The organism is Pseudomonas sp. Fl4BN1 (assembly GCF_009908285.1).
Taxonomy (GTDB): Bacteria; Pseudomonadota; Gammaproteobacteria; order Pseudomonadales; family Pseudomonadaceae; genus Aquipseudomonas.
In genome coordinates this window covers 55,914-112,307 of the sequence record NZ_JAAARM010000016.1, presented here as the reverse complement: position 1 = coordinate 112,307, position 56,394 = coordinate 55,914, and the positions used below count along the sequence as shown (strand labels likewise).

The window sequence follows — 56,394 nt, the reverse complement described above, 5'->3', positions numbered from 1 at the left end:
CGGCGCCGGCGGCTCCGGCAAGGCCGGTTGCGTGGCCTCAATGTCACGCATCGCCTGCCCGGCGTTGGGCACATACACCGCAGCCTGCCCCACGTTGGGCACATTTACCGCAGCAGTCGCCAGTCCCGGCAGCATCAGAAGCAAACTCAAACAGCTTCTGGACAAGTGTTGCCGAGTCCCGTCAGGGCACCTGGAAACCTGGCCATTGAATGATTTCTCCAAGGCAACTTCAGTCTTGTATCCGCGCACTTCCACTCAGCGTCTCCCCGCTGTCAGTTGCCACTTGGTAATGAACCACCGCCTGATCCGGGGTAATTCCCTGCATGTCGGGCAGGGCGATCCGCGCCGAGCCGAAGGGCTCCACGGTGATCCCCTGCAAGGTGATCGAACGGGTACCGCCGCCCAGTGCCAGCCCGGCAAAGGACACGTAGTACGGGGTCGGGTTGCCGGCCAGCAGCGCAGCGCCACCCTGCCCCGCCGCCGCAAGGCGCCAGCGCAGTTGGTGGACCGCTTCGTCAGCCTTGCCGGACAAGCCCTGAGGCCGGTACAGCAGCTTCATGCGCATCCGCGATGCCAGCCGCAACAGGTTGTCCTTCGCGGCCGCCAGGGGCGGTACTTCAAGAAAGTTGATCCAGAACACCGACTCGCGATCGCCGGGCAGCGGCTCGCCGCTGTAGCGCAGGAGCAGCGCTGCGTTCTGCCGGGGCTCGAGTCGAGATATCGGCGGCGACAGCACGAACGGCACCACCAGCGCACTGGGATCGGCTTGCGCATCGCCCTTGTCCAACCAGGCCTGCAACAGAATCGGTGCCTGGCCGATATTGCCGACCCGGATGCTGATGGCCGGCTTGCCGGCGGGATAGATAAACCGCGTACCGACAATCGACAGGTCCGCCTGGGCCCAGGCACTGAATGCCGCCAACAACCCGGCAACCAACCAGCGCTGCCCTTGACAGGGTTGGCGAGGCACCGCAGCGAAGCGCATCACGATTGCGCTCCTGACTTGATGGCCCGGGCATCGTCAGCGGGCACGGCCCGGCAAGGTTGCTGGAGCAGGACATAACCGGTAGCGGAGGCCTGGTCACGGGGCGGCAACAGGTAGTCGATCAGGCACTGCTCATCGGGCTCACCGCCCCACTCCACCCGGATCGTTCCCTGCTCCTGCTCGGACCGCAGCACCAGGCGACTGCCTTGCCCCACGGCACCCAGCTCGACACCGCTCTGCGCATCGGTCGCGATCGCGGCAAACGGCAATTGCTGGCCATTGGGCTGCTGGCTATCGACCAGGAAAGCCCTGGCCCGGCGGGTCGGATAAGCCAGCATCACCACCGAGCCCGCCACGGGTGCGACATTACGTGAACTGAGCTGCAACTCGACGTCGTCGGGGATACCGCTCGGATCGATATCCACAGTGTTCAATTGATAGGGGCTCAGACTGCCTACCACGGCGTATCCCTGCCGATCCACCTGAGCTCTGCCGGACCCGACATTGGCGCCCTGGGCATTTGGGGCATACACCAGGCCCATGGTTTCACTCATGGTCTGTGAGAGCGTCAGCCCCCCCGAATGGAGAATCATGCCTCCCGAAGCCCCCAGGGACTCTTGGCGATAATCACGGCCCTGGGAAAAGCTCGAGCTCAGGGAAACCTCAGGCAGGTAATAGTTCAGGCTGGCGTTGCCCGAAGTTTCTCGCTGGCGTTGATCATGGGAGGCCGACACGGCATACGTGGCATCTCCACGCTCGTCCAGTGATCCGGAAATGCCGCTGGTGTAGTGCGCACCGGACTTGCGGTCATGGCTGGCATAGGAGTTGATCGTTGTTCCACGTTGTCCATCACGTCCCAGGGGCACCGACAGACTGAAGCTGAAATAGGTGTTGTCCGAGCCCGGGCCGGACTGTCTTCCGGAGCTGGAGGCCCGCATGCGCTGGGCCGTGAACGAGTAACTGTTACCCCGCCACTGATTGCCGTAGCCCAGGGAAAAGTTCAGGGTCTGGCCCTTGCGGTTCCAGTATTTGAGGCTGGAGCCGGTGACATAGACCTGGCCGCCTGTACCGCTCAATTGCTGGTTGATGTTCACATCCAGGCGGTCACGCACCCGCGCGAACGACTCGGCGCTGTCACCACGCTCGACGTAATCCTGCAGGGCAACGGCGTCATGCAACCCCAGGTAGCCGCGAGTGGAGTAGCGATACGCCAACAAGGAAAATTGAGTACCGCTAAGGGGCAGGTTCTTACTGTAGGAAAGACGCAGGCTGGTCCCTTGCATGCTGCCGTCTCGGGGTATCTCGGTGCGGGCCTGAGTCAGGTCGACACCAAAGGCCCCCACGGTAGTATTCAACGCACTGCCGATCAGGGCGGACATGTAACTGCCGGTGAATGAGGTACCGGCGTAACCGGTCACCTGGTTATCCAGCCCATAGTGCATGGTGCCCTGGGCCACATACTGCTTGCTGCCACCCAGCCCCGGGTCATTCACCTCACCTGCGGTCAAGCTGTAGCGGGAGGTGCCCGGGCGCAGCAATTGCACAGTGGTAGCAAAAGGCACAGTGAAGCGGCTGGTCTGGCCATCGGCCTCGGTGACCATCACCTCCAGGTCCCCACCAAAGCTGGCAGCTTGCAGATCGGAAATCTCGAACGGCCCCGGGGCAACCGTCGTCTCGTGGATCAGGTATCCACGCTGATACACCGACACCTTGGCATTGGAGTTGGCCGTGCCCCGCACCTGCGGCGCGTAGAAGCGCTGGGTATCGGGCAACATGCGCGAATCACTGGCCATGCGCACACCACGAAACGACACCGCATCGAACAGATCGGAATCGGTCGTGCTTTCGCCCACCAGCAATTGCGAACGCCAGGTCGGCAAATCGGTCTGGGCATAGATATAGCCACGCTGATAGTTGCTGCCAGCGTCCGGCGACCAGGTTGCGGTGCCACTGTGGCGCAAACGCACAGCTCCGAGGTTCAAGCCCATATTGAGCCCGGCATAGCCATTGGTCTGACGTTGCCCAGCGCTCTGCGAGCTGAACAGGCTGGTGCTGTAATTGAGCACGCCCGCGGTAATCCCTGTGTCCCAGCTCGAAGGATCGACATAGGTTTTCGACAGGTTCGGCTGCAGGAAAATCTGCGGCACGGACAGCTCGATCTTCTGCTCCGAGATTTTGACCAGGGTGGTTGCTCTGGAGATGTAGGTACCCAGGTCGCCGCAGAACAGCCCCTCGCCCATCAGTGGATGGGAAACACCGGCGCCCAACGCCGCATCGGTCTTCTGCAGATCGATCCCCAACTTCTGCAACAACGAACGATCGAAGCAGGGCTGGCTGTTTGGCGATTCATCGCTGGCGCGGAACTCGATCTCCTGCAGTGCCCGCCACTGGCCACTCACGACCAGATCAAGCAGGTACTTGCCCGGAGCGACATAACCCAGGTGCTCAAAGCGCGAAGTGTCGATGGGCTTTCCCTGGCTTTGGAACAACATGTCGCTGTCGAACAGCACCTCCAGGCTGGAGGCATTATCAAGGTCCTCTCCCGCCTCGGACGCAGTACGCTCTTCGCCCACCACCGCCATTGAACTGCCCATCAGCACGACCGCCAGACAAAGTGACTGCGCAACCGGAGCAAAGCCCCGCCCGTACAATAAAAATGGACACCTCGGTAATTCGTGCCGACGGCACTGAATACTCAACATAACGAGGTCCCTTACACTCCCACAAAAGCCAAATCGCTGGATTCGAACTACAGCGGATGAAAAATCCAACTAAAGCAGCGGCTTTTCCAGTGCCCCACGGCCACCGAAATCGTTAATCACTTCATAGTGAATAGAAGCCTTTGCCGGAGTTGTCGGGGCCGTAGCCGGCCAGAGGAAAGACTCTTGCCCAAAGGGCGCGACCATACCGGGCTTCAAATCGAAGCGGCGGCCTGCAAGATCAACTTCCATGCGACCGAAAGAGATGTAGTACGGAGTTGGATTAACCACTTTGATAACCGACGACTTCGCACCGCCAGCCCGAACTAGCTCCCACTTGAGCTTTTCGCCAGCGGAGTCGACATTGCCAGGCAAGTTCTGAGGGCGAAAGAAAATCTTGATGCGTGTTCTGAACGCAAACTGCAGTACGTTTTCATCATTTTTCTGACGTGGAGGCGTTTCCAGCACATTCAGCCAGAACAACGACTCACGATCTTTTGGCAGCGGTTCTTTTGAATAAGACAGGCGCAATACTGCAGAACCTCCGGACTCCAGCCGACTGACGGCCGGAGCCAGGAAAAAAGGCACCTTGATCTCCTCAGGGGACTTAGTGGCATCCCCTTCGTCGATCCAACTTTGCGCCAAAAGAGCTGAAGAACCGGAGTTACTTATTTTCAATGTAACTTCCCGGGCATCTTCCGGATAAACCAGCCGAGTGCCTTGCAGGACTATCCCGGCATGCGCAGCCCCAGAGAACAGCCCCAGAAACATGACACCGATAACGAGAAAATTTACAAAACGCGCTGTCGGCGTCATGACCAGCCCCTTAATAACTAACGACTGTTACTGATAGGCCAGGGTGTAGCGGATGTAGGAAATACCCGAACCTGCGCCCACCGGTATTGCCGTAGCAACATAAGCAGCCTTGTATTTCAGGGTCGCGGTATTATCCTTCGAGATCGTGGCGACTTGCGGAGCTGCCTCGGCTTGGCCCAAGACAATTTTCTGTGGCTGGGTGCCGTTGGCGTTATAGACCTGGATCTGTACGCCGGTTGCCGGCTTGCTGCCGATCAGCTTGAGGTTGCCAGAAGCAGGATCGACGTTACCGAGTTGATCGAACTCGATGGAGACCTTTTTATCGGAAGTGCAGTTGATGCCCGTAAGTTTCAGTTCAAAATCTTTCAGAGTGGAGGTATCGTCAATCTTTTTGAAATCACCCGGTGCGAAAGTGCCGAGTTCAAGGTTGATTTCGTTACTTTCGCCGGGGGTCTTGCCGTTAATCTCGCAAGTGACGTCGGAGATGCTGCCGCTGAACTTGACAATACCATCAGTGGCCTTAGCAAAAGTTGGCGTCAACGCTGCCAGCATCAAGCCGGAAGTCGCAATGGAGAGGAGATACTTATGTTTCATCTGATTTCCTTTTTCAAATGGCTCAAAGGGGGCAATAGTCAAAATTCTTTTCACCTAAAGAGATTGACAAGTTATGCCATCACCCTAGGAGAAACAGACCCACCCGCTTTCACTGCAAGTTTATTAATACTGCTGACCTCTAATACTACGACCAACTTTAACGATAAGAGCGAGCCAGGTTTGTCAGCAGCGGCAACGATACCGAAGCGCCGATTGATTTGAATCAAGACCACGTCGACTTGATTTAAAGGAATGCTCCGATTGAGCAACAGGAAAATTCCTACAACTCACAACGCAGCACTTACCACCTACAAAATAACGGGCAGGCACCGTCATTGAATGCCCGGCGAGAGTCATTAACCTACTTGCAAACCACGAATAACCGTCAACACACTGCACACCAAGTAAGAGCCGACAAACTTGGAATACTTATGCTTGAGGCTTCAACAGCTGGAGTTCAGTGAAGGGGGCGATAAAAGGCGTGGCTGATGAGCGACGCTGCCAGGTGGTCCGGCCCCGGGAGGTACTGGAGTTTTACCGGGAGCTGAGCGAGCGCTCCGATTACCCATTGAAGGCCGCTGGCGTATTGAAAAGAGGGATCGCAAACTTGGGCTTCGACTGCTGCCGGTTGCAGCGCCTCAAGTTCGGCTTCTTAGCGTGGTGATATCGGTGTCGCTCAAATCGTCGAGCACGCTGGCCTGATTCGGGCTTGGCTGCTTGGAGCAACGCAATCTCGTAGGCCAGCTTCCCGTTAACCGATTTGTGTTGAGTTCTTTGGGATGCGAAGTCTTCTAGCCCACCCTGAAAGCCGAGACACGGTGTGCACCTGGAGCCTGGTAACGATCAGCACATCACGCGGTACGGCGCTGTTCGAGCATTAAACGTACCGCGAGCCCCGCCAGCACAAACCCCATAACGTAGCGCTGCACCGCCAGCCACAATGGGTTGTGGACGAACCACGCGGCAATCCCGGAGGCGAACAACGCAATCAGCAGGTTGACCGAAAAGCTTACGCTGATCTGGGTCAGACCAAGGACGATACTCTGGGTGAACACTGAACCGTGCTCGGGGTTGATGAACTGCGGAAACACCGACAAGTAGAACACCGCGATTTTCGGGTTCAGGGCACTGGTGAGAAACCCCATCAGGATCAGTTTCCTCGACGAGTCCGGCGGCAGTTGCCGGGCCTCGAACGGCGAGCGAGCCCCAGGCTTGAGCGCCTGCCAGGCCAGCCACATCAGGTACAGCGCTCCGGCCCACTTCAGCACTTCATAAGCCATCGGTACAGTGAGGAACACGGCCGTCAAACCTACGGCGGCGGCAAACAGGTGCACGAAGAAACCCGCTACCACCCCCAGCAAAGAGATGATGCCGGCCTTGCGCCCCTGACAGATCGAGCGGGAAATCAGGTAGATCATGTTCGGTCCGGGCGTGAGCACCATGAGCAGCGCAGCGGCAACGAACACGAGTAAGTCTTGAATGGGAATCATGGGACAGCCCTTGGTCTTCTGGAAATCAGCTCGACGGCGATAGCTCGGGGTAAAGAATTAACGATAGACCGGATGACGGCGGCAGAGCCCTACCACCTGTTCGCGCACGTGGTGCGTGACCTCGTCGCCGCGACCGCTTTCCAGAGCATCCAGTACGTCGCACAACCAGCCCGCCAGTTGTTGGCATTCGAGCACACCGAAACCTCGGGTAGTGACGGCTGGGGTACCGATGCGCAATCCAGAGGTCACGAACGGTGAGCGTGGGTCGTTGGGCACCGAGTTTTTGTTGGCGGTGATGTAAGCCCTGCTCAGGGCCGCATCGGCGTCCTTGCCGGTGTAAGGTCTGTCGGACAGGTCGATCAGCATCATGTGATTATCAGTGCCACCGGAGACAATCTTGTAACCCCGCTGTTGCAGCACGGCGGCCATGCTCCGGGCGTTGCTCAGCACCTGCGCCTGATAGATTTTGAACTCGGGGGCCAGTGCTTCCTTGAAGGCCACGGCCTTGGCCGCGATCTGGTGCATCAGCGGGCCGCCCTGCACACCGGGGAATACCGCAGAATCGAGTTTCTTGTAGAACGCTTCGTCTTGCCCCTTGGACAAAATCAAGCCACCCCGCGGGCCCCGCAAGGTCTTGTGAGTGGTACTGGTGACCACGTGTGCGTGCGGCAATGGGTCCGGATATTCGCCTGCGGCGACCAGTCCCGCGACGTGAGCCATGTCGACCCAGAAAATAGCCCCGACCTTGTCGGCAATGGCCCGCATGCGTGCCCAGTCCTTGTACCGGGAGTAGGCAGAAAAACCACCGATCAGCATCTTCGGTCGAGTTTCCAGGGCGATGCGTTCCATCTCGTCGTAGTCGAGAAAGCCGGTCTTGGGGTCAAGGCCATAAGGAACGATCTTGTAATGACGGCCCGAGAAGTTTGAAGGGTTACCGTGGGTCAGGTGACCACCTTGGGCCAGGTTCATGCCCATCACCGTGTCGCCGGGATTGATCAAGGCCAGGAATACCGCGGCGTTCGCCTGGGCACCCGCATGCGGCTGCACATTGGCGTAGTCGCAGTTGAACAGGGTCTTGACCCGCTCGATGGCCAGCCGTTCCGCCACGTCGACATACTCGCAGCCGCTGTAGTAGCGCTTGCCTGGGTAGCCTTCGGCGTACTTATTAGTGAGCACGGTGCTCTGGATTTTCATCACCAGAGGGCTGGCGTAGTTCTCCGAAGCGATCAGTTCGACGTGGTCTTCCTGACGATGTTCTTCGTCATGAATCGCCTCATACAGCTCGGCGTCGAATGCTTTAAGGGTCAGCGTTGAGTCGTACATGATGAAGGAGTCCTTGGTTGGGAAAGTGAGCCGGTTCATGGCAAGTGCCGAGAGAGACACACTGCAATGTCGTTGTTTTGCGAGCCTTCACAGATCAACCGCATCAGCATTCGCAGGGCCAACAGATAACCGCTGGACATCGCATGGCTGCCTGTAATGGGTGAATCAAGTTGCTGGGGGAACATCGCCTCCCGGACGGACATCCGCGGTTGGCCAGTAGTAGGCATCCGGCATGGCACGTGCGCCGAAGATGGCCTGACCGACACGCACCACGGTCGCCCCCTCTTCAATGGCGACTTCGAAATCACCGGACATCCCCATGGACAACTCCTCCAGCCCGACGCCCGCGGGGGCGTGCTGGCGCAGGCGCTCGCGCAATTCACGCAGCCGTACAAAGCAAGGCCGGACACGGGCCACGTCGGCGGAAAACAGCGCCAGCGTCATCAGCCCGCGCACCCGTAACGCCGAGAACGCCGGCAGGGCGTGCAAAAAGTCCGCGACGGCTTCGGGCGCCAGGCCGTATTTACTGACTTCGCCGGAGGTATTGACCTGGACGAACACATCCAGTTGGCGCCCCTCAATGTGCAGGCGACGATCCAGGGCCTCGGCCACGCGCAGGCTGTCCAATGCCTGAAACTCACTGGCAAAACGCGCCACCTGCTTGGCCTTGTTGGTTTGCAGGTGGCCGATGACCGACCATTGCAGGTCGGCCAGATCGGTCATGGCCTGCCATTTTTGCTGCGCTTCCTGCACCTTGTTCTCACCCAGTAACCGGCAGCCGGCCGCGTAGGCCAGACGCAGATGAGCTTCGTCAAAGGTTTTGCTGACCGGCAGCAGGCGCACACCCGCCGGATCACGCCCGACCCGCTGACAGGCGTTGGCGATACGCTGCTGCACGGCTGCCAGGTTGCGACAAAAGTCCTCGACGCTGGTGGCTTGCGGGTAACGGCCATGACCCTCGTGCAGGGTGGTGATGTCTTGCAGTTGAGTGATCATCAGTGGCGGGTTCCTTGGGTTTTCACAACAGCATCGGCTGCCGGAATGATCTCCGCCTTGCGAGTCGGCAAGCGGCCATTGAGCAAGGCGTAGGCCGCCAGGCCGATCAGCAAGCCCCAGAACGCCCCACCGATCCCCAGCAAGGTGATGTTCGCGGCGGATGCCAGAAAAGTGATCAGCGAGGCTTCGCGGGATTTGACCTCAGCCATGGCGCTGGCCAGGCTGGTGCCGATAGTGCCGAGCAGGGCTAGCCCCGCCAGCGTCGTAATGAAGGTGGCCGGGAGCGCCATGAACACCGCGGCGAGGGTTACCCCGAAAATCCCCACGAGGATGTAGAACACGCCTGCGGCGACCCCGGCGATCCAGCGCTTGGACGGATCCTCCGCGGCTTCCTTGCCGGTGCAGATGGCCGCCGTGATGGCTGCGACGTTGAAGGCATGGGAACCGAAGGGCGCCATCAGCACGGAGCCCAGCCCTGTGACTGTCAGGATCGGGTTGGCGCTGGTGCTGAAGCCATCGTTGCGCAGCACCAGCATGCCCGGCATGTACTGGCCGGTGAGTGTGATCAGAAACAGCGGCAGCGCCACGCTGAGCAACGCATTGATCGAGAACTCAGGCCGGGTGAATACCGGTGCCGCGAATTGCAGCGCCAACCCCGAAAGATCCACACGGCCCTGCGTCAGAAGAAACCCCAGCCCCAGCACCAGAATGCCCACCACCGCGTAGCGCGCGGTAAAGCGCTTGAGCACAACGTAAGCGGCAACCAGCGCCCCGACCAATACCGGGTCAATACTCATGCCAGCAAACGCGCCGATACCGAACTGCAGCAGGATACCGGCCAGCAGGCCCGCAGCCACGCCAGGGGGAATCAGGCGGATGACTTTTTCGAAGCAACCGGACAACCCCAGCAGCACGAAGGCGACAGCCGAAATGATGTACGCACCCACTGCCTCGACGTAAGGCGTGGTGGACAGCGCAACGACCAGAAAGGCCGCGGCGGGTGTCGACCAGGCAGTAATGATCGGCTCACGGCTCACCCAACTCAGAAACAGCCCGGTAATACCCACGCCAATCGACACCGACCATACCCACGACGCCGTCAGCTCTGGGCTGAGCCCGGCGACCTTGGCGGCCTGAAAGACCAGGATGAACGTGCCGCCATAGTTGACGATGACTGAAATCAGACCGGCGATTACCGGATGCACAAGGTCGCCTAGACGCAGGGCCGATGGGGATACTGAAGAAGACATGATGGCTTTGCTCCTTGCAAAACGAGGTGTTTGGCCTCGGATCAGGGGGAATTTATAAGGCTGAAATGGCGTGTTTTTCCTCGGCACGTTTTCATAGGTAACCAGACCACTTTCCGAACCGTCGGCGGCGACTGAAGCGTTCCCTGTCTCAGCCATGCATGCGGACAAAACCCTTCATGAAGTTGCTCGACACCTCGACAGCCGCCAGCGTGAGCTGGCCATAGCTGACTAAGCCCTGTTCAAAATCGCTGGCAACACGCCTGCTCGCCCGGCACAAAGGCAATGACGAGGAGTGAATTCTACGGATAGACTGGACTGCCTTTGCAGGCCAATTTATTAAAGTAAGGCAGACCGCATGGCGAAAACGTTCGAGCTGGAAACGCTGAAAATGCGCCTCAACGATGTTGAGTTTCAGTTGCTGGATCTGCACCAGCGGATTCAGCGCGCACTGCGTGAGCTGATCCTCGACGGCGCCCTGGACCCCGGTTTGAAGCTGCCCGCGACTCGGGTGCTGGCCAAGTCACTCGGCGTTGCCCGTGACACCGTGGAGAACGCCTATGTGCAGCTGCATCGGGACGGTTTTATCGTGCGGCGCGAAGGGGCCGGCAGCTATGTCTGCGAAACGGTGGGAACCGAATTGCGAGGCGCGGCACGCCGCCGCATCAAGGCGCAAGAGGTCAAAAGCAGCCAGGCAGCACCGGGGGCGGGCTTGAGCCAGCGCGGGCGGATGATCTTCGACAGTGGCGGTGTGAACGATCAGCAGGTGATCAAGGCATTTGCCACCGGCCTGCCGGAAACCCGCAGCTTTCCCACCGATGTCTGGGAGCGCCTGCAACGCCAGGTCTTGAAGGACTATCGCGCCAACGTGCTGTTGCACGGTGACCCGCAAGGAGCCGAGCCGCTGCGCAAGGCGATTGCCACCTACTTGAACCTTGAGCGCGGGGCCAAATGCTCCCCCGACCAGATCATGGTGTTGAGCAGCACGCGCCAGGCCCTTTTTCTGTGTGCCCAGTTGTTGGTGGATGTCGGCAAACCGATTCTGCTGGAAAACCCGGGCTACTACGGCGCCAAGAAGGCCTTTCAGACCGCCGAGACCAAGGTTCTGCCCATCGATGTCGATGAACTGGGCATACGCACCGACCTGCTGTATGCCGACCGCAGCGGCGCCAATTGCGTCTATGTCACGCCGTCTCATCAATACCCCACCGGCGCGACCTTGCCGCTGGAACGTCGTCTTGAGTTGATCAACTGGGCAGCGCAGAAGGGCAAGTGGGTCATCGAAGACGACTACGACAGCGAGTTCCACTACGACGGGCAACCGACCGCCTGTGTACAGGGCCTGGACAAGTACCAGCGTACGCTCTACATCGGCACCTTCAGCAAGACCCTCTATCCTGGGTTGCGAATGGGCTACATGGTACTGCCTCACGAGTTGATCAAAGCCTTCACCTACGCGCGCAGCATGATGGACGGCCACACGCCACAAATCTTGCAACTGACCCTGGCGCGCTTTATGGAGGACGGCCATTACAACGCCCATGTCCGGGCCATGCGCAAGCTGTATGCCGGGCGCCGAACCATCATGCTCGACGCGATCGGCAAGCACCTGGACGGCATCGTCACTGCCTTGCGCCCTCCCGGCGGACTACAAATTCCCTGCCTGCTGCACGATGGCTGGTCTGAAGAAAAAACCATCCGCCAAGCAGCCAGCGCCGGCGTGCAACTTTCCGGCCTGAGCCACTTGTACGCCGGCGAGGAGAAGAAACAAGGCTGGTTATTGGGTTACTCGTCTTTGACCGCTCATGAAATCGAAGCGGCCATGCTGCGCCTGGCCAATGCACTGAAAACTCGCTAGGGCAAGGTCTGGCAGCCGGTAGCTCGGGGCATAGCTCAGCAACAGGCGTTGTGCCTGGGCGGCAATCCACACAAGGATCATGTCGCCCGGTTCGCCTGGTGCAAATTAACGGCAGAGACAACCGGCAGTGCCTGCCCATCCAAATGAGCGAGCGCAGCGCTGCCTCGGCGTATGTGCGTCACTCCGGCCACTGACCAAAGTGGTCTGTTTACATCGCCAGCAATGGACTATCACGCAAGAGCATGAGGTGCTTAAGATCAGCGCCGAGCTGGCCCGCCCCTGTATTTTTCTACCGCCGACAGGCAACGACTCAGCCGGTTTAGCAAAATACTTCTTGCCAGAGCGTTGACGCTCATCGAACAGGTTTATCCATGTCAATTGTTCATGTCGGACTGCTTCCTCAGGTAGCAACGGCGCACTTTGTCAGTCACTTGCACATCATGGTGCTGGCGGCCCTGTTTCCCGTGCTGCCGGTTTTTTTTGACGTGGGTTATGTGGAACTGGGCCTGGCCCTGAGCGTCTTCAATATCGTCACGGCACTGGTGCAGGCCCCCATGGGCTTTGTCGTCGATCACTACGGGGCCAGGCGCTTGCTGATCGCCGGGGTTGCCCTGGGCAGCATCAGTTTCCTGCTGATCGCACTATTCCCAAGCTACGGCTGTTTACTGATTGGCATGGCGTTGGCCGGGGTTGCCAACGCCGTCTACCACCCGGCCGACTATGCGTTGCTCTCTCAAGAGATCAATCCGGCCCACATCGGCAAGGCATTCTCTGTCCATACCTTTGCCGGGTTTCTGGGCGCCGCCATTGCTCCGGTGTTTCTGCTGGGAATTGCCACCGCGAGCGACCCGAGGCTCGCATTCGTTGGCGCTGCGCTGGTAGGTTTTGTCGCGCTGGGGCTGTTGTTGATACCCGGTTCGGGGCTGGCACGGGTTGTCCACGTGCGCCGCGCACCAGAGCCTGTACTCAATATCGCCAGCACCCGACGGCTGTCACTGCTCTCGCCGATGATCCTGAGCCTGACCTTGCTGTTCGTGCTGTTGAACCTGAGCACCAGTGCGATTGAGAAATTCTCTGTCGCCGCCTTGATGCAAGGGCAAGGTGCGACGTTGCCCTGGGCCAATTCGGCGCTGACGGCGTTCCTGTTTGCCAGCGCTTTTGGCGTACTGGCCGGTGGTGCGCTGGCCGATCGTACCCAGCGCCATGGGGTGGTTGCGGCCACTGCTTTTGCACTGGCCGCCGTATTGACAGCCATTGTTGCCACGACCAGCTTGAGCGAACTGGCACTGATCATCGCTCTTGGCGCCACCGGGTTTCTGACGGGCTTGATCGCACCCTCGCGCGACATGCTAGTGCGGGCGGCATCGCCCAAAGGGGCTGAAGGCAAAACCTTCGGCATCGTCTCCACCGGTTTCAACATCGGTGGCGCAATCGGGCCCATCGGCTTCGGTTGGATGCTGGACCAAGGGCACCCCACGGCCATCTTCTGGGCCAGCGTGACCTTCATGAGCCTGACCGTCGTACTGACCCTGATGCAGGAGTGGTACCTGGCAAGAGCCAGAACATCAACACCACTGCTTGCGGCCTTCAAATGACGTTGGCGTATCTTGTCAGCAAACTTGAAGGACAGGATACCTGCCGGCATCGCCTCCTCCCGCCACTACTTCCGGCATCCGGCTCGAAACCAGAGAAGATGAAAAAACCATGCAGATCGCCTGCTCTCTATAGGACGCAGGAACTTGCGGTGCCGAGTAATGCCATGGCTTACCCGCCACCATGATCATCAGCAAGCACCACGGGCGCTGAATACCCAAGGACGCCAAGAGCATGGCGGGTAACGTATCGAAAATGCTCGGGGGCCGGGCGGACCAGAGCAGCACTCTTTTTGCCCAAAAAATGCCCGAACAAATATCACAGAAACGAAAAAGCCCCTGTAATCTTCAACGATTACAGGGGCTTAGTCTTGTTCAATAATGGCGGAGAGATAGGGATTCGAACCCTAGGTACCGGTGAAGGTACAACGGATTTCGAATCCGTCCCATTCGGCCACTCTGGCATCTCTCCAACGGCGCGCATCATAACAGCACCTTTGCCGGATGCGAAGCCCCCGAGCAATTTTTTTCCGTGCTATCAGATGCTTGCGTCGATTACAGCGGTACGCCGAGGCGTTGGGCGACTTCTTCGTAGGCTTCGATCACATCACCGAGGCCCTGGCGGAAGCGGTCCTTGTCCATTTTCTTCTTGGTAGCCTTGTCCCACAGACGGCAGCCGTCCGGGCTGAACTCGTCACCCAGGACGATGGAGCCGTCGCTGAACACACCGAACTCCAGCTTGAAGTCCACCAGCAGCAGGCCGGCATCGTCGAACAGCTTGCTGAGGACCTCGTTGACCTTGAGCGACAACTCTTTCATGCGTACCAGTTGCTCGGCAGTGCCCCAGCCGAATGCCACCACGTGGGATTCGTTGATGAACGGGTCGCCCTTGGCGTCGTCCTTGAGGAACAGCTCGAAGGTGTAGGGGTTGAGTTTCATGCCCTCTTCCACACCCAAGCGCTTGACCAGGCTGCCGGCAGCGTAGTTACGCACGACGCATTCGACCGGGATCATGTCGAGCTTCTTCACCAGGCATTCGTTGTCGCCCAGCAGCTTGTCGAACTGGGTCGGCACGCCGGCGGCTTCGAGTTTCTGCATGATGAAGGCGTTGAACTTGTTGTTCACCATCCCCTTGCGGTCCAGCTGCTCGATGCGCTTGCCGTCGAACGCCGAGGTGTCGTTGCGAAACAGCAGGATCAAGCGGTCGGCGTCATCAGTCTTGTAAACCGATTTGGCTTTGCCGCGGTAGAGTTCTTCACGTTTTTCCATGATGGGCTCCGCTTGCTAAGTAGGTGGGCTAGGCGATGTGACGCCAGTCGAGCCCTGAATCTTGATCGGCCAGTTGCAGCCAGTCCGGGTCGCACCCAAGGGTGTCGACAAAACATTGCCGGGCCAGCTGCGGCAGGTTGTTCTTGCTGCTCAGATGGGCCAGGACCAGATGCTGCAGGTCCTGCCATCCCAATTCGGCCACCAGGCTTGCGGCCTGATGGTTGTTCAAATGTCCTTGATCGCCGCCAACCCGCTGCTTGAGAAAGTACGGGTAATGACCACGAGCCAGCCGGTCGCGGCAGTGATTGGCCTCGATCATCAAGGCGTCCAGCCCACGGTAACCGTCCAGCACACCAGCACAGTAGGAACCCAGGTCGGTCAGCAGGCCGAAACGGCGCTGACCATCGCTGAAGACAAACTGCGTAGGCTCCTGGGCATCGTGGGCAACGGCAATCACATCGATGCACAAAGCGCCGATCTGCAATGACTCACCAGCGCTGACAAACCCTGTGGGCTCCACGGGCTTGCGCATCCCGCGCAAAGTACCCTGGCTGAGGTAGACCGGTAGATTGTAGCGCCGAGACAGCAAACCCACGCCATGCACGTGGTCGGCATGTTCGTGGGTCACCAGGATGGCGCTCAGCTGTGCGGGATCGACTCCCAGGCGCAGCAGGCGCCGCTCGGTTTCCCGCAAGGAGAAACCACAATCCACCAAAACGTAAGTGTCAGCACTGGCGATCAGCGTGCCATTCCCTTGGCTACCACTGCCGAGAACGGCAAAACGCATCTGATCAGCCCAGGTTGTCCTGAATCACGCCCAACACTTTGCGCGCCACATCGGCAGGCGCCACGGTGTTGATGTTCTTCTCGACGGTGACCTGTACGTTCTCACCCACCTTGCTCAGGCGAACCTGATAACGCTCGGCGCGGGCTTCGATCTCTTCCTTGGCCGGCTTGCTGCCGAACAACTTGCCGAAGAAGCCTGGCTCGTCGTTTTTCTTCTCGGCTTTTTCCGCCAGGTTGATGTAATACAGGCCCAGGCTGCGGTTGATGTCCTCAACCCGCCACTCGCCCTGCTCCAGGGCGCGGCCGACACTGGACCAGGCGCGATCGAGATCGGCACCCAGGTTCAGCACCGGGTTGCCGCTGCCGTCTTCGCTGAGGCTGACCCGGCTCGGGGTATCGAAATCACGTGCCGCCAGCAGGGAAACCGAACCACCCTTCTCGGAGGTACGGCTCATGCTTGCCAGCATGTCATCCACCAGCGCAGCGTCCAGGCCGGTGTTGAGCGAACGGTTGGTGAAGTCCACATCGGCAGTGCTACCGGCGGGACGCTCGGCGCTGACCACGTAGACTTCGCTGGTGTTGCGCTGGACGCCCGGCTCGATACGCACCCGCACACGGGTCTCGCTGCCGGCGGCAACACCGGCACTGCTCAGGCGCTTGGCCACAGCAGTGGAAAGCTCGTCGGAACGCTGCCAGCTGGTGGTGAACTCACCTGTCTGCGGACGCTGCTGATCCAGGCGGAAACCGTTGTCCTGGAAGAACTGCACCGCGACCGGCCAGACTTCGGCCGGTGGATGCTGGGCCATGACCCAACGGGAATCCCCGCTTTTCTGCAAGGTGTAATCGCTGGCATCGGCAATTGCCGACAGCGGCTGCGGACGCGGTACCTGGTACTCGCCCTTGACGTTGTCATCCGCTACGTTGCGCGGAATCGGCAGCAACGGATCCAGACGCTTGGCAGTCTGAACATCCGGCGGCAATTGCATCGGTGCTGTTTGTTGCGCTTGTAGATAATCGCTACCCCGGTCACGGAAGTAGCCTTCCGGGCCCCAGATCCAACCGCAGCCACTGGTGCTGGAGATAATCAAGGCAAGTGCGGAAAGTCCGGCCATTCGCTTCATGCGTTGTACTTCCTCAATTAAACCAAGACGCCGGACTGGCGCATGGCCTGCCGCAGCGGTTCGTGACAGGCTGCACTGAGCCAGGTGAGCGGCAGACGGATACCGTCCGGCATCAAGCCCATTTCGTGCAGGGCCCATTTCACGGGAATAGGGTTGGATTCGATGAACAAGGTCTTGTTCAGCGGCATCAATGTTTGGTGAATCGCTCGGGCCTTGACCGCATCGCCGGCCATCGCTGCCGCGCACAGCTCGCTCATGGCACGCGGAGCTACGTTGGCAGTCACCGAGATATTGCCCTTGCCACCCAGCAGGATCAGCTCGACCGCCGTAGCGTCATCGCCGGAATACACCAGGAAGTCGCTACTCACGCCTGCCAAGATGTCCTTGGCGCGCTGCAGGTCGCCGGTGGCTTCCTTGACTCCGATGATGTTTTTCACGGTGGACAGGCGAATCACGGTCTCGGCCTGCATGTCGCAAGCGGTGCGGCCCGGTACGTTGTAGAGGATCTGCGGGATGTCCACGGCCTCGGCAATGGCGCGGAAATGCTGATACAGGCCTTCCTGGGTCGGCTTGTTGTAGTACGGGGTCACCAGCAGGCAAGCATCGGCGCCGGCGTTCTTCGCGTTGGTGGTCAGTTCGATCGCTTCACGCGTCGAGTTGGCACCGGTACCGGCAATCACCGGGATACGCCCTGCAACCTGGGCAACCACCCGACGAATCACTTCGATGTGTTCGTTGACATCCAGGGTGGCCGACTCACCTGTAGTGCCGACCGCCACGATGGCGTTGGTGCCCTCTTGCAGGTGGAAGTCCACCAGTTTGCTCAGGCTGTCCCAGTCGAGATTCCCCTGTGCATCCATGGGTGTGACCAGTGCCACCATACTGCCCGCAATCATGCAACCGCTCCTGCCGGAAAAAGAGAGCGGTAATGGTACTGGCGCCAAGTTCCTTGCACAAGCGAAGTCCCGCGCCTTGAGCATTCCCCTGAGCGATGCTTTTCGCTACCCTTCAGGCTTTGATCGCTACTGATAAGCGTGTAAACCGGGTTATTGCCTGCCTGTTGGATCTCTAAAGCCCCATTCCTGCGTTGCCAGCCTGTGTTCCGAGAGTTTCGGGGCCTGGCGCCGGCTTGTGGTTCAAGGCCTTGAAGATTCGCTTGCCGGACTTGTCCGACACCGACTTGTTAAAAGTATCGACCGCTCATCGCTTTAGGAATGCTGCATGTCCACCCCCACAGTTCGCGAACAATTCCTTGTCATCAGTGCCCTCGGCGCCAACCCCATGGAGCTGACCAACGTCCTGTGCCGCGCCAGCCATGAAAATCGCTGCGCCGTGGTGACCTCGCGCCTGACCCGGCATGGCGAGTGCAGCGCGCTGGTTCTAGAGATTTCCGGCAGCTGGGACGCCCTGGCACGCCTGGAAGGTGGCCTGCCGTTCCTGGCCAAGAAGCACGCCTTCACGGTCAACGTGGTGCGCAGCGCCGCTTTGGAGAACCGTCCCCAAGCCCTGCCTTATGTCGCCTACGTTAGCTCGGCGTACCGCTCGGACATCATCAATGAGCTGTGCCAGTTCTTCATCGATCATCAAGTCGAGCTGGAAAACCTCACCTGCGATACCTACCAGGCTCCGCAAACCGGCGGCACCATGCTCAACGCCACGTTTACCGTGACCTTGCCCGCCGGCACCCAGATCAGCTGGTTGCGCGACCAGTTCCTGGACTTTGCCGACGCCATGAACCTCGATGCGCTGATCGAACCCTGGCGCCCACAGAACCCCATGTAAGGAAGCTCCCATGGCCGTTGCTATCGACCAACCCGTCGCCGATTTCCAGGCCCCAGCCACCAGTGGCCAGACCGTCAGCCTGTCCGACCTCAAGGGCAAGCAAGTGGTGATCTACTTCTACCCCAAGGACAGCACCCCGGGCTGCACCACCGAGGGCCAGGGCTTTCGTGATCAATACGCCGCCTTTCAGGCCGCCAACACCGAGATCTTTGGCATCTCCCGCGACAGCCTGAAATCCCACGAAAACTTCAAGTGCAAGCAGGAGTTCCCCTTCGAGCTGATCAGCGACAAGGATGAAGCCGTCTGCCAGCTGTTTGACGTGATCAAGCTGAAGAAGCTCTACGGCAAGGAATACCTGGGCGTGGACCGCAGCACCTTTCTCATCGACAAGGACGGCGTGCTGCGCCAGGAGTGGCGCGGGGTCAAGGTTCCTGGCCATGTCGACGCCGTACTGGCCGCGGCCCAGGCCCTGAACAAGGCCTGAAAGCAGCGGGGCGGCTGAATCAGCCGCCCCGCATTATCTAGAGTAAAGGCGCCACCACCGGGTCCTTCCTCGGCCAGGCATCCAGCACCGCCTTGAACAATGTGGCCAGGGGAATCGCAAAGAATATCCCCCAGAACCCCCACAACCCGCCGAACAACAGCACTGCACAGATAATCGCCACCGGATGCAGGTTCACCGCCCCGGAAAACAGCAGTGGCACCAGCACGTTGCCGTCCAGGGTCTGGATGATCCCGTAGACCGCCATCAGGTAGATGAACTGATCGCTCCACCCCCACTGGAATAGAGCAATCAGCGCCACTGGCACCGTCACCACCACCGCCCCGACATAGGGCACCACCACCGAAATCCCCACCAGTAGCGCCAACAGGGCCGCATAGTTGAGGCCCAGCGCGACGAAGGCAATGTAGGTCACCCCACCGCAGATCACGATCTCGATGACCTTGCCACGGATGTAGTTGGCGATCTGCCGGTTCATCTCCTGGGCCACCCGGGTGATCAGCGTTCGCTCCCGCGGTAGATAACCGATGACCCAGCGGCTGATCATCGCCCGATCCTTGAGGAAGAAGAACACCAGAATCGGTACCAGCACCAGGTAGATCATGATGTTCACCAGCAAGGGCAGGCTGGACAGAGAGAAGGTCAGCGCCCACTGCACGAACTTGCCGATCTCGCCTCGCGCCACCTCGATGGCCTGCAGCACCTGCTCATCCGACACCAAGTGCGGATAGCGCTCGGGCAACAGCAGCAACAACGATTGCCACTTGGCGAGCATGCCAGGCAGCTCGTTGAACAGGGTGATCAACTGATGCCAGAGCAGCGGCACCACCACCAGGATGAACACCAGCAGCAACCCCATGAACAGGGCGAACACCAACCCTACCGCTGCCCCTCCGGGCAAGCGCAGCCGCTCCAGGCTCAGCACCAGCCCCTGCATCAGGTAAGCCAGGACCATGCCCGCCAGCACCGGTGCGAGCATTCCGCCCAGGGTCAGGACGGCAGCGAAGGCCAGAAACAGCAAGACCGCCAGCACCACCGCCTCTTCATCCGAGAAATAGCGTTGTATCCAGTCACGTAGCACTTTGAACATCAATGATCCTTAGATGAAAGCGGTGAACGGCAGTCAGGCCTTTTTCAGCCAATAACGATAAACCCCAGCCTCGTCCTCTTCACGCAGCAGGGTATGACCGGCCAACCGGGCGAAAGTGCGGAAGTCACGCTGGGACCCGGCATCGGTGGCAATGACCTTGAGCACCGCGCCACTGGCCAGGCGATTGAGTTCCATCTTGGCCTTGAGCAGCGGCAATGGGCAGTTCAGCCCACTGGCATCCAGCTCGGCATCATGGGCTACAACATCGGTCATTGCCGTTACTCCGGTCACATATTCAAGGCGCCTAGAATACCCTGCAAGGTCCGCGGAGCTGCAATAAAGAAGCCCGACTACAGAGCATTGAACCAAGCATTTATGGCGCTGATGGAATAGACGCTGGGATTCTCCACAAAGCACGTTTTATCGCGAGAGTTTTCACTGCCTTTGTCTGGTCCCCAGCCAGGTGTCCAGCTACAGTAGAGCCTTTGTCGATTAAGGCTTTGTGCATGAATTTATTGCGCCCTACCCTGCTGACGCTCGCTTGCCTGCTCGCCTCACCGGGCTTCGCCGACGACTTGCCGTCACTCGGTGATGCCAGTTCAGCCATCGTCTCCCCGCAACAGGAATACCAACTGGGCCGTGCCTGGCTGGCGCTGCTGCGCAGCCAGGTCTCGCAACTCAACGACCCGCAACTCAAGGACTACGTCGAAACCAGCGTCTACAAACTGGTGGAAACCAGCCAGGTCAACGACCGGCGCCTAGAGTTCATCCTGATCAACAGCCCACAGCTCAACGCCTTTGCTGCCCCCGGCGGAATTATCGGGGTCAACGGCGGACTGTTTCTCAATGCCCAGACTGAAGGCGAGTACGCCTCGGTACTGGCCCACGAACTGGCTCACTTGTCCCAACGCCACTTCGCCCGCGGCGTCGAAGCCCAGCAACGAATGCAGATACCGATGATGGCAGCGCTGCTGGCCGGGATCGTGATTGCCGCTGCTGGCGCCGGTGATGCGGGGATCGCCACCATTGCCGGCACCCAGGCTGCCGCCATCCAGGAACAACGACGCTTCTCCCGACAGAATGAGCAGGAAGCCGACCGTATCGGCATTCTCAACCTGGAGAAGGCCGGCTACGACCCACGGTCGATGCCTACCATGTTTGAACGCTTGATGCGCCAGTACCGCTTTGATGCCAAGCCGCCGGAGTTCCTCCTGACTCACCCGGTCACCGAGTCGCGGATCGCCGACACCCGCAACCGCGCGGAGCAGGCCAAGCTCGGCGGCACCGAGGACAGCCTGCGCTATCAACTGATCCGCGCAAGGGTGCAGTTGAACTACGAAGATTCACCAGGGCTGGCTGCCAAGCGCTTTCGCGCGCAGCTCGATGAGAACCCGAAGAACGACATCGCCCGCTATGGCCTCGCCATCGCTCAGATCAAAGGCAGCCAATGGAACGAGGCCCGGGAAAACCTCAAGCCGTTGCTGGCCAAGTCACCCAATGACATCACCTACAATCTGGCCCAGATCGAACTGGACATGGCCAACAGCCGCCTACCGGATGCACAAGCCCGACTCGAACGGATGCTCAACCTGTACCCGGGCAACTACCCGCTGAATCAGGTCCGGGTTGACTTGCTGCTCAAGCAGAACCGCCCGGCCGATGCCGAAAAGGCCCTGGAAGGCCTGCTGAAAAGCCGCCCCGATGATCCTGATGTCTGGTACCTGGTGGCAGAAACCCGCGGCCTTTCGGGCAACATCATCGGCCTGCATCAGGCCCGAGCTGAGTATTTCGCCTTGGTGGGCGACTACCGCCAAGCCATCCAGCAACTGGACTTTGCCAAACGCCGAGCCGGCAGCAACTTCCCTCTGTCATCGAGAATCGACGCTCGTCAGCGCGAGATGATGGACCAGGAACAGATGGTCAAGGATATGATGCGCTGAAGCATTCCCCCACAAAAAAGCCCGCCTCTCACGAAGCGGGCTTTTTATTGGGCAAGCCTTCTGCCTGGCGGCTTACTCCGCCAGTTTGAAGGTGATGAAGCTGGCTCGACCCTGACGCAGTACACGCATGGACACCGAACGATTCTTCGGTAGCGCCTTGGCGATTTCGGTGAACTCCTTGGCTGTAGTGATCGCTTGGTTGTTCAGGTGGGTGATCACGTCGCCCGGCTGCAGGCCGATCAGCGCCGCAGGGCCGTCCTGGACTTCCTTGATAACCACACCGCCCTTGAGGTCGAAGGTCTTCTTCTGCTCAGCGTTGAGTTCGACCACAGCTACGCCGAGGCGATTGCTGCTGCGCTCGACACCGGATTTCGGCAGCATGCTCAGGTCTTTGTCTTCCTCGGGAATCGCGCCCACGGTCAGCTCGACACTCTTGTGCTTGCCGTCGCGGATCACTTCCAGGTTGGCCTTGGCGCCGGCCTTCAGTGCACCCACCAAATGCGGCAAGTCCGCCGACATGACGATAGGCTGGCCGTTCAGGCTGAGAATCACGTCACCCACTTGCAAGCCACCCTTGGCCGCAGGACCGTCGTCCTGAATCTGCGCCACCAGGGCCCCGGCTGGTTTTTCCAGGCCGAAGGATTCAGCCAGGTCCTTGTTGACCTCCTGAATCACCACGCCCAACCAGCCACGGCTGACTTTGCCGCCAGTTTTGAGCTGGTTGGAAACGTCCATGGCCACATCGATCGGGATCGCGAAGGAAACGCCCATGAAGCCGCCAGAACGGGTATAGATCTGCGAGTTGATGCCCACCACTTCGCCCGCCAGGTTGAACAGCGGGCCACCAGAGTTACCTGGGTTGATTGGCACGTCGGTCTGAATGAACGGTACGTAGTTTTCGTTGGGCAAGCTACGGCCGATGGCACTGACGATACCTTGGGTCACGGTATGGTCGAAGCCGAACGGCGAGCCGATCGCCACGACCCATTGACCGGCCTTGAGGTCCTGGGATTTGCCCATTTTCAGCACCGGCAGGTCTTTACCGTCGATTTTCAACAACGCCACGTCGGAACGTGGGTCGGTGCCGATCAACTTGGCTTTCAACTCACTGCGATCAGCCAGGCGTACGAGAATCTCATCCGCATCAGCAATCACATGATTGTTGGTCAGGATGTAGCCATCCGGAGAAATGATGAACCCCGAACCCAGGGATTGCGCTTCACGCTGGCGATCCCCTCGCGGAGAACGCTGCTGTGGCATGCCACGCTCGAAAAACTCGCGCAACATCGGAGGCAGGCCTTCCAGATCGGGCATCTGCGCCGAGTTGGAGACCTTGCGATCCGGCAGTTTCTGCGTGGTACTGATGTTCACCACCGCAGGCGAGGCCTGCTCGACCAGTTGCGTGAAATCAGGCAATTCGGCCGCCTGGGCAGACACGGCCTGCCCAAGCACCAATACGGTGGCAAAAATGGTGAAGTAAGACTTCAAGCGTGGTATCGACATACGGCTCCCGTTACGACGAGCGTGATTAAGCGATATGAAGCAAACAGTATCGAACAGACAAGGACGATGCTTTTGCTCCAGGAACGACAAATAAGGTCAGAACCGAGGGGCTCTGACCTATAGAAAAATCCAGGGGATTTTGCAAATGAAATTGCTCACCAAACATTTCATCTTCTCAATTGTGGCTTAGGCATTACTGACCTCTAACACAACCAATAAAGGCTCATTGCTTGGCGGTAGCATCGGAGCGCATCGACAGCGCAATACGTTCAGCGGTGCCAATGGGGATTTCCCCGACCACGGTGACCATCATTTCACCATCGGGCGTGGTCAAACGCCGCGACACCGCGACGGTAGGCCCGAGCTGCGTCCGAGTATCGGTGACCGTCGCGCCATTGAGCGGCTCGAGGAACACCGAAAAACGCGCCAGCCCGTCGTCATACAGCAGGCTGTTGACCAGGGTCTTGGTTTCCGGATCCTTGCGCGCGGTACTGCTGGTCAACTCGAAGCCTGGAGGCAACCAGTCGGAGTGCCAGGTTTGCGCACTCTTGATCGCCGAGGCCTTGTCACTGTCCAAGGAGACCGGCTTGCAGTCCGCACTGGGGCGCAACTCGGCTTCCTCGGGTACATTCGCCGTATCCAGGCGAGTGAATTGAAAACGCTCCAGCAACTGCCCCTTGTCATTCAACAACAGGGATTTCAGTGGCAGGCCGGTTTCACGATCCAGATGCAATTCAAAACCGTAACGATGCTGGTCCCGAGGCGTAAGCGACACGATCACCGCCGGGCGCCCAGCCACACGCGACTTGCCAATGACAGCAAGGTCGTACCAATTCTTGAGTTTTTGCGGATCCAGCGCACGCGCCGCAGAGTCCGGAGAATCGCCCAACCCTGCCACCAGCGTACCGCTGACGCACTGGGTACGGCCATCGACACGCACCACCTCTTGAGCGGATCCATCGAGCTGGGTCAACCGCTCACGGACCTTTCCATCCTGGACGCGATGCCAGATGTTATGGGTAGAAAAACTACCGTTACGCTCATAAACGAAGGTGCCCTGAAAGCTTTGCTGCTGTTCCGCTTGCCCAAGACGCTGCAACCAGTCCTGGGCTTCGTCGGCGTAGGCTGGAACCACAAACCAGCCACTCAGCAGAAGCGATAGTAGAGGTATGGCGCGCATGATCCTCCTTAGCGGTTTTCCAGGCTTGCTGCACGGGCATAAGGCAGAGCGCTTTCAGTGCCTTTGAGTGCAGCCTGCTGAGCATGCTGACGCAGATAGCTTGGCAGGCGCTGGTCATGCCAACCTGGCTGCCCTTGCAATACGCCATTGGCCATGGGGCCGGTGGCTTCCGAACTTTCATTGTAGCCGGCCAATACCGCTGGGCCTTTGACTTGTGGAGTCGCCAGGGTTGGCTGACCAGCCCGCTGGGCTAGTTCGACGCCGGCAATCTCATCGTGATTGTACAGGCGGACACCCGCCAATACTGCCACGGTCACCGACGCGGCTACCGCCAGACGGCCCAGGCTGCGCCATGGTCCGCGAGAGGCTTTGGCCGGCACGGCTTCATCAGCCAGAGCTGCAGAAACGGCAGCGGCAATGTCCAGACGTGGAATCAGCAACTCCTTGTGCATAGCTGCCCGGGCGATTTGATAACGGGCCCAAGTTTCACGGGTTTCCACTTCGTCGACGGCATTCAATACCCGACGCAATTCCAGTTCGTCCGCTTCGTTATCCATCACCGCGGACAGCGATTCCTGCAGGGCTTCACGACTCATTGCGGTTCCTCTCTTGGCTGTCGCCGCTGTCTCAGGTTTCCTGCAACAACGGCTGCAGGGCTTTATCGATGGCCTCCCGAGCGCGGAAAATCCGGGAGCGCACGGTACCCACCGGACACTGCATGACGCTCGCAATGTCCTCGTAACTCAGACCATCGAACTCACGTAAAGTTAAGGCTGTACGCAAATCTTCCGGCAGTTGCTGAATGGTTCGATGGACGGTGCCCTCGATCTCATCCCGCAGCAATGCACGTTCCGGCGATTCGAGATCCTTCAGGCCATGATCGCCGTCATAGAACTCCGCATCTTCAGAACTCACATCGCTATCTGGCGGCCGACGGCCGCGTGAAACCAGATAGTTTTTCGCCGTGTTGATGGCGATACGGTAAAGCCACGTGTAAAACGCGCTATCACCACGAAAATTACCTAGTGCACGATAAGCCTTGATAAAGGCTTCTTGTGCGACATCCTGGGCTTCATGGGTGTCGTGCACGAAACGCACGATCAACCCGAGAATTTTGTGCTGGTATTTCAGCACGAGCAGATCGAACGCTCGCTTGTCGCCACGCTGAACGCGCTCGACCAGCTGCTGATCCTCTTCCTGGGTTAGCATGAACACTCCTCGATAAGCTCGGAGGAGGCTTGCATCACTAATCGATCAGGCTTGCAAACATAGACTCGGGCTTTTCGCAAAAGTTCTCCCCCTCCAAGCAAGTTTCCTGCGGGCTCTGATCCGGCACGCACGAAAAACGCAGCGCGGGCAAGGCCGGCTGCGCGAATAATCCTGTCGCCGATTTCTGTCACAAGGGACACATTGAAAACCTTGGATAGAGCCGACACTGTCCCTTCTTTCAGGCAACCTTCTATTGAGTTTGGGGCCTTGGCAAAAGTTCCCAATCTTTATAGCTGTGCCAGACGAAGATTGTGTAACGGTGAAGAGAAAAACAGCACTACGTCTTCGATCAGCCCTTTCAGAGCCTGGAACGCCCGCAAATCCCGGGCTGACCGAGAGCAACGCTGCTGCTCAGCAAAGACGCACGATGCCATGAAGGCGCGACTATTGTGCCGATCCCCCCCTCTATATACTAGTGCGCTGTGTGGCTGCTTTGACTCGCCGATTCAGGCGTCTTGCGCCAACCCTGTCCTGGGTCGCTTTGAGCGGAATCCTTCAAATGAGCCAACAGTTTCAACACGATGTTCTGGTGATTGGCAGCGGCGCTGCCGGCTTGAGCCTGGCGCTGACCTTGCCCAGTCACCTACGTATTGCCGTCCTGAGCAAAGGTGACCTCGCCAACGGCTCGACCTACAGGGCCCAGGGCGGCGTGGCGGCGGTGCTGGACGATACCGACACCATCGAATCCCACGTCGATGACACCCTCAATGCCGGCGGCGGCCTGTGTCACGAAGATGCAGTGCGCTTTACCGTGGAGCACAGCCGCGAGGCCATCCAATGGCTGATCGACCAAGGCGTGCCCTTTACCCGCGATGAAGATGCCAGCAGCGAAGACAACGGCTTCGAATTCCACCTGACCCGTGAAGGTGGTCACAGCCACCGGCGAATCATCCACGCTGCCGATGCCACCGGCGCAGCGATCTTCAAGACCTTGCTCGCCCAAGCCCGGCAACACCCCAATATCGAGCTGCTGGAGCAGCGGGTCGCGGTCGATCTGATCACCGAGAAGCGCCTGGGGCTGGAAGGCGACCGCTGCCTGGGCGCCTACGTGCTCAACCGTGGCACCGGCGAGGTGGATACCTTTGGCGCACGCTTCGTGATCCTCGCCTCCGGCGGTGCCGCCAAGGTCTATCTCTATACCAGCAACCCCGACAGCGCCTGCGGCGACGGCATTGCGATGGCCTGGCGTTCGGGCTGCCGGGTGGCCAACCTGGAATTCAACCAGTTCCACCCTACCTGCCTGTATCACCCCCTGGCCAAGAGCTTCCTGATCACCGAGGCCCTGCGCGGCGAAGGTGCGCACCTGAAGCTGCCCAACGGCGAACGCTTCATGCCACGCTTTGATCCACGGGCTGAACTGGCCCCACGGGATATCGTCGCCCGGGCCATCGACCATGAAATGAAGCGCCTGGGGATCGACTGCGTCTATCTGGACATCAGTCACAAGCCGGAAGCCTTCATCAAAAGTCACTTCCCCACCGTGTATGAACGCTGCCTGGAGTTCTCCATCGACATCACCCGGCAGCCGATCCCGGTGGTGCCGGCGGCCCACTACACCTGTGGCGGGGTGATGGTCGACCAACAAGGTCGCACCGATGTGCCCGGCCTGTACGCCATTGGCGAAACCAGCTTTACCGGCCTGCATGGCGCCAACCGCATGGCCAGCAACTCGCTGCTTGAGTGTTTTGTCTATGCCCGCTCAGCGGCGGCCGACATCCTTCGGCAACTGCCACAAGTGTCGATCCCCATCGCTCTGCCCGCCTGGGACGCCAGCCAGGTCACCGACTCAGACGAAGACGTGATCATTGCGCACAACTGGGACGAACTGCGGCGATTCATGTGGGATTACGTCGGCATCGTGCGCACCAACAAGCGCCTGCAACGGGCTCAGCACCGGGTGCGCCTGCTGCTGGACGAGATCGACGAGTTCTACAGCAACTACAAGGTCAGCCGCGACCTGATCGAGTTGCGCAACCTGGCCCAGGTGGCCGAATTGATGATCCTCTCGGCCATGGAACGCAAGGAAAGCCGGGGCCTGCACTACACCCTCGACTACCCGCACCTGCTGCCCGAAGCCCGCGACACTATTCTGGTACCGCCCACCTACGCCGACTGAACTTGAGCCGCACCCGCAGGCGCCGATGCTCATCGGCGGCCTGCGCATCCCGCGGCACGCAGATCGACCGTACCCAACGCTCACCCGCCAGGCGAAAGCGCAGCACTACGATCACGGGCAGCGCCAGGCTATCGGGATGCAAATGCACCGCCTGCCAGCCCTTGGCCGAACTCCACAACTGCCAACCCTCAGCCGAATACCGCAAACGGCTGAACGCCCGAGAATGACTCAACAAAATCTGCCGGGGCAAAACCCAGCAGGCATGCAGCAGGCACAGCAAAGTCCCCAGGAGCTTGGCGACCGACGGGATATCCAACAGAAAAACCGCGCCCAGGGCGAACGCCTGGGCCAGAAGGTAGGCCGCCAGCAGTTGCCGTGAAGGCTGCCAGCGACTCTCGAACAGGCTACTTGGGTTGGACACGGTCCAGAATCATCCGAACCATGCGCTGCAGCTCAGGATCCTCGGACTCGTTGCGCTCCATGAACCAGCCGAACATGTCCTGATCTTCGCATTCCAGCAGCTTGCGGTAGCACTCGCGATCAGTCTCATTGAGATGCGCATACACCTCCCTGACGAACGGCACCAACAATACGTCCAGCTCAAGCATGCCGCGACGGCTGTGCCAGTAGAGGCGATTCAGTTCAACATCTTCAACCATGGAGCACTCCTCAAATAGAGGGCAAGTATACAGTCCAGGGAACACCAGAACAGTCGGCTTTGGTCGGTCACCGCCCATCCTTTGGAAACTATCCATTTCAAGGGCGCCCCCTTATGATGTGCTCCAGACTTTTTACCCTGCGATGAACCATGGCTGACTCCGCTTTTTTCTGCCCCCTGTCCCACGAAGGCGTGCTCGCCGTCCGCGGCCCTGATGCCAGCAAATTCCTTCAGGGTCAGCTGACCTGCAACCTCAATTACCTCAACGACTCCCAGTCCAGCCTGGGCGCCCGCTGCACCCAGAAAGGCCGCATGCAATCGAGCTTCCGCATCCTGCTCGATGGCGACGGCTGCCTGCTGGCGATGGCCAGCGAGTTGATCGAGCCGCAATTGGCGGACCTGAAGAAATACGCGGTGTTCTCCAAGGCCAAACTCGCCGATGAAAGCGCCAACTGGGTGCGTTTTGGCCTCGCCAACGGGCAAGCCGTCCTGAACGGACTGGGCCTTGATTTACCCGAGGCAGACGGTGCCGTAGTCCGTGCCGACGGCCTGATTGCCGTGCGCGCCTCAAGCCACCGCGCCGAACTCTGGGTTCCGGCGGAACGCGCCGACAGCCTGCGCCCACAACTCGCCGCGCAACTGCCCCAAGGCGAACTGAACCAGTGGCTGCTGGGCCAGATTCGCGCCGGCCTGGGCCAAGTCATGCCGCAGACCCGCGAACTGTTCATTCCGCAGATGCTCAACCTGCAGGCCGTTGGCGGCGTCAGCTTCAAGAAAGGCTGCTACACCGGCCAGGAAATCGTCGCGCGCATGCAATACCTGGGCAAACTCAAGCGCCGTCTGTACCGCCTGGCATTGCCCGCTGGCGAACTGCCTGCTCCTGGTACCCCGCTGTTCTCCCCCACCCACAACAGCGCCATTGGCGAAGTGGTGCTGGCCGCCCAGGCGCAGCAACAAGTGGAATTGCTGGCCGTATTGCAGGCCGAGGCGGTGGAAGATGGCAACCTGCACCTTGGAACACTCGAAGGGCCGGGCCTGCAATTGCTGGATCTGCCATACCAGTTGGACCGTGATCGCGAAATCCAACGTTGATCGCCTGCCCTTTTTTGCAACACCCTAGAGAACTGAAATGACTGAGCTGGCGCAAAAGGTCCTACAGGATTTGGTGGAGGCCATCGACAACGATGACTTGGTCCTGCCAACCCTACCGGAGGTGGCCATGCAGATTCGCCAGGCCGCCGAAGACCCGGAAATCAGCGTCAGCAGCCTGAGCAAGGTGATCAGTCGCGACGCGGCGCTGTCCGCGCGGCTGATCAAGGTGGTCAACAGCCCCCTGCTGAGAGCAGCCCAGGAAGTCACCGACCTGCATACGGCGATCACCCGCCTAGGTATCAACTACAGCAGTAACCTGGCCATCGGCCTGGTGATGGAACAGATTTTCAACGCCCGTTCCGAAGTGGTGCAGCAAAAGATGCGCGACGTCTGGCGCAGCAGCCTGGAGGTGGCCGGGGTCAGCTACGCCCTGTGCCGCAGCTATTCCCAACTCAAGCCCGACCAGGCGGCACTCGGCGGCCTGGTGCACCAGATCGGCGTGCTGCCGATCCTGACCTACGCCGAAGATCACTACGAACTGCTTTCCGATCCGGTCAGCCTCAATCACGTGATCGAACGCATTCACCCGTTACTGGGGGACAAGCTGCTACGCGTCTGGGAATTCCCCGAGCAACTGGTGGAAATCCCCGGGCACTACCTGAATTTCAACCGCCAGTCCCCACAGATCGACTATGTCGACCTGGTCCAAGTGGCGACCCTGTATTGCCACAAAGACACCGACCACCCACTCTCGCGCATCGACGCCGTCAATGTGCCGGCCTTCAAGAAGCTGGGAATCGACCCGGAAAACAAGGCCATGTGCGGTGATCTGCAAGCATCCCGCTCAATGCTCTACTGAGCCCTCAACCGGCGATGAAACTCACCCGAACCTTCAGCCCTGAAGGTTCGCCGTCATGCAGGCTGATCTGTGCCAGGTGGGCGCGGCAGATCTCGCCGACGATCGCCAGCCCCAACCCCGAACCCGCGACCTGCTGATTGCGTCGGTAAAAGCGCTCGAAGACCCGGTCGCGATCTTCCAGGGGAATCCCCGGCCCATCATCCTCCACCTCCAGCACACCCGGCGGCGACACCCGCAGCACCACATTGCCGCCCGGCGGGGTGTGGGCCAACGCGTTGTCCACCAGATTGCTCAGCAGCTCATTGAGCAGGGTCGGCTCGCCCTTGAGCCACACCGGCTCGTTGGCCTCCAGGGCCAGCGCCACGCCCCGGGCATGAGCCAGGGGGGCCATGGCCATGCCCAACTCCCGAGCCAGCTGGCTGAGGTCGAGCAACTGCGCACCGCCCTCGGCGATGGCCCTGGCACCATTTTCCACCCGAGCCAGGGACAGCAACTGATTGGCCAGATGGGTCAGGCGATCGGTGCCCTGGGCCGCACTTTCCAGAGTCGAACGCCAGGTTTCAGGTTCGTTGGAGCGCAACCCTAATTCCAGGCGTGCCTTGAGCGCCGCCAACGGTGTGCGCAACTCGTGGGCGGCCTCGGCAATGAACTGCGCCTGGCGTTCGAACTGCTCCCGCAAGCGCTCAGTGAAATGATTCAAGGCCCGTACCAGAGGCCACAGCTCGCGCTGCACCGAAACCAGCGGCAATGGCCGCAAGTCATCCGACTGGCGCTCTTCCACCGCACCGCGCAAACGCTCCAGCGGGCGCAAAGCAGCACTCACCGCAAACCACACCAGAAGCAAAGCGCCGATGGCCAGCATGCCCAGGCGCAGCAGGGTATCGGCCATCAGGCTGCGAGCCATGGCGACCCGTGCCTCGTCGGTCTCCGCCACACGGATTTCCGCCATGCCATTCATGGTCGGCTCACTGACCGCCTTGAGCAGGCTAACCACCCGCACATTCTGGCCCTGGTAAGTGGCATCGTAAAAACGTGCCAGGGCCGGATAGTCGTCGGTACGCGGGGTGCCCGGCGGTGGCCCTGGCAGGTTTTCATACCCTGAGATCAAGTGCTGGTGAATATCGTTGACCTGGTAGTAGATGCGCCCAGCACTGTCGTAGGCAAAGGTGTCCAGGGCCACGTAGGGCACATTGGCGCTGAGGCTGCCGTCACGCTGGGACAGGCCGGCGGCAATGGTTCGCGCCGAGGCCAGCAGGGTCCGGTCGTAAGCGGTGTCAGCGGCCTCGCGCCCATTCCAGTACGCGCTCAGACCACTGGCCAGCATCAACACCACCAACAGCAACGCCAGGTTCCACAACAACCGCCAGCGCAGGCTGCTGGGCTTATGCATCGCGGCTTTCCAGCAGGTAGCCCAGGCCACGGAAGGTAACGATGGCCACCGCATGACCATCGAGCTTCTTGCGCAAGCGATGGACGTAGATTTCGATGGCATCCGGGCTGGCCTCTTCGTCCAGGCCGAAGACCTGGGATGCCAACTGCTCCTTGCTCATTACCCGACCGGGACGGGCAATCAGCGCTTCAAGCACCGCCTGCTCGCGAGAGGTCAAGGTCAGCAGCTCTTCACCAAGGGTAAAACGGCGGGTGTCCAGGTCATAGCTCAGCACCCCACAACGCTGCTGACGTTCGCCCCCCAGCACGCTACGACGCAACAATGCCTTGACCCGGGCTTCGAGCTCGGTCAGTTCGAAAGGCTTGGCCAGATAATCGTCGGCCCCAAGGTTCAGCCCATGGACCCGGTCCTTGACGTCGCTGCGGGCGGTAAGCATCAGCACCGGCAGGTTCTTGCCCCGGGCCCGCAGGCGCGCCAGGACCTCGAAACCGTCCATGCGCGGCAAGCCGACATCGAGGATCGCCACCGCATATTCCTCGCTGCCAAGGGCCAGGTCGGCGGCCACCCCATCGTGCAACACATCCACGGTCAAGCCGGTGCTCTTGAGCGCCAGGGCGATACTTTCGGCCAGTTGCAGATGGTCTTCAACGAGCAGAACTCGCATGGCTGTTTACCTCGCTTCAGGGGGGATCGACGCCGCTCTTTGGCGCGGAGTGTACCGCCGCAATCGCGGCTGTGAAGCCCGAAAGCCGTGAAAGTGCGCTGAAAGGTTAGCGAAAGGTTGGCCCTTTAGAGTCCTGCTACGGACGGTTTCGACTGCCCTGGCCTTGATGGCCGCTGAGCCGCAAAACGCCTCGAAGCGTTTTCGTCAAAATAAGAACAATAACGGAGTACCCAGGATGCCATCCACGCACCCTAAGGCTGTCCAGCCTGCGCGTTTTTCCCGCCTGACCTCAACCGCTCTCGCCAGCGCTGCCGCCCTCGTCGGCGTCGCCCCGCTCAGCCAGGCCGCCTTCTTCGAAGACAGCAGCGGCACCTTCGAAACTCGCAACATGTACTTCAACCGCGACTTTCGCGACGGCACCAGCGCCCAGCAATCCAAGCGCGACGAGTGGGCCCAGGGCTTCATGCTCAACCTGCAGTCGGGCTACACCGAAGGCACCGTGGGTTTCGGCCTGGATGCCCTGGGGATGCTTGGGGTCAAGCTCGACTCCAGCCCCGACCGCACCGGTACCGGCCTGCTACCGACCCACGATGACGGACGCGCGGCCAATCAATATTCCAAGCTCGGCCTGACTGGCAAGGTGAAGATTTCCGCCACCGAACTGAAAATCGGCAGCCTGATCCCCGAGTTGCCGATCCTCAAGCCCAACGACGGGCGCATCCTGCCGCAAACCTTCGAGGGCGGCCTGTTGACCTCCAAGGAGATCAAGAACCTGACCTTCACCGGCGGTCGCCTGGACAAGGTCAAGGACCGCGACGACAGCAACTACGAAGACATCCGCCTCAACAACAAGAACAGCCGCTTCGCCGGCAGCGCGACCGGCAAGCACTTCAATTTCGGCGGCCTGGACTACAAGCTCACCGACAAGATCACCGGCAGCTACCACTTCGCCCAACTGGACGATGTCTACAACCAGCACTTTCTTGGCCTGGTCACCTCGCAACCCTTGGGCCCCGGTACCTTCGCCAGCGACCTGCGCCTGGCCATCAGCGATGATCAGGGCCAGGCCCGAGGCGGCAAGATCGACAACCGATCCCTCAATGGCCTGGTGAGCTACGCCCTGAACGGGCATAAACTCAGCGCCGGCTACCAGCACATGTCCGGCGACAGTGCCTTCCCGTATGTCGATGGCAGCGACCCGTATCTGGTGAACTTCGTGCAAATCAACGACTTTGCCGGGGCCGAGGAGCGCTCCTGGCAGGCCCGTTACGACTACGACTTCGCCAAGCTCGGGGTGCCCGGCCTGAGCTTCATGACCCGCTACCTCAGCGGCGACAACATTGCCCTGAAGAACGGCGACACCGGCAAGGAATGGGAACGCAACACCGAGATCAAATACGTGGTGCAAAGCGGCACCTTCAAGGATGTCGCCGTGCGCCTGCGCAACGCCACCTACCGTTCCAACTATTCGGCTCGCGATGCGGATGAAGTGCGCTTGCTGGTGAGCTACAGCGTGGCCCTGTGGTAAGCCCTCCGTATCTCGCTGTGTCGTAGGCGCTGGCTTGCCAGCGAAGAGGCCCGCAAGCCCCGCACAAGGCTCATGGGCCCCTTCGCCGGCAAGCCGGCTCCTACGGAAAAAAGGGTCGAGGATGACCCGGACATACCTACAACAACTCCTGTGGAGACAAGCATGGACCTTTCATTGCGTAACCTCGCCCTCGCGGCCGGCTGCATGCTGTTCGCCGGCCAACTGCTGGCCGCATCCGCCGAACCCAAGCGCCCGGAATGCATCGCCCCGGCCTCCCCCGGCGGCGGTTTCGACCTGACCTGCAAGCTGGCGCAAAGCGCCCTGATCAACGAGAAGATTCTCACCAAGCCGATGCGCGTGACCTACATGCCCGGCGGTGTCGGTGCCGTGGCCTACAACGCGGTAGTGGCCCAGCGTCCAGCCGACGCCGGGACATTGGTCGCCTGGTCCAGCGGCTCGCTGCTGAACCTGGCCCAGGGCAAATTCGGCCGTTTCGATGAAAACGCGGTGCGCTGGCTGGCAGCGGTAGGTACCAGCTACGGCGCCATCGCGGTGAAAAGCGATTCGCCCTACAAGACCCTAGACGATCTGGTCCAGGCCCTGAAGAAAGACCCGAGCAAAGTGGTGATCGGCTCCGGCGGCACTGTCGGCAGCCAGGACTGGATGCAGACCGCGCTGATCGCCAAGGCCGCTGGGATCAACCCTCGGGACCTGCGCTACGTGGCCCTGGAAGGCGGCGGGGAAATCGCCACCGCCCTGCTGGGCGGGCATATCCAGGTAGGCAGCACCGACATCTCCGACTCCATGCCACACATCCAGGCCGGCGACATGCGCCTGCTGGCGGTGTTCTCCGCCCAGCGCCTGGACGAGCCGGAAATGAAGGATATCCCCACCGCCAAGGAACAGGGCTACGACATCGTCTGGCCGGTGGTGCGCGGCTTCTACCTCGGGCCAAAAGTCAGCGACGCTGAATACGCCTGGTGGAAAGACGCCTTCGACAAACTGCTGGCCTCCGAAAACTTCGCCAAGCTGCGTGACCAGCGCGAACTGTTCCCCTTCGCCATGACCGGCCCCGAGTTGGACACCTACGTGAAGCAGCAGGTAGCCGACTACAAGACCCTGGCCAAAGAGTTCGGCCTGATCCAGTGACCGTCCCTTTCTAACGGCTCGGCCCTCGCGCATCGGGGGCCGGGCCCGGGAGTTAGCCATGCTCGTTCAACGTCTCTTCGCCGCGGTGTTGCTGCTGGCCTGTGCCGGCCTGGCACTGATGGCCTGGCCCTACCAGGCGGCCTTTTCCTACGAACCGGTAGGCCCGCGAGCCTTCCCCCTGCTGATGCTCGGTCTGATGAGCCTGGCCCTGCTGTACATGTTGTTTCGCCCGGTTCCGATCAAGCACAGCGAAGAAGAACCGCCCCTGGACCGGCAGACCCTGACCAAGATCACCCTCTGCGTGGTCTTGCTGCTGGTCTTTGCTGGCACCTTCGAACCCTTGGGTTTCATCGTCGCCAGCACCTTGATCGGCGTTCCGATGGCTCGCCTGTACGGCGGCCGCTGGCTGCCCAGCCTGGTGATCGTCAGCCTGCTCAGCATCGGCCTCTACTGGCTGTTCGACCGGGTCATGGACGTGCCACTGCCCCTCGGCCTGCTCGACGTTCTGGAGAATTGATATGGATACCCTGAGTTATCTGGGCCAGGGGTTCGGCGTCGCGCTGACCCCCTACAACCTGGTCACCGCCCTGTCCGGCACGTTGATCGGCACCGTGGTCGGCCTGCTCCCGGGCCTGGGCCCGATCAACGGCGTGGCACTGCTGATTCCTATCGCCTTCGCCCTGGGCCTGCCACCGGAATCGGCGCTGATCCTGCTGGCGGCGGTGTACCTGGGCTGCGAATACGGCGGCCGGATCAGCTCGATCCTGCTGAACATTCCCGGTGAAGCCTCCACCGTAATGACCACCCTCGACGGCTACCCCATGGCCCGCAAGGGCATGGCCGGGGTTGCCCTGTCGCTGTCGGCGTGGAGTTCGTTCATCGGTGCCTTCATCGCCACCTGCGGCATGGTGCTGTTCGCCCCGTTGCTGGCCAAGTGGGCAATCGCCTTCGGCCCGGCGGAATACTTCGTGCTGATGGTGTTCGCCATCGTCTGCCTCGGCGGCATGGCCGGCGACCGGCCGTTGAAGACCTTCATTGCCGCGTTGATCGGCCTGTTTCTCTCCGCGGTCGGCATCGACGCCAACAGTGGCGTGTACCGTTTCACCGGGGACAACATCCACCTCACCGACGGCATCCAGTTCGTGGTGCTGGTGCTGGGCTTGTTCTCCATCAGTGAGATCCTGTTGCTGCTGGAGAAGACCCATCGTGGCCAAGAGGCGGTGAAAGCCACCGGACGCATGATGTTCAACTTCAAGGAAGCGGCCTCGGTGTTCGTGGTGAACATCCGCTGCGGCCTGCTGGGTTTCATCATGGGCGTGTTGCCCGGTGCCGGCGCGACCCTGGCCAGTGCCGTGGCCTACATGACCGAGAAACGCCTCGCCGGTGCCAGCGGGACCTTTGGTGAAGGCGACAAGCGCGGCCTCGCCGCCCCCGAAACCGCGATTGGCGCTTCGGCCTGCGGCGCCCTGGTGCCGATGCTAACCCTCGGCGTGCCCGGTTCCGGCACCACGGCGGTGATGATCGGCGCCCTATCGCTGTACAACATCACCCCCGGCCCACTGCTGTTCCAGCAGCAGCCGGATATCGTCTGGGGCCTGATCGCCTCGTTGTTCATTGCCAATATCATGCTGGTGATCCTCAACATCCCGATGATCCGCATCTTCACCCGCATCCTCGCCGTGCCCAACTGGGCCCTGGTGCCCGTCATCGCGATCATCACCGGGATCGGCGTCTACGCGGTACACGCCACCACCTTCGACCTGTTCCTGATGGTCGGCATCGGCATCTTCGGCTACATCCTGCGCAAGCTCGATTTCCCGCTGTCGCCAGTGCTGCTGGGCTTCATCCTCGGTGGCCTGATGGAGCAGAACCTGCGCCGCGCGCTGTCGATTTCCAACGGTACGCTGGAGATCCTCTGGTCGAGCCCGATCACCCTCGGAGTCTGGGTGCTGACCGCCATCATGCTGCTGATGCCGCTGCTGCGTATCTGGCGCAAGCGTGCGGCTCAGCAACGTGCCGTGGCCGATGTCTGAAGTCAGGTTCAAACAGTGGTGGGGCACGCCCCTGGTGGGTCTGGCTGGCGGTTATCTCGCCAGCCAGGTCGGCTGGCCGCTGCCATGGATGGTCGGCTCGTTGCTGGCGATTATCCTGGTGCGCTGCCTGACGCCCTGGCAACTGGCGGAAATACCCGGCGGCCGCAAATGCGGGCAATGGGTGGTGGGCATCGGCATCGGCCTGCACTTCACCCCGCTGGTGATGGCGCAGGTCATGAGTCACTTCGGCCTGATCTTCTTCGGCGCCCTGGTCACCAGCCTGTCCAGCGTGGTCGGGGTCTGGTTGCTGCGGCGCACCGGGGAAGACCGGGCCACCGCGTTCTTCTCCAGCATGCCCGGCGGCTCCGGAGAAATGGTCAACCTCGGCGCACGCAATGGCGCGGTGCTCAGCCGCGTGGCGGCAGGGCAGAGCCTGCGGGTGCTGACGGTGGTGCTCTGTGTACCAGCGGCATTCAAATACCTGCTGGGGGAAGGCACGCCGGCCTTGCAGGCCGCCACTGTCGACTGGCAGTGGCTGGCCCTGCTGTTTCCCGCAGGAGCCCTATTGGCCTGGCTCTGGCAGCGTCTGCGTCAACCCAATCCCTGGTTGTTTGGCCCCCTGCTGCTCAGCGCCACGGTGAGCATCGCCTGGGACTTGCACATCGGCCTGCCCGACGGCGGCAGCCAGATGGGCCAGTGGCTGATCGGCAGTGGCCTGGGCTGTCACTTCAATCGGCAGTTCTTTCGGCGGGCGCCGTCATTCATGGGCCGGACTCTGATCGGCACGGCCCTGACCATGTTGATCGCCGGGCTCGCGGCCCTGGGCCTGAGCGTGCTGACCCACCTGGACCTGCGCTCGCTGACCCTGGGCATGATGCCCGGCGGCATTGCGGAAATGAGCCTGACGGCCGAGACCTTGCAACTGTCGGTGCCATTGGTGACCGCAATGCAGGTGATGAGGTTGTTGTTCGTGCTGTTTTTGGCGGAGCCTTTGTTCCGGCATTGGAACAAGGACTGAAACGTCCTTCGCCGGCAAGCCGGCTCCTACAGAAGATGCAGGAGCCGCTTGGCAGCTTTCGTTTGGCGTCTCGATCAAACCGGCGGCAGGCGCCACTCGATTGGCGTCTCGCCGTTTTGCTCAAGGTACTTGTTGGTACGGCTGAAATGCCCGCAACCGAGAAAGCCACGGTAGGCCGACAAGGGCGAGGGATGAACCGAGGTCAGCACCAGGTGTTTGCTGGCGTCGATCAGTTTCTGCTTGCCCTGGGCGTGCGCGCCCCACAGCAGGAACACCAGATGCGGCTGGTGCTCGCTGACCACTTCGATGATCCGATCGGTAAAGAACTGCCAGCCCTTGCCCGCATGAGACGCCGCATTGGCCCGCTCCACCGTCATGGTGGTGTTGAGCATCAACACGCCCTGTTCGGCCCAACTCTGCAGGTAACCGTGAGTGGGAATGTCGATGTTCAGGTCGCGCTTGAGCTCTTTATAGATGTTCACCAGCGAGGGCGGCGCCGGCACCCCGGGCTGCACCGAGAAGCACAGGCCGTGAGCCTGGCCCGGACCGTGGTACGGGTCCTGGCCGAGGATCACTACCTTGACCTGGTCCAGCGGCGTCGAGTTCAAGGCGTTGAAGATCATCGGGCCCGGCGGATAGATTTCCTTGCCGGCAGCATGTTCCTGACGCAGGAACTCCCGCAGTTCGGTCATGTAAGGCTGGTCGAATTCGGCACGCAGCGCCTCCTTCCAGCTCGGTTCGAGTTTGATACGATCGTCAGCAGTCATGGCCATGCCCGTGAAAAAACAATGGCCGCACCCTAGGAAAGCCGACTTCGCTTGTCAATTGATCTGACACAGAACCAGCACTTTCCCTACCAGCGATCATACTGATCGCTCATGTTTTCCATCGAGGTCACGATGAACCTGCACGTCGAAGAACTCACTGGCACCGATGGCGCACGCATCGCCATTGCCACCCTGGACGCGGAAAAATCCCTGAATGCCCTGTCGCTGCCAATGATCCAGCAGTTGAGCCAGCACCTCGACGCCTGGGCCAAGGACCCGCAAGTGGTCTGCGTGCTGTTGCGGGGCAACGGTGCCAAGGCCTTCTGTGCCGGTGGCGAAGTGCGCAGCCTGGCCCAGGCCTGCCTGGATCAGCCAGGCCAGGTGCCGCCCTTGGCCGGGCATTTTTTCGCGGCCGAGTACCGTCTCGACTATCACTTGCACACCTACCCCAAACCGTTGATCTGCTGGGGGCACGGCTACGTGCTCGGCGGTGGCATGGGGCTGCTGCAGGGCGCCAGTATCCGGATCGTCACCCCCAGCAGTCGCCTGGCGATGCCGGAAATCAGCATCGGCCTGTATCCCGATGTAGGTGCCAGTTGGTTCCTTTCGCGGATGCCCGGCAAGCTCGGGCTGTTCCTCGGCCTCACCGGCGCGCACATGAATGGCCGTGATGCCCTGGACCTGAACCTCGCTGATCGCTTCCTGCTGGATGAGCAACAGGAGGCGCTGATCGAGGGCTTGCTGCAATTGAACTGGCAGGAGCAAACCCCGCGACAACTCAATAGCCTGCTCAAGGCCTTGCAACAAGAAGCCCTGGGACAACTGCCCGAGGCACAGTGGCTGCCCCGCCGGCAACAGATCGACGCCTGGCTGGATGTCAGTGACGTGGCCTGTGCCTGGCGCGCCATCAGCCAGTTGCAGAACCACAGCGATATTCTCTACAGCCGCGCCGCCAAAACCCTCAGCGAAGGTTGCCCGCTGACCGCGCACCTGGTCTGGGAGCAGATCCGCCGTGCCCGCTACCTGTCCCTGGCCGAAGTCTTCCAGATGGAATACACCCTGAGCCTGAACTGCTGCCGGCATCCGGAGTTTGCCGAAGGGGTGCGAGCGCGCCTGATCGACAAGGATCATCAGCCGCACTGGCATTGGTCGGATATCAACAGCGTGCCCGAGGCGGTGGTGGAGGCGCATTTCCACAAGGCCTGGGAGGGGCGCCATCCATTGGCGGACCTGACGGACTACTGAGCGGCCCCTGTAGACGCTGCCACAGGCTGCGACTACAGGGTTCCTGCCGATTCGGCATCAGTGGCCGCGCCCACCTCGGCCATGGTCACCGCGCCCATGATTGTCACGACTGCCGTGACCGCCCCCATCCTGGTTGTTCCAATAGCGAGGGCGCTCATGGCCACCCCAACCCTGGTTCGGATAGGGTCGGTACGCTGCACGCGGCGGCTGATAATAACGTGGTGCCGGCTGGTAATAGCGCGGTGCTGGCTGGTAGTAGCGTGGCGCGTAGTAACTGCGATCAGTCGAGTAATAGGAAGATCCGCCGCCGTAGTAGGCCGGCGCGGGGGAGCTGTAGACGTCCGAACTGTAGTAGCCGGAACCTCCGTAATAAGGGGCACACGCAGAAAGACTCAAACCCAGCAATGCAATCAGTAGAAATCGACGATACATGGCGGCCTCCTGGACCGCGAAGAGCCACGCCAGCGACGCTGGCAGGCGGCAATCAGCAATAGGCTGACTGACAAATTATCTGACCGCAAAAACCTCCGCTGGTGCGATTTACGCAACACATTGATACAAGTCCCTCAAGCATCGGCTACGCCTGTTTCCAGTGCCCATGAAAAAGCGGCGCCTGATGCCAGAACGCCGCTACCTGCAATGACTGTCGACCCTTCGTCCCTTGTCGCCCGAGACTGCGGTCTGTTGTATCACCCTTGTTTTTGGCTAGTGGTGCCAACGCCGGTAACCGCCGTAATAGTGCGGCCCGTATCCCCCGTGATAGTAGGGGCGGTAATAGTAGTGAGGTCCGTACCAGCCTCCAGTGTACGGGTAGTAACCGTAGTAATAAGGCCCGGGGACCGTGTACACATCCGTGCGGTAATACCCCGGACCGACGTAATAGGGCACACAGGCAGACAAACTCAAACCAAGCACGACACCGAGCAGGATTCGACGGTACATGGCGGCCTCCCGGACCGCATACAAGCCGCGCCAGCGACGCTGGACGGCGCCAGTCGATACGGCAATGACTGGCATTGCATGAGACCGTAAAAAACCGCTCCGGTGCTACCGCCAACACACCCCCCGGCACTCTGCCGACCGGCGGCAACCCCTTGCTCCTGCTGACTTGGAGATACTTTCAGAGACGATACAAAGCGCAACTTATCGGTGGTTCCAGCGAAGCCTAGATCGTGTCAAACCCGAGACAATTTCATCGTGCAATGAGCGAGTTATTTCTGCGCCGTGCCACTAGAATGCGTCATCTGGCCACTATCACGGAATCGCCATGCCGCTTCGTTCTCCCCTGTATTCGCAGCGTTCGCTGGTGCTGGTCCTGATCGCTCTGTTGGGCAGCGGTTTCCTCGCCACATCCTTGCTCAGCTACTACGTCTCGCGGGACTCGATCCGCGACAACATCGTCAACACCGAATTGCCCCTGACCTCCGACACTGTGTATTCGGAAATCCAGAAAGACCTGGTGCGACCGATCCTGATCTCCTCGATGATGGCCCGCGACACCTTCATGCGTGACTGGGTGGTAGCCGGCGAACGCGACCCCAGCCAAATGACCCGCTACCTCAACGAGGTCATGACCCACTACGACGCCTACACCGCGTTCTTTGTCTCCAACACCAGCCTCACCTATTACCAGGCCAAGGGCGTGTTGAAGAAGATCAAGGTCGATGAGCCCCGGGACGCCTGGTACTTTCGCGTGCGCGACATGGCCACGCCGTACGAAATCAACGTCGATCCGGACCTGGCCAACCAGGACAAGCTGACCTTCTTCATCAACTACAAGGTCTACGACTACCAGGACCGCTTCATCGGTGCGGCCGGGGTCGGCTTGACGGTGGATGCAGTGATCAAGCTGATCGACAAGTACCAGCAGCGCTATCAACGCAGTGTGTACTTCGTCGACACCTTTGGCCGCATCGTCCTCACCGGTGCCGACGGCGGCCCCCAGGGCGCCCGGAGCGGCCAGTCGCTGCAGGAACTGGAAAGCCTCAAGGAACTGATGGAGCAACTGCCCAAGCCCCACAGCGGCAGCTACGAATACGCGACCCAGGGCCAGGGCCACTTTCTCAATGTGCGCTTCATTCCCGAGCTCAACTGGTATCTGTTCGTCGACAAGCGCGAGGACGGCGCCCTCAGCAGCATCCGCCAGTCGCTGTACCTCAACCTGCTGATCTGCCTGGTGATCACTGCCATCGTGCTGGTCCTGCTCAGTGCCGTGGTACGTCGCTACCAGCGCAGGATCGAGGCCCAGGCCACCCTCGACAGCCTGACCCAACTGCCCAACCGCCGCGGCTTCGACCTGCTGGCGGCCCAGGCCATGCAAGAGGCGCGGCGTGACCTGACACCGTTGAGTGCCCTGCTGCTGGACCTGGATCACTTCAAACGCCTCAACGATACCTACGGCCACCTGGCCGGGGATCAGGTGCTCAGCGGCTTTGCCCGGGACCTGCGAGACTGCCTGCGCCAGTCCGACATCGTCTGCCGCTGGGGTGGCGAGGAGTTCATCGTGCTGCTCAAGGACACCGACAGCCGTGCCGCTTTGGAGATCGCCGAGAAAATCCGCCTGCTCACCGAGCAGCAGCGCTATCACTATGAAGGGCAGCCCCTGCAACTGACCGTCAGTATCGGCTTGACCACCCTGCAAGCGGAGGACACTCTGCACAGCCTGCTGTCGCGTGCCGACCATGCGATGTACCGTGCCAAACAGACAGGACGCAATCGAACCTGTGTGGAAATGCCTCACTCCAGCCATGAATGAACCTGACCTTTGCCCAGCCTGCGGTGCCCGCAACGACTGCACCCTGGCCGACCCGCGCAGCGTCGGCCAAGCCTGTTGGTGCTACAGCGTGAGCATCGATCCGGCGATCATCGAGGCCTTGCCGCCGCAGTTGCGCAATCAGTCCTGCCTGTGCCCGCGCTGCGCCGGGGTCGAGGCGCAACTGCGCGCCAACACCTTGCCGCTCCCCTGAACCACCTCACCTTGCCGCCAGCCGCCGATCACCATGCGCATTGACCGTTTCCTCAGCAACCTGCCCCGCTTCAACCGTCAGCAGGTGCGCCTGTTGCTGGTGCAACGACGCATCCGCATCGACGGCCAGCCGGTGAGCGACCCCAAGGCCGAAGTCCGCGAGTTCAGCCGTGTGGAGCTGGATGAGGAGGTGCTCCAGGTCGGCAAGCCAGCGCGCTACTTCATGCTGCACAAGCCCATGGGCTACGTCAGCGCCACCCGAGACCCCGAGCACAAGACCGTAATGGAGTTGATCCACGAGCCCGATCCCCAGGAGCTGCACATCGCCGGGCGCCTGGACTACAACACCACCGGGCTGATGCTGATCACCAACGACGGCAACTGGTCGCGACGCTTGACCCAGCCGCAGACCAAGCTGCCCAAGCACTACTACGTGGAAACCGAAGAAGAGATAGGCCCCGAGTACATCCAGACCTTCGCCCAGGGCCTGTACTTTGCCTTCGAGGACCTCACCACCCGGCCCGCGCAGTTGCAGATCCTCGGTCCCCGCAGCGCCAGGCTGAGCATCGTCGAAGGGCGTTATCACCAGGTCAAACGAATGTTCGGACACTTCAACAACAAGGTCGTGCGCCTGCACCGCGAAAGCATGGGGCCACTGGTGCTGGACGACAGCCTGGCCCCCGGCGAGTACCGCCCCCTGACTGCGGACGAAATCCGTCTGATCTGACGCAGATTCGCCTCTGAATGACCGCTGGGCAGAAGCTGTCGAACAATTTGCCCAATGCACTTGCAGGTTCCCGGTTGCCCTGCTTGAATCAGTCCGTCGGCCGAATTGTGACCGACGAGTCACGAAAGCGCATCTAAGAAACCTTTTGCCGGCCTGAGCCCTGCCTGCTCTGCATTCAACCCGGTAAATCGCCCACCTATAACAACACCCGTCGACCTGCATTACCGGATCGACATGGGCTCCCATTCCAGGCGTATGCCTACCTGTCACATTGCACGTGCACACTCAAGTTGCGCGCATACCCGCTTGCCAGGAGTCTTATGACATGAGGCCAGAAATCGCTGTGCTGGATATACAGGGGCAGTATCGGGTTTACACGGAGTTCTATCGCGCAGATGCCGCAGACAAGACCATCATTCTGGTCAACGGCTCAATGGCCACCACTGCGTCTTTTGCCCAGACCGTGAAAAACCTGCATCCGCAGTTCAACGTGGTGCTCTACGACCAGCCCTACGCGGGCCGCTCCAAAGCCCACAACAAACATGAGCGGATGCTCACCAAGGAAGTCGAGGGGCAGATCCTGCTGGAGTTGATCGAGCACTTCGCTGCCGAGCATGTGCTGTCGTTTTCCTGGGGCGGAGCTGCCACCTTGCAAGCGCTGTCCCAGCGTCCACGACGCATCGAGAAAGCAGTAATCAGCTCGTTCTCGCCGGTGGTCAACGAACCCATGCGCGACTATCTGGAGCGCGGTGTCGACTACCTCGGCAGCCTCGACCGCCATCGTGTCGGGCACTTGGTCAACGACACCATTGGCAAGCACCTGCCGTCGCTGTTCAAGCGCTTCAACTATCGCCATGTCAGCAGCCTGGCCGAGCATGAGTACGGGCAGATGCACTTCCACATCAGCCACGTGCTCTACGGCGACCGCCAGTGCTACCTGGAGGCCGCGAAGAGCATCCAGGTGCCGGTGCTATTCATCAATGGCGAATGGGACGAGTACACCTCGGCCAATGACGCCAAGCTGTTCGCCGACCATGTGCAGCACGCAAGCTTCAGTACGATCCAGGCCACCGGGCACTTCCTCGACATGGAGCACAAGGCGGCCTGCCACGACAGTCGCCAGGCGTTGCTGGGGTTCCTCAAGCCGGGTCAACACGACAGCCGTCCGCGTTACCACTACGTACAGGATCAGCATGCACTGGCCATCTGAAACCGCGTTTCACCCTGGCAGCCACGCGCCCTTGAAAACACCCTGTTTTCACCGGGCGTGTGGCTGACCTGTAGCGCTTCAGAAACCTGCAAATGCACGTCAGATAAAGAAAAACTTCAAATCCCCGGCGACATCTGGTACAAAGTCAGCCGTTCGAGCGGGTGTCGTATAATGGCATTACTCCAGCTTCCCAAGCTGATAACGAGGGTTCGATTCCCTTCACCCGCTCCAAGTATCCAAAGCACCCGCGTCAAGCAACATTGACGAGGGATGCAAAAACAGAAAACCGGCCCCAGCAGCCGGTTTTTTTGTGCCCTCATTTTTCCAGTCCAAACCCGCGGCGACACCGCCCAAGGTAGATCCTCTCGCCTGTCCTGGCGTTGCCGCGTTACAAATTCACAACTTCAATGCGTATTCGTGAGCAGCCAAAGCCGCTAGCATTTCCCAATGCCTAACACCCGGCCCGGCCATCGACGAGCCTGCGTCGGGCCCTCCGAGGAAGAAGCCCCTCAGCCGTTTCAACTGCACGAACCATCCTGCACTGCAGGACCGCACACGAACCTGAAAGAGCCTCTCGAAATGACGCAGAACATTTACGACGACCCGACCTTTTTCCAGGCCTATAGCCAAATGGGACGATCCCTCGGCGGCCTCGACGCAGCGCCGGAGTGGCCCGCCCTGCAAGCTCTGCTGCCAGCAATCAACGGCCTCAAGGTGCTGGACCTGGGTTGCGGCTATGGCTGGTTCTGCCGCTGGGCCAGCGAACACCGCGCCCAGCAGGTGCTGGGGCTGGACGTCTCGGAGAAAATGCTGGCGACTGCCCGCGAGAGCACCTCGGCGCCAAACATCCACTACCAGAGAGCGGACCTGGAACAACTGGACCTGCCCACTTGCCGCTTCGACCTGGCCTACAGCTCCCTGGCCCTGCATTACATCAAGGATTTGCAAAGCCTGTTTGCCCAAATCTATGCCGCTCTGGTGCCCGGGGGTCGTCTGGTATTTTCCATCGAGCATCCGATCTTCATGGCCCCGCGCAACCCGGGCTGGATCGTCGATGACCAGGGACGCAAGTCCTGGCCGCTGGACAGCTATCAGCAGGAAGGCGAGCGGGTCACCCACTGGCTGGCGGAAGGCGTGATCAAGCAGCATCGAACCCTTGGCACCTTGCTCAATGCCCTGATCGATACCGGCTTCAATCTGCGGCATGTCGAGGAGTGGGGGCCCAGCGCACAGCAAGTGCTCGATCAGCCAGCGTTGGAAGAGGAACGGGAACGGCCGATGCTGCTATTGGTAGCGGCGCAGCGCTGACACCGCATTCACCCGCTCCCACCTCCTAGAAGCCACCCTGCAACGGAAAACGCTGCTCCCCACTGCGGGCGAGGAATTTTTCCTGGGCCATCGGCCGGGCCAGAAAATACCCCTGGGCCTCGTCGCAACCAAAGGTCCTGAGCATCTGCAGGCACTTGAAGCTCTCAATGCCCTCGGCGACGGTGCGGTAGCCCAACTCCCGAGCCAGGGCGATCACTGAACGGGTGATCTTCTGATGCTGGGCGCTGCTCTCCAGGTCAGTGACCATGGATTTATCGAGTTTCACCACATTGGCCGGGATCTGGTGCAGGTAGGCGAAGTTGCTGTAGCCGGTGCCAAAATCATCAATGGCCACGTCCATGCCCAAGGCGCGGATCTTGCTCAACTGCTCCAGCACCCGTGGGTTGGAACGCAACCAGGCGCCTTCGGTAATTTCCACTTCCAGGCGCTGCGGATCGATGCGGTGGCGCTGACAAGCTTCCTTAAGCACGTCGGCAATATCCTGGTCTTCGAAATCCTGGGGCGACAGGTTGATCGACAGTCGTTGTACGTCCGCAACGCCCCAAAGATGCAGTTTATGCAGCACGGCGTTGATCACCCAATGGGTCACGCGGTGGATCAGTGCATTGCGCTCCATGACCGGGATGAATTCCGCCGGAGAGATTGGCCCCAGCCACGGATGATCCCAGCGAATCAGGGCCTCGGCACTGACCTGGATGCCTTCGGGCAGGGAGAAACGTGGCTGGAACATCAGGTAGATCTGCCCGCTGTCGAGGGCTTCGCTGATGTCCGATGCAAGGTTGAAGGCGCGCCGAAACGCCTGGTCCCGCACCACGTCATAGGGCGCCCAGGTACTGCGATTGAGCGTCGCCAGTTCCAGGGCGAACATGGCCTTGCGCAGCACGTCCGGCACCGCATCAAGATCCGTGGAAAACTCCACCGTCCCCGCGCAGACTCCCGGAATCATCGGCAGCTCCAGCCCCGGCGGCTGACGCCGCAACCGCCGCACCAGGCCCTCCAGGAAGCGCTCGATACCAGGGCCCAGCGGCAGCAGGAAACCGAAACGCTTGACCGAGACGTGATACACCCGCACATGCCGGCCCAGGTGAGCGAGCAGTTGCTGGGCGAGAAAACGCACGATGGTTTCGAACGGTGCCATGCCCATCGCCAGGGTCAGTTCGTGGGCCACGGTCATGTCCACCGCATCCACCAGCACCAGCACGCGCTGTTCACCCGGATGCTGGTCCGCCAGGTCGTACAGGTCGCTCTGAAATTGCTCACGGTTGGGCAGGCCACTGACCGGGTCGCGGCGAGTCAGGCGCTGACGCTGCTCGATCTGCTCCATCACCATGGACGCCAGGTCACGCAGTTGCTGGCGCTCGGCGTCACTCAGGCGCTGGGGCTGTTTGTCGATGACACACAGGCTGCCAATCGCGTGCCCACTGGAGGTGATCAACGGCGCACCGGCATAAAAACCAATACCCGATTCTTCGGTCACCAGAGGGTTGGCGTGAAAACGCACATCCTTGCGGGCATTTTCCACTTCGAAGACATCGCCAGTCTTGATGGTGTAGGCACAAAACGATTGATCGATAGGGGTCTGTTCGGCAACAAAACCGACCCGCGACTTGAACCACTGCCGATCACGATCCACCAGGGTGATCAGGGCCGTGGGCACATTGAAGTACTCTGCAGCCAAACGGCAAATACGATCGAAATGCTCACACCGAGCAGTGTCCAGCAGTTCCAGGGCATACAGTGCAGCCAGGCGCTGCTCCTCGGCCAACGCCTTATCGGGCATACCGCGCCTCGGACAGGATCAACACATTCATCAGAAAACCTATCTCACCATCGCAGGGGTAAAACGGCACCCGGAAAAATCGGGCCTAGACAAAAATAGTGGCACTACGACACCTGTCGACAGCATGACGCAGAGACTAGTGCTTGCCAATTCCATCCGTCGGACGAACGGTCGACGGCAGTGCCCTGGATGGATCGTTGAAACAGCTGAACTAGAGCGATTTTCACCAACCGCGAGAGCAGCTGCAATCCGGCCTGCACGCACTGGTACGGCTCCCACCTGAGGATCTGCCATGGGCCCGGACATCCATCGATACCCCCGCAGCCATTCGGCGAAATGCGCACTGTTCAGCCAAACTTCAACGTCACCGGCAGACACCGGAAACATTCCTCCCGCCGCCCCTTTCCATCCCGGAAACTCGCCCATGCAATGGCTTCATCCGTTCACACGCCGTGTACACCTGTGGAGCGTTTTTGCCCTGTTGCTACCGATCCTGGCCCAAGCCGCCGAGCCTGCGTCACCCAGCGCCGCGGACATTGCATGGCTCAGGCGTGATGGCTTCGATCTGGACGCAGCGCAGTTCAAGCGCCTTCATGCCCTGGGCCGCTCGGGCCTGCTGGAAGCGCAATTGGCAGATCGCCTGAACGACCCCCTCCCCCCGGCGATCGAAGCGTTGTTGCATAGCGACCCGGCCATGACCCACTCCACCCAATCCTTGTTGCAGGCGTTCAAACAGCGCCAGGAACAGATCAAGGCGATGCCCGACGGCGAAGCCAGGAATGCCGCGCAGAAGGACGCTCGACAGCAAGCCAATACCCTCGCCGAGCAAGCCCAGGCCAGCGTACTGCTACACGCCGTATATGGCCCCAACCAGCTCAAGGAGCAACTGGTGCTGTTCTGGCTCAATCACTTCAGTGTGTTCCAGGGCAAAGGCCGGGTGCGGGTGCTGACCACCGATTACGTTGAACACGCCATCCGCCCCCATGCCCTGGGCAAGTTCAAGGACCTGCTGCTGGCCACGCTGAAAAGCCCGGCCATGCTCGAGTACCTCGACAACGCGCAAAACGCCAAGGGCAAGGTCAACGAGAACTACGCCCGAGAGTTGATGGAGCTGCACAGCCTCGGTGTCGGTGCGGGCTACAGTCAGGAAGATGTGCAACAGCTGGCGTTGATCCTGACCGGAGCCGGCCTGATTCCTCTGGACGGTCGCGAACAGCGATTCCCCCGGCCCCTGCAGCCCCTGGTGGTGCAACAAGGGTTGTTCCAGTTCAACCCCAAACGCCATGACTTCAGTGACAAGCAGTTGCTCGGCCACACCATCCAAGGCCGCGGTTTTGACGAGATTACCCAGGCCGTCGATCTCATCACCCGGCAGCCGGCCTGCGCCCAGTTCATCTCGCGCAGGCTGGCTCAATACTTCGTCGCCGACAACCCGCCGCCGGCCCTGGTGGCGCGCCTGGCCAAGACCTTCAGCGACAGCGATGGCGATATCGCCCAGGTCATGCGCACGCTGATGCAGTCGCCGGAACTGCAACAAAGTGCCGGTGGCAAATTCAAGGACCCACAACAGTTCGTGATCTCGGCGCTGCGCCTGGCCTACGACGGTAAGCCCCTGGCCAATCCGCGGCCGCCGGTCAACTGGCTCAATCAATTGGGTGAGCCGCTGTTCGGCCGAATAACCCCTGACGGCTGGCCGTTGGTGGCCAGCGGCTGGTCGAGTTCCGGACAAATGGCCAAGCGCTTCGAGATTGCCCGGGCCATTGGCAGGGGCGACAACCGCCTGTTCACCGTCGAAGGCAGCACGCTACCGGGGCCGGGTTTCCCCTTGATCACCACACCACTGTTTTACCAGGCGATCTCCCCGCGTCTTTCCAGCGCCACCCGCAGTGCCCTGGACCAGGCCGTTTCGCCCCAGGAATGGAACACTTTTCTGCTGTCCTCGCCGGACTTCAACAATCGCTGAACGCACCCTGGCGGAGCGCCACGCCGCCTGATCAGGAGCCCTGATGAATCGTCGCCAATTACTGATGGCTGCCGTTGCCGCAGCCGCCCTGCCCAGCCTGACGTTTTCCGCCCGGCTGTTCGCCGCCCCGGCCTCGGCACCGCGTACCCTGCTGGTGTTCCTGCGCGGCGGCTATGACTGCAACAACCTGCTGGTGCCTTACGCCAGCGACTTCTACTACGAGTCGCGCCCGACCCTGGCCATCGCCCGCCCCGATCCGCACAACGCGCAAAGCGCCATTGCCCTGGACAGTCACTGGGGCTTGAACCCGGTGCTAAGGGATTCGTTGTACCCGTTGTGGCAGCGTAAACAGTTAGCCTTCGTGCCCTTTTCCGGTACCGACGACCTGTCCCGCAGCCACTTCGAGACCCAGGACAACATCGAGTCCGGCCAGCCGAGCCAGCAGCGCAAACACTACGACTCAGGCTTCCTCGCGCGCCTGGCGCGGCAAGTACCCGACAGTGCGCCCATCGCCTTTACCGATGCCCTGCCCCTGAGTTTCCAGGGTGCCCAGGACATTCCCAACCTGTCCTTGCGCGGAGCCGGCAAGGCGACTTTCGATGATCGCCAGGCGGCCATTCTCTCCTCCATGTACCAACATACGCCCTACGCCGCAGCGGCCAGCGATGGCCTGGCACTGCGCCAGAAAGTCTCCAGGGACCTGCAGGAAGAAATGCTCGCCGCCAATCGCGGTGCGGCCAATGCACAGAACTTCGCCGCCCAGACCCGGCGCATGGCCAGCTTGATGCGCGAGCAATACCGCCTGGGTTTCGTCGATGTCGGCGGTTGGGATACCCACGTCAACCAGGGCAGCACCCAGGGTCAGCTGGCCAATAACCTGGCCAACCTCGGACAAGGGCTGGCAGCCTACGCCGAGGCCATGGGTGAGCACTGGAACGACAGCCTCGTGGTGGTGGTGTCCGAGTTTGGCCGGACCTTTCGCGAGAACGGCGCCAAGGGCACCGATCACGGGCACGGCACGGTGTACTGGGTACTGGGTGGCCGGGTCCACGGTGGGCGCGTGGCCGGTGAACAAGTGGCCGTGAACGCCCAGAGCCTGCTGCAGAACCGTGACTACCCGGTGCTCAACAACTACCGCGATCTACTGGGTGGCTTGCTGGGCAGCACCTGGGGCCTGTCCAGCGCTCAATTGCAGACGGTCTTTCCCGGTGCCCGGGCCAACACCCTGGGCCTGGTCTGACGCCTGAGCCGATCAGCGCAAAAAACGCGGGCAAAAAAACAGCGATCCGAGGATCGCTCTGCAGGTCACACATGAAGTTGCCGGGTCAGTTGGCCCAGGCGCCCGCGTGCCAATGCCAGCCATCGCCATGGCGCTCCCAATAGGGATGCACATAACGATACCCCGGGCGTTGCGGCTCCCAATGGCCACGCACCGCAACATAGTGCTGCCCGTTCCAATGCCAGTAGCCACGGGCCCAGAGATAACCCGGGCGCGGTTCGGGTTCGACCTCGATGACCCGCTCCGGTGGTGGCTGTGGCGCCACCACCTCGACGTACTCCACCGGAGCCGAGCGCTCCACCACCCGTCGCTCGTGAACCACCCGTTCCTCAACACATCCGGAGGCCACTACGACCACCGCCAGCAAAGCCGTGTAACGTAACAACATGCTGCCTCCTCGGCGCCACGCGCAAGACCGCTTGAAACATTGCCCCCTTGTCACCGCCCTGCTCCTGCCGGACGTACAAATCTTTTAACAGCTCAGAACTGTCTGATTGCTGAACCTGTCATCAGGAAATTGCTGGCCGATCTCCAGAGGCCCCCATGGGAAGAAGCCTTGCCGGTCCAGCTGCCCCCCGAACCTTGCGCCTGGCGCTAGTAAATAGCCTCGCCAATGCCGGATGGGGTCTTTGGCACGGGTCCGACATCCGCCGGGCACATGCCCGGCTAGGCTCGCAACAACACTCCAGACGCCACAGGGTATCGGCATTTCGACCGCAGCCCACGGGCTGCCTGCGCCCAGCCTCGGTCCAGGGGTGCTATGGTGGCCGGCTGCCCTGCGTGCCAGGGCCCACTGGAGGAGCGCTACGCTGAACGCCTGGTCGTGAAGCTTGAGGAGGTCACTGAATAGATATGTGCAATGCCAAAGATATTTACACCGCGGGTTGGGTCCTGGTCGTCATGGCCGGACTGGTGTCTCTGGTGATCCAGATCTACCTGGGCTATTTCAAGATCGATGACATGGTCAAGCACCTGTCCCGGTGCCGGGTCATCGCCATTCGCATGCCGCTCTTGGGGAGGGATCCCCTCAGCCGATTCTTCATGCTGGTGTGCATCGGCGCCATGTTCGCCATGCCCCATCTCTTTCTGCGCAACGGCGGCCTGGATGTGCGGGACTACAAGAACTTCCCCCTGGGCCTGAAATGGCTGATCAACCTGTTCCAGTTGTCGGCCATGGCGGCCGGCATCGCCTTCCTGGTGCTGTGGTGGGTCAGCCGTCACCTCTGAACCGGTAACGGCAGTACCACAGGGGCGCCCGTCAACGGCGCCCCGCTGTTGGCTGCCAGCAGCTGGCACTCAGCCGGCCACGGAGCGCTGACGAAAATCCTCACGGGTCATTTCGAAAAAACGGCTTGGCAATCCTTCGAACTCTGCATCGTGGGTGAAGCGAAAACCGATCTTGCGGGCCACCGCCAATGACCCAGCATTGTCGACATGAGCATCGGCAATTATCCGCTGCACAGCCGGGTCAGCGAACACATGTTCGACAATGCGTCCCGCCGCCTCGGAGGCAAATCCCCTGCCCCAGGCCCGTCGCACCAGACGCCAGCCCATCTCCAGCTCGGGGCCAACGGCATCGAAGGGAATGAACGAAACCCAGCCGAGCAACTCATCCGGGGCGTCTTTGGCGAAGATTGCCCAATAGCCGCAGCGCTCACCGAAATCCTCGCTCAGGCGCGACTGGAGGAAATCCCGATGCCATTGCCCGCCGTCCCAGGTGCCGGGAATGAAGCGCGTGACTTCAGGGTCCAGGTCCATGTGCAGGCAGGCATCGAAGTGCGCGAGCGTGCGTGGGCGCAACAACAGGCTGGGAGTTTCAAAGTGCAGGTTCATCCGTGATCTCCAAGGTCGGTGGTCGCCCATATAACAGCAGGTAACGGCAGAAGAGAACGGCCTGGCGCAGAAATAGGCAACGGTTTTCACTCAAGGAGTACATCGCCAAGTCCAGCTGACCGGTATACAGCCGCGCATACACTTTTCGACACGATTGTTCAGACATATCTGATTGAATGATATTTATTCACAGATGAGAATCTATTCCAAATAAAACGGAGGTTCTATCTCAATGTCCAATCCCGCCCGCCCACAATCCTGGAAGTTGTGGTCCACCTCTCTCGGTCTGATGGCCTTCAGCGAAGCCAGCCTGGGAGCCTCATCTGAAAACACCGAACGCCCTCCCGAGGCCACACCGGTCACCCTCGCCCCCACCCAGGTTCAGGGTGAACACAAACCTGGCTACAAGCGCGAGACCTCGGACTCGGTGAAGTTCACTGCGCCGCTGCGGGAAACACCAAAGTCGGTGACCATCATCACTGAATCGCTGATGCAGGAACGCGCGGTTTCGACCCTGGCTGACGCCTTGCGCACCACCCCGGGCATCACCTTTGGCGCCGGGGAAGGCGGTACGCCGCTGGGAGACCGACCGTTCATTCGCGGCTTCGAAGCCAGCACCGACATCATGATCGACGGTATCCGCGACGTCGGCCGCATGACTCACGAAGCCTTCAACGTCGAGCAGATAGAGATCGTCAAGGGCCCTGGCTCGGCCTATTCAGGCCGCGGCTCCACCGGTGGCAGCATCAACCTGGTCAGCAAGGTGCCACAAAAGGAAAGCTACGCGGCCGGCAGCTTGAGCCTGGGCACCGACCAGTTGCGCCGCACCACCCTGGACCTCAACCAGTACCTGCCCGAGCAGAACATGGCCCTACGCCTGAACGCCATGAAGCATGAGGCCGATACCCCAGGCCGGGACGAGGTCGAGGTCACCCGCTGGGGCCTGGCACCGAGTTTCTCCTTCGGCCTGAACACCGACACCCGAGGCACCCTCAGCTACTACCACATGCAGAGTGACGACATCCCTGACCAGGGTGTTCCGGTATCGGCGATCAGCGGCAAGCCGGTCAAGGTCGATCGTGACAATTTCTATGGCTTCAGCAAGCGCGACTTCCGCAAGACCTCGGCAGATCTGGCGACCCTGCAGCTGGAGCATGATTTCAATGAGCACCTGACCCTGCGCAACACCACCCGACAGGGACGCAGCATGCAGGACTACATCATGAGCCGGCCTACCCTTGGCGCCACGACTGCGGCAAGCGTGCAGAACGAACTGAACAATGTGGTACTGCGGGGCCCGGCGCGAGGGCGCAATGTGGTCAACACCTCGTTGATCAACCAGACCGACATCTTCGGCAAGTTCGACACCGGTTCCATCGGCCACAGCTACAGCGCCGGCCTGGAATTCTCCCGCGAGCGGATCGACGTCAAGAGTCGCTACGCACCCAAAGGCTCGGACTCGGGAAACCTGTACGACCCCAATCCTCGTGATCCATATGCCCCGGTGGCGCGTGGCAATGGCCAGCATGACGTCACCAAGCACAACAACCGCGCGCTCTATGTCATGGATACCCTGGCCCTGCACGAGCAATGGGACCTGAACCTGGGGGCGCGCTTCGACAACTACCACGTGCGTGATGCGGCCCAGAGCAACCGCAACAATATCTGGACCTACCAGAGCGGCCTCGTCTTCAAGCCCCTGCCCTACGGCAGCATCTACCTGTCCTACGGCACCTCCTTCAACCCGTCCGGGGAAACCGCCGGGCAATCGGGTGGCGCCGATGGCGCAGCAGGCGGAAGATTGAATAATCTGGATCCGGAAAAGAGCCGTAGCATCGAACTGGGCACCAAATGGGATCTGCTCAACGAGCGCCTGTCCCTGACCGCCGCCGTATTCAAGACCGAAAAGACCAACGCCCGTACCTACGACCCACTCAGCAATGAAGTGACCCTGGACGGCGACGTCGAAGTGAAAGGGTTTGAAGTGGGAGCCACCGGCCACCTCACCGACCAATGGGAAGTGATGGCGGGATACACCTACCTGGATGCGAAGACGGTCAAATACGCCTCGGGAAAAGACACCAACTACAACGGCAAGCAAGCCAAGTTCATTGCTCCCAACAGCGGCTCGGTGTGGACCACCTACATGCTCACCGACCGCTGGAAAGTCGGCGCCGGGGCCAACTACGTGGACAAGCGCTACACCAACGATGAGAACACCCGCAGCCTCGATGCCTACTGGCGCTACGACGCGATGCTGGCCTATCGGGTGAACAAGAACCTGGACCTGCAGCTCAACGTGCTCAACCTCACCGACGAAACCTACTACGACGCTTCCCACGTAGGGATGTTCGCCATCGTCGCCCCGGGACGCTCCGCAGAGCTGGCGGCCAACGTGCGTTTCTGAGGCCTTGATCCCTTCGCCTGGAGCAGGCGCCTGCAGCCACCTGCAGGCGTCGGTTTACCAGCGAAGGACTCCGGCTAGAGCAACCCGCGAATTTCCTCCAGCAACTCCCGGGATATCTGCACCCCGTGCTCCAGGCTCCGCTCCCGCGCTTCAAAACGCCGCTGGGACGGCAGCCGCGCCCCTTGCCGGGCAATGCCCTCGAACAATCTCTCCGCCCGTTGCAGTCCCTCTTGATAGGCCTCCCCGAGGAACACCTTGGGATCGAAGGCCAGCACCAGCTCGCCATGACAAGGCGTGGCCCCGACACCCTCATCGAAGGCCATGGATTCAGCGCTGGTCA

Annotated in this window: 53 protein-coding genes, 2 tRNA genes and 1 pseudogene (2 of these 56 running past the window's edge); 26 read left to right on the top strand and 30 right to left on the bottom strand. The window is 60.7% G+C overall.

The window, feature by feature from the left end; genetic code table 11:
- From GV818_RS19030 to GV818_RS19010, 5 genes are all read right to left on the bottom strand, one after another.
- Positions 1-255, bottom strand: the 5' portion of a protein-coding gene (locus GV818_RS19030; protein WP_161757618.1) for a ShlB/FhaC/HecB family hemolysin secretion/activation protein. Its footprint begins 1,527 nt before the window's first position; only the first 255 of its 1,782 coding nucleotides appear in the window; it begins with the start codon at positions 253-255; its stop codon lies off the left edge, out of view.
- On the bottom strand, positions 230-985 hold the full coding sequence (locus GV818_RS19025) for a fimbria/pilus periplasmic chaperone (protein WP_161757739.1): 756 nt from the start codon (positions 983-985) through the stop codon (positions 230-232). The genes GV818_RS19030 and GV818_RS19025 overlap by 26 nt, the downstream gene beginning before the upstream one ends.
- Positions 985-3,579 (bottom strand): fimbria/pilus outer membrane usher protein, encoded by a 2,595-nt coding sequence (locus GV818_RS19020; RefSeq protein ID WP_161757619.1) that lies wholly within the window; start codon positions 3,577-3,579, stop codon positions 985-987. The genes GV818_RS19025 and GV818_RS19020 overlap by 1 nt, the downstream gene beginning before the upstream one ends.
- A gap of 177 nt (positions 3,580-3,756) precedes the next feature.
- Positions 3,757-4,500 (bottom strand): fimbrial biogenesis chaperone, encoded by a 744-nt coding sequence (locus tag GV818_RS19015; RefSeq protein WP_161777213.1) that lies wholly within the window; start codon positions 4,498-4,500, stop codon positions 3,757-3,759.
- Positions 4,501-4,527: 27 nt separating this feature from the next.
- Positions 4,528-5,094, bottom strand: a complete 567-nt coding sequence (locus GV818_RS19010; RefSeq protein WP_161777212.1) for a fimbrial protein — start codon at positions 5,092-5,094, stop codon at positions 4,528-4,530.
- On the opposite strand from GV818_RS19010, the gene GV818_RS19005 reads away from it, so the two are divergent.
- Both GV818_RS19005 and GV818_RS35315 read left to right on the top strand, forming a co-directional pair.
- Complete coding sequence (locus tag GV818_RS19005; protein WP_161777211.1) at positions 5,086-5,316, top strand: hypothetical protein; 231 nt, start codon at positions 5,086-5,088, stop codon at positions 5,314-5,316. The genes GV818_RS19010 and GV818_RS19005 overlap by 9 nt on opposite strands.
- 274 nt (positions 5,317-5,590) lie before the next feature.
- Positions 5,591-5,692, top strand: a pseudogene (locus GV818_RS35315) (DUF932 domain-containing protein); the annotation flags it as partial.
- A 253-nt stretch (positions 5,693-5,945) separates the two neighbouring features.
- Here GV818_RS35315 and GV818_RS19000 read toward each other — a convergent pair.
- The 4 genes from GV818_RS19000 to GV818_RS18985 form a co-directional block, all read right to left on the bottom strand.
- On the bottom strand, positions 5,946-6,584 hold the full coding sequence (locus tag GV818_RS19000; RefSeq protein ID WP_161757623.1) for a LysE family translocator: 639 nt from the start codon (positions 6,582-6,584) through the stop codon (positions 5,946-5,948).
- A 57-nt stretch (positions 6,585-6,641) separates the two neighbouring features.
- On the bottom strand, positions 6,642-7,907 hold the full coding sequence (gene glyA, locus GV818_RS18995) for a serine hydroxymethyltransferase (RefSeq protein ID WP_161757624.1): 1,266 nt from the start codon (positions 7,905-7,907) through the stop codon (positions 6,642-6,644).
- A 165-nt stretch (positions 7,908-8,072) separates the two neighbouring features.
- Complete coding sequence (locus GV818_RS18990) at positions 8,073-8,903, bottom strand: YggS family pyridoxal phosphate-dependent enzyme (RefSeq protein ID WP_161757625.1); 831 nt, start codon at positions 8,901-8,903, stop codon at positions 8,073-8,075.
- Positions 8,903-10,153 (bottom strand): benzoate/H(+) symporter BenE family transporter, encoded by a 1,251-nt coding sequence (locus GV818_RS18985; protein WP_161757626.1) that lies wholly within the window; start codon positions 10,151-10,153, stop codon positions 8,903-8,905. The genes GV818_RS18990 and GV818_RS18985 overlap by 1 nt, the downstream gene beginning before the upstream one ends.
- Before the next feature lie 355 nt (positions 10,154-10,508).
- On the opposite strand from GV818_RS18985, the gene GV818_RS18980 reads away from it, so the two are divergent.
- Together GV818_RS18980 and GV818_RS18975 are read left to right on the top strand one after the other, a co-directional pair.
- Positions 10,509-12,008, top strand: a complete 1,500-nt coding sequence (locus GV818_RS18980) for a PLP-dependent aminotransferase family protein (protein WP_161757627.1) — start codon at positions 10,509-10,511, stop codon at positions 12,006-12,008.
- Between the two features lie 377 nt (positions 12,009-12,385).
- The gene (locus tag GV818_RS18975) at positions 12,386-13,603 is read left to right on the top strand and encodes an MFS transporter (protein ID WP_372242102.1); all 1,218 of its coding nucleotides are present in this window, start codon (positions 12,386-12,388) and stop codon (positions 13,601-13,603) included.
- A 379-nt stretch (positions 13,604-13,982) separates the two neighbouring features.
- Here GV818_RS18975 and GV818_RS18970 read toward each other — a convergent pair.
- The 5 genes from GV818_RS18970 to dapA form a co-directional block, all read right to left on the bottom strand.
- A tRNA-Ser gene (locus tag GV818_RS18970) sits at positions 13,983-14,072 on the bottom strand.
- Positions 14,073-14,155: 83 nt separating this feature from the next.
- Entirely contained in the window at positions 14,156-14,869 is a 714-nt protein-coding gene (gene purC / locus GV818_RS18965) for a phosphoribosylaminoimidazolesuccinocarboxamide synthase (RefSeq protein ID WP_161757629.1), read from the bottom strand.
- Between the two features lie 28 nt (positions 14,870-14,897).
- Positions 14,898-15,656, bottom strand: coding sequence for an MBL fold metallo-hydrolase (locus tag GV818_RS18960; protein WP_161757630.1), 759 nt, complete (start codon positions 15,654-15,656; stop codon positions 14,898-14,900).
- A gap of 4 nt (positions 15,657-15,660) precedes the next feature.
- Positions 15,661-16,776 (bottom strand): outer membrane protein assembly factor BamC, encoded by a 1,116-nt coding sequence (gene bamC, locus GV818_RS18955; protein WP_161757631.1) that lies wholly within the window; start codon positions 16,774-16,776, stop codon positions 15,661-15,663.
- A gap of 17 nt (positions 16,777-16,793) precedes the next feature.
- Positions 16,794-17,672 carry a 4-hydroxy-tetrahydrodipicolinate synthase gene (gene dapA / locus GV818_RS18950; protein ID WP_161757632.1) on the bottom strand — a complete coding sequence of 293 codons (879 nt, stop codon included), beginning with the start codon at positions 17,670-17,672 and terminating at the stop codon, positions 16,794-16,796.
- A 325-nt stretch (positions 17,673-17,997) separates the two neighbouring features.
- Here dapA and GV818_RS18945 point away from each other — a divergent pair, with 325 nt between their 5' ends.
- Positions 17,998-18,558, top strand: coding sequence for a glycine cleavage system protein R (locus GV818_RS18945; RefSeq protein ID WP_161757633.1), 561 nt, complete (start codon positions 17,998-18,000; stop codon positions 18,556-18,558).
- A 10-nt stretch (positions 18,559-18,568) separates the two neighbouring features.
- Entirely contained in the window at positions 18,569-19,042 is a 474-nt protein-coding gene (locus GV818_RS18940) for a peroxiredoxin (protein ID WP_161777209.1), read from the top strand.
- A 37-nt stretch (positions 19,043-19,079) separates the two neighbouring features.
- On the opposite strand, the gene GV818_RS18935 is transcribed toward GV818_RS18940, so the two are convergent.
- The gene (locus GV818_RS18935) at positions 19,080-20,150 is read right to left on the bottom strand and encodes an AI-2E family transporter (protein ID WP_161757635.1); all 1,071 of its coding nucleotides are present in this window, start codon (positions 20,148-20,150) and stop codon (positions 19,080-19,082) included.
- Between the two features lie 33 nt (positions 20,151-20,183).
- Complete coding sequence (locus GV818_RS18930) at positions 20,184-20,423, bottom strand: sulfurtransferase TusA family protein (RefSeq protein WP_011059792.1); 240 nt, start codon at positions 20,421-20,423, stop codon at positions 20,184-20,186.
- Positions 20,424-20,656: 233 nt separating this feature from the next.
- On the opposite strand from GV818_RS18930, the gene GV818_RS18925 reads away from it, so the two are divergent.
- The gene (locus tag GV818_RS18925) at positions 20,657-22,090 is read left to right on the top strand and encodes a M48 family metalloprotease (protein ID WP_161757636.1); all 1,434 of its coding nucleotides are present in this window, start codon (positions 20,657-20,659) and stop codon (positions 22,088-22,090) included.
- 72 nt (positions 22,091-22,162) lie between these two features.
- Here GV818_RS18925 and GV818_RS18920 read toward each other — a convergent pair whose 3' ends face one another.
- The 4 genes from GV818_RS18920 to rpoE all read right to left on the bottom strand — a co-directional run bounded on the left by GV818_RS18920 (position 22,163) and on the right by rpoE (position 25,982).
- Positions 22,163-23,593, bottom strand: a complete 1,431-nt coding sequence (locus GV818_RS18920) for a DegQ family serine endoprotease (protein ID WP_161777208.1) — start codon at positions 23,591-23,593, stop codon at positions 22,163-22,165.
- A 223-nt stretch (positions 23,594-23,816) separates the two neighbouring features.
- Positions 23,817-24,773, bottom strand: a complete 957-nt coding sequence (locus GV818_RS18915) for a MucB/RseB C-terminal domain-containing protein (RefSeq protein ID WP_161757638.1) — start codon at positions 24,771-24,773, stop codon at positions 23,817-23,819.
- 8 nt (positions 24,774-24,781) lie between these two features.
- Positions 24,782-25,369: a sigma-E factor negative regulatory protein gene (locus GV818_RS18910; RefSeq protein ID WP_161777207.1), complete on the bottom strand. Its 588-nt coding sequence runs from the start codon at positions 25,367-25,369 to the stop codon at positions 24,782-24,784.
- 31 nt (positions 25,370-25,400) lie between these two features.
- Positions 25,401-25,982 carry an RNA polymerase sigma factor RpoE gene (rpoE, locus tag GV818_RS18905; protein ID WP_007930230.1) on the bottom strand — a complete coding sequence of 194 codons (582 nt, stop codon included), beginning with the start codon at positions 25,980-25,982 and terminating at the stop codon, positions 25,401-25,403.
- 559 nt (positions 25,983-26,541) lie between these two features.
- Between rpoE and nadB the strand changes: the two genes are divergently transcribed.
- Positions 26,542-28,158 carry an L-aspartate oxidase gene (nadB, locus tag GV818_RS18900; RefSeq protein ID WP_161777206.1) on the top strand — a complete coding sequence of 539 codons (1,617 nt, stop codon included), beginning with the start codon at positions 26,542-26,544 and terminating at the stop codon, positions 28,156-28,158.
- Here the strand turns inward: nadB and GV818_RS18895 are convergent.
- A complete protein-coding gene (locus GV818_RS18895) occupies positions 28,127-28,579 on the bottom strand; it encodes a protein YgfX (RefSeq protein ID WP_161777205.1) in 453 nt (150 codons plus the stop codon). The two genes, nadB and GV818_RS18895, sit on opposite strands and share 32 nt — an antisense overlap.
- Positions 28,563-28,817, bottom strand: a complete 255-nt coding sequence (locus tag GV818_RS18890) for a succinate dehydrogenase assembly factor 2 (protein WP_025127902.1) — start codon at positions 28,815-28,817, stop codon at positions 28,563-28,565. The genes GV818_RS18895 and GV818_RS18890 overlap by 17 nt, the downstream gene beginning before the upstream one ends.
- Positions 28,818-28,966: 149 nt before the next feature.
- On the opposite strand from GV818_RS18890, the gene GV818_RS18885 reads away from it, so the two are divergent.
- Positions 28,967-29,908, top strand: a complete 942-nt coding sequence (locus tag GV818_RS18885; protein WP_161757642.1) for a YgfZ/GcvT domain-containing protein — start codon at positions 28,967-28,969, stop codon at positions 29,906-29,908.
- A gap of 37 nt (positions 29,909-29,945) precedes the next feature.
- Complete coding sequence (locus GV818_RS18880) at positions 29,946-30,767, top strand: HDOD domain-containing protein (RefSeq protein WP_161757643.1); 822 nt, start codon at positions 29,946-29,948, stop codon at positions 30,765-30,767.
- 4 nt (positions 30,768-30,771) lie between these two features.
- On the opposite strand, the gene GV818_RS18875 is transcribed toward GV818_RS18880, so the two are convergent.
- Positions 30,772-32,157, bottom strand: coding sequence for a sensor histidine kinase (locus GV818_RS18875; RefSeq protein ID WP_161757644.1), 1,386 nt, complete (start codon positions 32,155-32,157; stop codon positions 30,772-30,774).
- Positions 32,150-32,821, bottom strand: a complete 672-nt coding sequence (locus tag GV818_RS18870) for a response regulator (RefSeq protein WP_161757645.1) — start codon at positions 32,819-32,821, stop codon at positions 32,150-32,152. The genes GV818_RS18875 and GV818_RS18870 overlap by 8 nt, the downstream gene beginning before the upstream one ends.
- 235 nt (positions 32,822-33,056) lie before the next feature.
- Between GV818_RS18870 and GV818_RS18865 the strand changes: the two genes are divergently transcribed.
- From GV818_RS18865 to GV818_RS18845, 5 genes are all read left to right on the top strand, one after another.
- Positions 33,057-34,349: an OprD family porin gene (locus tag GV818_RS18865; RefSeq protein WP_161777204.1), complete on the top strand. Its 1,293-nt coding sequence runs from the start codon at positions 33,057-33,059 to the stop codon at positions 34,347-34,349.
- A 162-nt stretch (positions 34,350-34,511) separates the two neighbouring features.
- A complete protein-coding gene (locus GV818_RS18860; protein WP_161757647.1) occupies positions 34,512-35,498 on the top strand; it encodes a Bug family tripartite tricarboxylate transporter substrate binding protein in 987 nt (328 codons plus the stop codon).
- A gap of 58 nt (positions 35,499-35,556) precedes the next feature.
- Positions 35,557-36,015 carry a tripartite tricarboxylate transporter TctB family protein gene (locus tag GV818_RS18855; protein WP_161777203.1) on the top strand — a complete coding sequence of 153 codons (459 nt, stop codon included), beginning with the start codon at positions 35,557-35,559 and terminating at the stop codon, positions 36,013-36,015.
- A 1-nt stretch (position 36,016) separates the two neighbouring features.
- Complete coding sequence (locus GV818_RS18850; protein WP_161757649.1) at positions 36,017-37,531, top strand: tripartite tricarboxylate transporter permease; 1,515 nt, start codon at positions 36,017-36,019, stop codon at positions 37,529-37,531.
- Positions 37,524-38,549: an AbrB family transcriptional regulator gene (locus GV818_RS18845; RefSeq protein ID WP_161777202.1), complete on the top strand. Its 1,026-nt coding sequence runs from the start codon at positions 37,524-37,526 to the stop codon at positions 38,547-38,549. Before GV818_RS18850 ends, GV818_RS18845 begins: the two co-directional genes overlap by 8 nt.
- 74 nt (positions 38,550-38,623) lie before the next feature.
- Here the strand turns inward: GV818_RS18845 and ung are convergent, their stop codons facing one another.
- Entirely contained in the window at positions 38,624-39,316 is a 693-nt protein-coding gene (ung, locus tag GV818_RS18840) for a uracil-DNA glycosylase (RefSeq protein WP_161757651.1), read from the bottom strand.
- 132 nt (positions 39,317-39,448) lie between these two features.
- Here ung and GV818_RS18835 point away from each other — a divergent pair, with 132 nt between their 5' ends.
- Positions 39,449-40,561, top strand: a complete 1,113-nt coding sequence (locus GV818_RS18835; RefSeq protein ID WP_161777201.1) for an enoyl-CoA hydratase/isomerase family protein — start codon at positions 39,449-39,451, stop codon at positions 40,559-40,561.
- A 57-nt stretch (positions 40,562-40,618) separates the two neighbouring features.
- Here GV818_RS18835 and GV818_RS18830 read toward each other — a convergent pair whose 3' ends face one another.
- Positions 40,619-40,993, bottom strand: coding sequence for a hypothetical protein (locus tag GV818_RS18830; protein WP_161757653.1), 375 nt, complete (start codon positions 40,991-40,993; stop codon positions 40,619-40,621).
- 835 nt (positions 40,994-41,828) lie between these two features.
- Here GV818_RS18830 and GV818_RS18825 point away from each other — a divergent pair.
- The 6 genes from GV818_RS18825 to GV818_RS18800 all read left to right on the top strand — a co-directional run bounded on the left by GV818_RS18825 (position 41,829) and on the right by GV818_RS18800 (position 46,771).
- The gene (locus GV818_RS18825) at positions 41,829-43,316 is read left to right on the top strand and encodes a sensor domain-containing diguanylate cyclase (protein ID WP_161757654.1); all 1,488 of its coding nucleotides are present in this window, start codon (positions 41,829-41,831) and stop codon (positions 43,314-43,316) included.
- Positions 43,309-43,527 carry a cysteine-rich CWC family protein gene (locus GV818_RS18820; RefSeq protein ID WP_161777200.1) on the top strand — a complete coding sequence of 73 codons (219 nt, stop codon included), beginning with the start codon at positions 43,309-43,311 and terminating at the stop codon, positions 43,525-43,527. The genes GV818_RS18825 and GV818_RS18820 overlap by 8 nt, the downstream gene beginning before the upstream one ends.
- Before the next feature lie 33 nt (positions 43,528-43,560).
- On the top strand, positions 43,561-44,253 hold the full coding sequence (locus GV818_RS18815; RefSeq protein ID WP_161777199.1) for a 16S rRNA pseudouridine(516) synthase: 693 nt from the start codon (positions 43,561-43,563) through the stop codon (positions 44,251-44,253).
- A gap of 325 nt (positions 44,254-44,578) precedes the next feature.
- Positions 44,579-45,463, top strand: a complete 885-nt coding sequence (locus GV818_RS18810; protein ID WP_161757657.1) for an alpha/beta fold hydrolase — start codon at positions 44,579-44,581, stop codon at positions 45,461-45,463.
- Positions 45,464-45,620: 157 nt separating this feature from the next.
- A tRNA-Gly gene (locus GV818_RS18805) sits at positions 45,621-45,694 on the top strand.
- Between the two features lie 348 nt (positions 45,695-46,042).
- Positions 46,043-46,771 (top strand): class I SAM-dependent methyltransferase, encoded by a 729-nt coding sequence (locus GV818_RS18800; RefSeq protein ID WP_161777198.1) that lies wholly within the window; start codon positions 46,043-46,045, stop codon positions 46,769-46,771.
- 25 nt (positions 46,772-46,796) lie between these two features.
- Here GV818_RS18800 and GV818_RS18795 read toward each other — a convergent pair whose 3' ends face one another.
- Entirely contained in the window at positions 46,797-48,572 is a 1,776-nt protein-coding gene (locus GV818_RS18795) for a sensor domain-containing diguanylate cyclase (protein ID WP_161777197.1), read from the bottom strand.
- A 424-nt stretch (positions 48,573-48,996) separates the two neighbouring features.
- Between GV818_RS18795 and GV818_RS18790 the strand changes: the two genes are divergently transcribed.
- Together GV818_RS18790 and GV818_RS18785 are read left to right on the top strand one after the other, a co-directional pair.
- The gene (locus GV818_RS18790; protein WP_161777196.1) at positions 48,997-50,535 is read left to right on the top strand and encodes a DUF1800 domain-containing protein; all 1,539 of its coding nucleotides are present in this window, start codon (positions 48,997-48,999) and stop codon (positions 50,533-50,535) included.
- A gap of 43 nt (positions 50,536-50,578) precedes the next feature.
- Positions 50,579-51,775 carry a DUF1501 domain-containing protein gene (locus GV818_RS18785; RefSeq protein WP_161757661.1) on the top strand — a complete coding sequence of 399 codons (1,197 nt, stop codon included), beginning with the start codon at positions 50,579-50,581 and terminating at the stop codon, positions 51,773-51,775.
- 85 nt (positions 51,776-51,860) lie between these two features.
- Here GV818_RS18785 and GV818_RS18780 read toward each other — a convergent pair whose 3' ends face one another.
- Positions 51,861-52,202, bottom strand: a complete 342-nt coding sequence (locus GV818_RS18780; RefSeq protein ID WP_161757662.1) for a YXWGXW repeat-containing protein — start codon at positions 52,200-52,202, stop codon at positions 51,861-51,863.
- Positions 52,203-52,666: 464 nt separating this feature from the next.
- Between GV818_RS18780 and GV818_RS18775 the strand changes: the two genes are divergently transcribed.
- The gene (locus GV818_RS18775; RefSeq protein WP_161757663.1) at positions 52,667-53,041 is read left to right on the top strand and encodes a hypothetical protein; all 375 of its coding nucleotides are present in this window, start codon (positions 52,667-52,669) and stop codon (positions 53,039-53,041) included.
- A gap of 69 nt (positions 53,042-53,110) precedes the next feature.
- Here GV818_RS18775 and GV818_RS18770 read toward each other — a convergent pair whose 3' ends face one another.
- Positions 53,111-53,647 carry a GNAT family N-acetyltransferase gene (locus tag GV818_RS18770; protein WP_161757664.1) on the bottom strand — a complete coding sequence of 179 codons (537 nt, stop codon included), beginning with the start codon at positions 53,645-53,647 and terminating at the stop codon, positions 53,111-53,113.
- Positions 53,648-53,879: 232 nt separating this feature from the next.
- Here GV818_RS18770 and GV818_RS18765 point away from each other — a divergent pair, with 232 nt between their 5' ends.
- Positions 53,880-56,054: a TonB-dependent receptor gene (locus GV818_RS18765; protein ID WP_161777195.1), complete on the top strand. Its 2,175-nt coding sequence runs from the start codon at positions 53,880-53,882 to the stop codon at positions 56,052-56,054.
- A 74-nt stretch (positions 56,055-56,128) separates the two neighbouring features.
- Here GV818_RS18765 and GV818_RS18760 read toward each other — a convergent pair whose 3' ends face one another.
- Positions 56,129-56,394, bottom strand: partial view of an Ldh family oxidoreductase gene (locus GV818_RS18760; protein WP_161757666.1) — the end only. The gene runs 745 nt beyond the window's last position; only the last 266 of its 1,011 coding nucleotides appear in the window; its start codon lies beyond the right edge, outside the window; it ends in the stop codon at positions 56,129-56,131.

Bases quoted from the DNA above. Each gene is read 5' to 3' on its own strand.
- GV818_RS18790 (WP_161777196.1), top strand. From the start codon at position 48,997: ATGCAATGGCTTCATCCGTTCACACGCCGTGTACACCTGTGGAGCGTT.
- GV818_RS18990 (WP_161757625.1), bottom strand. From the start codon at position 8,903: ATGATCACTCAACTGCAAGACATCACCACCCTGCACGAGGGTCATGGC.
- GV818_RS18785 (WP_161757661.1), top strand. From the start codon at position 50,579: ATGAATCGTCGCCAATTACTGATGGCTGCCGTTGCCGCAGCCGCCCTG.
- GV818_RS18795 (WP_161777197.1), bottom strand. From the start codon at position 48,572: ATGCCCGATAAGGCGTTGGCCGAGGAGCAGCGCCTGGCTGCACTGTAT.
- GV818_RS18870 (WP_161757645.1), bottom strand. From the start codon at position 32,821: ATGCGAGTTCTGCTCGTTGAAGACCATCTGCAACTGGCCGAAAGTATC.
- GV818_RS19010 (WP_161777212.1), bottom strand. From the start codon at position 5,094: ATGAAACATAAGTATCTCCTCTCCATTGCGACTTCCGGCTTGATGCTG.
- GV818_RS18780 (WP_161757662.1), bottom strand. From the start codon at position 52,202: ATGTTGTTACGTTACACGGCTTTGCTGGCGGTGGTCGTAGTGGCCTCC.
- GV818_RS18775 (WP_161757663.1), top strand. From the start codon at position 52,667: ATGTGCAATGCCAAAGATATTTACACCGCGGGTTGGGTCCTGGTCGTC.
- GV818_RS19025 (WP_161757739.1), bottom strand. From the start codon at position 985: ATGCGCTTCGCTGCGGTGCCTCGCCAACCCTGTCAAGGGCAGCGCTGG.
- GV818_RS18820 (WP_161777200.1), top strand. From the start codon at position 43,309: ATGAATGAACCTGACCTTTGCCCAGCCTGCGGTGCCCGCAACGACTGC.
- GV818_RS18835 (WP_161777201.1), top strand. From the start codon at position 39,449: ATGAACCTGCACGTCGAAGAACTCACTGGCACCGATGGCGCACGCATC.
- GV818_RS18925 (WP_161757636.1), top strand. From the start codon at position 20,657: ATGAATTTATTGCGCCCTACCCTGCTGACGCTCGCTTGCCTGCTCGCC.
- GV818_RS18880 (WP_161757643.1), top strand. From the start codon at position 29,946: ATGACTGAGCTGGCGCAAAAGGTCCTACAGGATTTGGTGGAGGCCATC.
- GV818_RS18865 (WP_161777204.1), top strand. From the start codon at position 33,057: ATGCCATCCACGCACCCTAAGGCTGTCCAGCCTGCGCGTTTTTCCCGC.
- GV818_RS18890 (WP_025127902.1), bottom strand. From the start codon at position 28,817: ATGGTTGAAGATGTTGAACTGAATCGCCTCTACTGGCACAGCCGTCGC.
- GV818_RS18875 (WP_161757644.1), bottom strand. From the start codon at position 32,157: ATGCATAAGCCCAGCAGCCTGCGCTGGCGGTTGTTGTGGAACCTGGCG.
- GV818_RS18920 (WP_161777208.1), bottom strand. From the start codon at position 23,593: ATGTCGATACCACGCTTGAAGTCTTACTTCACCATTTTTGCCACCGTA.
- GV818_RS18940 (WP_161777209.1), top strand. From the start codon at position 18,569: ATGGCCGTTGCTATCGACCAACCCGTCGCCGATTTCCAGGCCCCAGCC.
- GV818_RS18800 (WP_161777198.1), top strand. From the start codon at position 46,043: ATGACGCAGAACATTTACGACGACCCGACCTTTTTCCAGGCCTATAGC.
- GV818_RS18815 (WP_161777199.1), top strand. From the start codon at position 43,561: ATGCGCATTGACCGTTTCCTCAGCAACCTGCCCCGCTTCAACCGTCAG.
- GV818_RS19000 (WP_161757623.1), bottom strand. From the start codon at position 6,584: ATGATTCCCATTCAAGACTTACTCGTGTTCGTTGCCGCTGCGCTGCTC.
- GV818_RS18960 (WP_161757630.1), bottom strand. From the start codon at position 15,656: ATGCGTTTTGCCGTTCTCGGCAGTGGTAGCCAAGGGAATGGCACGCTG.
- GV818_RS19020 (WP_161757619.1), bottom strand. From the start codon at position 3,579: ATGGGCAGTTCAATGGCGGTGGTGGGCGAAGAGCGTACTGCGTCCGAG.
- GV818_RS19015 (WP_161777213.1), bottom strand. From the start codon at position 4,500: ATGACGCCGACAGCGCGTTTTGTAAATTTTCTCGTTATCGGTGTCATG.
- GV818_RS18935 (WP_161757635.1), bottom strand. From the start codon at position 20,150: ATGTTCAAAGTGCTACGTGACTGGATACAACGCTATTTCTCGGATGAA.
- GV818_RS18885 (WP_161757642.1), top strand. From the start codon at position 28,967: ATGGCTGACTCCGCTTTTTTCTGCCCCCTGTCCCACGAAGGCGTGCTC.
- GV818_RS18980 (WP_161757627.1), top strand. From the start codon at position 10,509: ATGGCGAAAACGTTCGAGCTGGAAACGCTGAAAATGCGCCTCAACGAT.
- GV818_RS18850 (WP_161757649.1), top strand. From the start codon at position 36,017: ATGGATACCCTGAGTTATCTGGGCCAGGGGTTCGGCGTCGCGCTGACC.
- ung (WP_161757651.1), bottom strand. From the start codon at position 39,316: ATGACTGCTGACGATCGTATCAAACTCGAACCGAGCTGGAAGGAGGCG.
- GV818_RS18910 (WP_161777207.1), bottom strand. From the start codon at position 25,369: ATGAGTCGTGAAGCCCTGCAGGAATCGCTGTCCGCGGTGATGGATAAC.
- GV818_RS18930 (WP_011059792.1), bottom strand. From the start codon at position 20,423: ATGACCGATGTTGTAGCCCATGATGCCGAGCTGGATGCCAGTGGGCTG.
- bamC (WP_161757631.1), bottom strand. From the start codon at position 16,776: ATGAAGCGAATGGCCGGACTTTCCGCACTTGCCTTGATTATCTCCAGC.
- GV818_RS19005 (WP_161777211.1), top strand. From the start codon at position 5,086: ATGTTTCATCTGATTTCCTTTTTCAAATGGCTCAAAGGGGGCAATAGT.
- dapA (WP_161757632.1), bottom strand. From the start codon at position 17,672: ATGATTGCGGGCAGTATGGTGGCACTGGTCACACCCATGGATGCACAG.
- GV818_RS18860 (WP_161757647.1), top strand. From the start codon at position 34,512: ATGGACCTTTCATTGCGTAACCTCGCCCTCGCGGCCGGCTGCATGCTG.
- rpoE (WP_007930230.1), bottom strand. From the start codon at position 25,982: ATGCTAACCCAGGAAGAGGATCAGCAGCTGGTCGAGCGCGTTCAGCGT.
- nadB (WP_161777206.1), top strand. From the start codon at position 26,542: ATGAGCCAACAGTTTCAACACGATGTTCTGGTGATTGGCAGCGGCGCT.
- GV818_RS18985 (WP_161757626.1), bottom strand. From the start codon at position 10,153: ATGTCTTCTTCAGTATCCCCATCGGCCCTGCGTCTAGGCGACCTTGTG.
- GV818_RS18945 (WP_161757633.1), top strand. From the start codon at position 17,998: ATGTCCACCCCCACAGTTCGCGAACAATTCCTTGTCATCAGTGCCCTC.
- glyA (WP_161757624.1), bottom strand. From the start codon at position 7,907: ATGTACGACTCAACGCTGACCCTTAAAGCATTCGACGCCGAGCTGTAT.
- GV818_RS18770 (WP_161757664.1), bottom strand. From the start codon at position 53,647: ATGAACCTGCACTTTGAAACTCCCAGCCTGTTGTTGCGCCCACGCACG.
- GV818_RS18830 (WP_161757653.1), bottom strand. From the start codon at position 40,993: ATGTATCGTCGATTTCTACTGATTGCATTGCTGGGTTTGAGTCTTTCT.
- GV818_RS18765 (WP_161777195.1), top strand. From the start codon at position 53,880: ATGTCCAATCCCGCCCGCCCACAATCCTGGAAGTTGTGGTCCACCTCT.
- GV818_RS18915 (WP_161757638.1), bottom strand. From the start codon at position 24,773: ATGCGCGCCATACCTCTACTATCGCTTCTGCTGAGTGGCTGGTTTGTG.
- GV818_RS18845 (WP_161777202.1), top strand. From the start codon at position 37,524: ATGTCTGAAGTCAGGTTCAAACAGTGGTGGGGCACGCCCCTGGTGGGT.
- GV818_RS18855 (WP_161777203.1), top strand. From the start codon at position 35,557: ATGCTCGTTCAACGTCTCTTCGCCGCGGTGTTGCTGCTGGCCTGTGCC.
- GV818_RS18825 (WP_161757654.1), top strand. From the start codon at position 41,829: ATGCCGCTTCGTTCTCCCCTGTATTCGCAGCGTTCGCTGGTGCTGGTC.
- purC (WP_161757629.1), bottom strand. From the start codon at position 14,869: ATGGAAAAACGTGAAGAACTCTACCGCGGCAAAGCCAAATCGGTTTAC.
- GV818_RS18810 (WP_161757657.1), top strand. From the start codon at position 44,579: ATGAGGCCAGAAATCGCTGTGCTGGATATACAGGGGCAGTATCGGGTT.